Here is a 55,422-nt window from a genome sequence, read left to right as displayed (position 1 = left end):
CGTTCTTATCGACGCCGAGGATGCCGATATGGCCGACGTGGTGATGGCCGCAGGCGTTGATGCAGCCCGAGATCTTGATCTTCAGGTCACCGATATCGTGCTGCTGCGCCAGGCTCGCGAAGTGATTCGAGATGCGCTGCGCCACCGGGATCGAACGCGCATTGGCCAGCGCGCAATAATCGAGGCCCGGGCAGGCGATGATGTCGGTGATCTTGCCGACATTGGCTTCGGCAAAGCCCAGCGTCTGTAGCGCGCGATAGACCTGTGGCAGGTCCTCGACCGCGACATGCGGGAAGATCAGGTTCTGCTCGTGGCTGACCCGCAGCTCGGCCTGGCTGTAGGCCTCGGCGATGTCGGCGACGCCTTCCATCTGGACGGCGCTGGCATCGCCCGGTGGCGCGCCGGCCGGCTTCAACGAGGCCGTCACAATGGCGTAGCCCGGCACGCGATGTGGCGCGACGTTGGACTTGAGCCACAGCGCAAAGTCCGGATCGCTGAGACGCTGCGCCTCGACGAGGCTTGACACGGTCGGACGCGGCAGCAGATCCGGCGGCGCGAACTGGCGGGCGATCGCCTCGATGGTCCCGGCCGGCAGCTTGAGCGCGCCGTCGCGGTTCGCGGCATATTCGGCCTCGACCTCCTCACGCATCTTCTCCGCGCCGACCTCGTGCACCAGAATCTTGATGCGGGCCTTGTAGAGATTGTCGCGCCGGCCGTAGCGATTGTAGACGCGCAAGGTCGATTCGAGATAGGCGAGCAGCTCGTCCTTCGGCAGGAACTCGCGCAGCGTCTTGCCGATCATCGGCGTGCGGCCGAGGCCGCCGCCCACGATGACCTCGAAGCCGACCTCGCCCTGCTCGTTGCGCCACAGGCGCAGCCCGATATCGTGCACGCGCACGGCGGCGCGATCGTTGGGCGAGCCGGTGATGGCGATCTTGAACTTGCGCGGCAGGAAGGTGAATTCGGGGTGCAGCGTCGACCACTGGCGCACGATCTCGGCCCAGATACGCGGATCCTCGATCTCGTCGATCGCCGCACCGGCATAGTGGTCGGCCGTCACGTTGCGGATGCAGTTGCCCGAGGTCTGCATGGCATGCATGTCGACTTCGGCCAGCGCAGCCAGCGCGTCCGGTGCATCCTCTAGCTTGATCCAGTTGAGCTGCAGGTTCTGGCGCGTCGTGAAGTGGCCGTAACCGCGATCGTACTTGCGCGAAATGTCGGCCAGCTTGCGCAGCTGGCGCGACGACAGCGTGCCGTAGGGAATGGCGATGCGCAGCATGTAGGCATGGAGCTGCAGGTAGAGGCCATTGTGCAGGCGCAGCGGCTTGAACTGCTCCTCGGTCAGCTCGCCCGCCAGCCGGCGGCGCACCTGGTCGCGGAACTGGTCGACCCGCTCGGAGACGAGCGTGCGGTCGTAGTCGTCGTACCGGTAGAAATGGGTATCAGGCATAACGCACCGCATCGGCCGCAATGGCATCGAAGGTGAGGCCCGAGGCGCGGATCTTCTCGCGCAAGGACAGCGGCTCGATCGTGCCGTCATCGTCCTCGGTCACTGCCACCAGGAAAGGATCGACCACGCTGAAGGCCTCGACCCGGGCACGCTCCAGCAGGATCTCCGCGTTGCGCTTGTCGCGCGCGATCGCCGCATGCTCCAGCCGATTGGTCCACTGCCCGGCCTCATCGAGCCAGACCACCATGCCGTCGACCAGCCGGTTCGCCGAGGCGACTTGCAGGTCGCCGCTTAGATTCTTTGCCATCAGGACACCTTTGCGAGGGGCAGGTTCTCCGAAGCGGCGGCATAGGCCGCGACGTCACCCACGATGATCAGGCTGGGACCGGCGCCGCCCTGGGCTCGCCCGGCGGCGAGCCTTGCCAGGTCGGCCAACTGGCCGGTAAGGACTTTCTGGTCCGGCCGCGTACCGTTCTCGATCACGGCAACCGGCGTCGTGGGCGCCGCGCCGGCGGCCAGCAGCTGGTCGCGGACCGACGGCGCTTCCGTGGCGCCCATGTAGATCGCAAGCGTATGCCCCTGCGTGGCAAGCGCTGGCCACGCGGCCTGCTTGCCGCCCACGGCACTGTGGCCGGTGACGAAGGTCACGGCCGAAGCGTGGTCGCGATGCGTGAGCGGGATGCCGGTCGACGCCGCGCAGCCGAGGGCGGCGGTGATGCCCGGCACCACCGTGTAGGCGAGACCCGCGGCGCGCAGCGCATCGACCTCCTCGCCACCGCGGCCGAACACGAACGGGTCGCCCGCCTTCAGGCGCACGACGGTCTGGCCGGCGCGTACGCGGCGCATCAGCTCGGCATCGATATCGGCCTGCGCCCAGCTCGGACGGCCCTTGCGCTTGCCCACGGAGACGACCTCCGCGTCGCGGCGCGCGCGGGTCAGCACTTCTCGCGGCACGAGATCGTCGTGGAGGATGACGTCGGCCTCCTGCAGCAACTGCGCAGCCTTCAGGGTCAGCAGGTCGGGATCGCCTGGCCCGGCGCCCACGATGTGGGCGATGCCGGCCGGCGCCTTGTGGCGCCGCGCCGCATCGAGGTCGCCCAGCACGACACGACGCGCACCGGCTTCGTCGCCGGCAAGGGCGAGACGTGCCGCCGGCCCTTCGACCAGGCGGCGGAAGAAGGCGCGGCGGCGGGCCGGCTCGGCTATCAGCGCATTGACCTGGGTGCGGAAGGTGGCCGCCAGCCGGGCGAGGACGCCCAGCCGCTGCGGCAAGGCCGCCTCGATGCGCCCGCGCAGGACCGTCGCCAGGGTCGGCGACGCGCCCCCGGTCGAGATCGCCACGACGACGCCGTCGCGATCGACGATGGCGGGCATGATGAAGTCGCAGAGGGCCGGCCGGTCGGCCACGTTGACGGGAACGCCGGCAGCCTTGGCCTGCCGATGGATGGCGATGTCGGACTCCTCGGCGGAAGTGGCCACGAAGGCGGCAACGGCGCCGCGGAAATCCTCGGCCGTGACAGCGGCGCCGGTCAGCCGGTGGACGTCAGCGCCGGCCGAGGCCGCCAGCTGGACGCGAAGGTCGGCCTTGGGCCCCTCGCCCACCACGACGACCTTGCGGCCAGCGAGGTCGAAGAAGAGCGGCAGGTGTTTCACGATACGGCCACCCGCAAAACGATGTTGAGCGCCAGCATGCCGGCGGCCTGCGAGATCGACAGGACCCACCAGGCAGCTTCGGATTTGGGAAGGAATTTGGACATGCGGTTACCGCCTTTGATCTGGCGATATTTCCCACATTAGCCATGGGTTGAATTTCCGAAGGTTTTCCGGAAGTGAGCAAATCCTGCCGTTCAAGGGCCCGAGAAGGAAATTTTTATCGCCCTTGAAGCGGCCTCTTCCCTCCCCAAATCACCCTCGTTCCCCGCGCCCATCCGGGGCGGGGACATCCAACATCGCTCAGGAGAGGATGATCAACATGCGTACTGTCGACTATTCGCCGTTCTATCGCGCCACCGTCGGTTTCGACCGCGTCTTCGACCTGCTCGACTCGGTGTCCAGCCAGTCCGGCGCCAACGGCTACCCCCCGTACAACATCGAGAAGGCCGGCGATAACGCCTACCGGATCGTGATGGCGGTTGCGGGCTTCAGCGAAGCCGAGCTGAACCTGACCCAGAAGGAGAACGAGCTCCTGGTCACCGGCCAGGCCGCGCCGACCCAGGGCCAGGACGAGAAGCAGTATCTCTATCGTGGCATCGCCGGCCGCAACTTCGAGCGCCGCTTCCAGCTCGCCGACCATGTGAAGGTCACGGGTGCGAAGCTCGCCAACGGCCTGCTGACGATCGAGCTGCAGCGTGAGATCCCGGAGGAGAAGAAGCCCCGCGCGATCCCCGTCCAGGCAGGCAACGGCCAAGCCGCTCTCACCCACTAAGCAGGTAGCAGCCTGCTGTCTCGAAGGGGCGTCGCGGGAAACCGCGGCGCCCTTTTTCGTGGTCACAAGGCATATGAGTAAGGATCCCTCACTGCGTTCGGGATGACACCACTGCTGGAACTTGCGCAGTGCGCCGATTCAGAAAGCAGTGTCATCCCGAACGCAGCGAGGGATCCTTCGTTTCACCTCCCCCGCAGGACGAGGGAGGTGAAAGAGCGGAGCTACTTCGCGTACTTGCCCGTGAGCTGCGGCGTGTGCGGGCCCTCGCCGCCCTTCTCCTTGTGCTGCAGACGCGTGGTGCGGGCCCAGGTGCGCTTCAGCTCGTCCTTCACGCTGAACTTCAAGGTGCCGATCTTCTCGACCGTCAGTTCGATCTTGTCCCCGTCCATGAACGAGTTGAGACCGCGATGGTTGGTGCCGGTGGCGACGATGTCGCCGGGCTCCAAGGTGTGAATCGAACTCACCCATTCGATGATGCGCGGGATGTGGTGCGCCATGTCGGAGGTGTTGAACTTCTGCATCACCGTGCCGTTGTTGGTCAGCGTGATGTTGAGGTTCTGCGGATCGGCGATCTCGTCGGCGGTGACGATGCAGGGGCCGATCGGCGCGAAGGTGTCGCGCGACTTCATCTGGAAGAACACGTTGCCCGGCGGCGGCAGGCCGCGGGCCGAGCCGTCGATGAAGCAGGTGTAACCGAAGATATGCTTGAAGGCATCGGCCTGCGTGGCGCGTGTGGCGCGCTTGCCGATGATCAGCGCCATCTCCGCCTCGCCCTCGAAGATCGAGGCCGGCGCGTCGGGCAGCAGCATCGTGTCGCCGTCGCCGATCACTGCGGTCGCGGCCTTGTGGAAGGCGTTGATGGCCGGCTTCTCCGGCAGGGTGCCGTCTTCCATGTAGTTCACCGCCATGCAGACGATGTTGCCGGGCTTCGGCACCGGCGGACGCAGCTTCACGCCGGACACGGGCACGCCCTTGCCGTCGGCCGCGGCCTTCTCGACCTTGGCCTTGTAGCTGTCCCACTGGGCGATCAGGCCGATGATCAGGTCCCGCGAGTCGCGATGCGGGATGTCCTTCACGGCATCGGTCACGTCGACGACCTGGTCGCCCTTGATGACGCCCAGGCGGTAGTCATTGAAATAGCAAAGCTTCACTTCTTCTCTCCCTCTTCGAGCACTTTCTTGGCGACGTTGGCGGCAGACATCGCGGTCGGCCAGCCGGAATAGAATGCGAGGTGCGTGATGAGCTCGATCAGCTCGTCCTTCGTAACCCCGTTGTTGATGGCACGGGCGAAGTGTCCTGTCTGCTGCTCGGTACGATTCATCGCGACCAAGGCTGCACACGTTATGAGGCTACGGTCTCGCTTGGACAGGCCCGGACGCTCCCAGACATCGCCGAACACGACATTGTCGGTGAGCTCGATCAACTTGGGGGCGAAAGACCGGAGCGCGTCGCGCGGGTTCTGGGCCGGTGGCTTGGACATCGTTTCTCTCCTTTTCAAGATCGGACGGCAGGTCTAGCGTTCCTGCAAAACGCGGAGGAAACAATGGCCGTCATCAAGGCTGCGGAATTCGCCTGGCCCCGGATGGAAGCTCCCGACCTCGATCAGATGGAGGAGTTCCTCACCCATTTCGGTCTGGTCCGTGCCGAGCGAACGCCCGACGCGCTCTATATGCGCGGCACCGACGATCACCATCATCTTCATGTCACACACAAAGGCGGTACGAAGTTCATCGGCTTCGCCTACCACGCCGCCGACGAGGACGACCTGAAGCGCCTCGCCAAGCTGCCGGGCGCTTCCGGCATCGAGGCCTTGGACGAGCCCGGCGGCGGCAAGCGCGTGCGCCTTACCGAGCCCAACGGCTACCAGATCGAAGTCGTGGCCGGGCAGAAGCGCGTCGAGCCGATCAAGGTCGCGCGCGACGAGCACAATACGGCCCGCGAGCCCGGCCGCCGGGTCGGGCGCGTGATGCGGCTCGGCAAGTCGCCCACATCGATCCAGCGCATCGGCCATGGCGTGCTTTCGTCGCCGAAGGTGACCGAGACCGTCGCGTGGTTCCGCGAGACGCTGGGCATGATCCGTTCCGACGACGTCTATGTCGGGACCGCGGACAACATCATCGGCTCGTTCAACCGGCTCGATCGCGGGGACGCCTACGTCGATCACCACGTCTTCTTCTGCAATCACAACACCAGGGCCGGGCTGAACCACGTCTCCTATGAGGTGCAGGACATCGACTGTGTCTTCCAGGATCACGAGTACATCAAGCGGCTGGGCAAGTACGACCATATGTGGGGCATCGGTCGCCACCTGCTGGGCAGCCAGGTCTACGACTACTGGTGCGATCCGTGGGGCCGCGTGCACGAGAGGTGGGCCGACACTGACCGCTTGAACGCGGCCAATGGCGGCAACCTGCTCAGCGCCGAGGAAGGCTTCCAGTCGCAATGGGGCGACCGGCCGCCGGACCGCTTCCTGGGTCACGCCAGCCCCTGAGGCTGCTGCCTACTTCGTCTTGAACTTGTCCGGCAGGCGCTCCTCGTTACCGAGCGCCACCTTGCGCACGCCCTCGCTGTCGGGGCTGGGCGGGAAGCCTTCGGCTGCGCGCGGCGCCGGCGTCTCGACGACCGTGTTGGACAGGCGGCCGACACCCGTGACCTCGATGTCGATCGTGTCGCCGGCTTCGAGCGGGCGCGAGTTGGCGGGCGTGCCCGTCAGCAGGATGTCGCCCGGCAGGAAGGTGATGTGGCGCGCCAGATCGGCGATCAGGTAGCCGCAATCGAAGATCTGCTCGCTGACCGCACCCTCCTGCACCATCTTGCCGTTCTTGTAGCTGCGCAAGGTCGACTGGCGCACGTCGACGCCCGACACGAGGCCGGGGCCGATCGGGCAGAATCCGTCCATGCCCTTCACCCGCAGCATCGAGCCTGCATCGGTGTCGCGGAAATCGTGGCAGCCAAAATCGTTGGCCGGTGCGAAGCCCGCGATGCAGGCCCAGGCCTCTTCCCGGCTCACGTTCTTCGTGACCTTGGAGAAGACGACGGCCATCTCGCCCTCGTAGTTCACGTACTTGTAGCCCTTGGGCTTCACCAGCTCACCCTTGTGCGCGTTGAGCGCCGTCAGCGGCTTCTGGAAGTAGGTCGGCGTCTTGGGCGGCACGTGCGTGTTGTTGAACTCGTAGTAGCGCGAAATGTAGTTCACATGGACGCACAGGATCTTGGTCGGGTTGCACGGCGGCAGGTGCACGACGTCCTTCTCGTCGGCGGTGCGGCCGTCGGCAAAGACGATTTTGCCGTCCTTGAATTCGACCCAATAGGCGCTGCCGTCCTTCATGACGTGACGGATTTCCCTGCGCGGTCCCTCGAGTACGCTCATCTCAACAACTCCCCTACTGAAGATCGAACCAGACATGAACATTGCCGGTGCCGGCCGCGTTCTCGTATTCCGAGAGCTGCGTGCCGCGGGCGCGGCAATTCCCGCCGCCCAGCGCCCCCATCATCTGCGCGTAGTGCGCGCCGTGACCTTCGTATTTCGCCGCTTCCAGCTCCGGGAACCGGTCGAGCACCGTGTCATGCCGGCCCTGCTTCCAGAGCTCCAGCACCTCCCTGTCGAGCGCGCGGTTCTTCGGCTCCGACACATTGTCGGGATGCCAGGCGCGCGGATTGGGCGGCACATGGTCGAGGTCGTAGAATTTGTGGCTCATCGCGCCCGAGGCCAGCAGCACGACCCTTGCATCCGAGCGCCGTATCGCCTCGCCGACGACCTCACCCATCTGCAGAAAGTGCTTCAGCTTCGCGGTCTGGCAGGTGCCGACGCTCAGCACCTTCTCGCCGCGCCCGAGATAGTGGATCACGTTCAGGGTCGGATAATGCAGCGGCAGCGTTTCCTCGACGACGTTGCGCGCGGCGACCTTCTTCTCCTGCGCCACCTTCTCGACTTCGGCCGCCAGCGCGGGCGCGCCGGCATGGTCATAGGGAAAGCGCGTCATCGAGAACGGCAGCTCGTCCGACGTATAGGTGCCCTTGTAGTGCGCGGCGCCCGCCACGAGATGCAGCGACGTGGTGAGCCAGTGCGTGTCGAACAGAACGAACGTATCGGGCTTCACCGCGTCGATCTTCGCACGCACGCGGTCGAAGCCCTCGATCAGGTCGGAATCGCGGCCGTTGCCGCGCTGGACCCGGATCTCTTTGGGCTGCACCAGGCCGGGATGGTGCGAAACGACGGCCGCGCCGACGATCTGGCCCATGGACTTATGCTCCCTTCGCTGCCTGGATGGCCCGCCAGACATTCTCCGCCGTGGCCGGCATGACCATGTCGCGGACCCCGAGCGGCGCCAGCGCGTCGATCACGGCGTTCATGACCACGGGCATCGCGCCCACCGTGCCCGCCTCGCCTGCGCCCTTGGCGCCCAGCGGATTGTATTTGGTCGGCACGGGGTTCGACTTCACCTCCATGCTGCACATCATGTCGGCGCGCGGCATGGTGTAGTCGAGGAAGCTCGCGGTCAGCAGCTGGCCGCTCTCGCGGTCCCAGATCACCTGCTCACCCAGGATCTGGCCGACGCCCTGCGCCACGCCGCCGTGGATCTGCCCCTTGAGGCCGATCGGGTTCATCACCGTGCCGACATCGTCGACCACGGCATAGCGGTCGAGTTTGACCTCGCCCGTGTCCGGATCGACCTCGACTTCGCAGATGTGGCAGCCATTGGGATAGGTGTCCTTCTCGCCGAGATAGGTCGCGTTCTCGTAGAGCCCGCCCTCGAAACCGCTCTTCGGCCACTTGGTCGGATTGAACGCCGCCATCGCGACGGCCTTCAGCGTCACCGTCTTGTCCGTACCCTTCACCTTGAAGGTGCCGTCGGCGAACTCGATGTCCTGCTCGCCCGCCTCAAGGAGATGCCCGGCCAGGCGTTTGCCCTTCTCGATCACCTTCTCCGCCGCCATGAACAGCGCCGAACCACCCAGCACCGTCGAGCGCGAGCCGTTGGTGCCCATGCCGAAGGCCACGCGATCGGTGTCGCCGTCGATGAACTGCACGTCGTGCGGATCGATGCCCAGACGCTCGTTCAGGATCTGCTTGAACATGGTCTCGTGGCCTTGCCCCTGGGCCTTCGTCCCCATCAGCAGTGCCGCCGTGCCGGCCGGGTTGAAGCGAATCTCGGCATATTCGGGCTGCGCCGTGCCGGCCGCCTGTTCGATCGCATTGATGATGCCGAGTCCGCGCAGCTTGCCGCGCTTCTTCGATTCGTCGGCCCGCGCTGGGTAGCCCGCCACGTCGGCGAGCTTCAGCGCCATGTCCATGTTCTTCTCGAACTCGCCGCAATCGTAGAACGGCCCGACCGGGCTCTGGTACGGCAGGGCCGCCTCCGACAGCATGTTCTTGCGCCGCAGCTCGACCCGGTCGACGCCCAGTTCGCGGGCCGCATCGTCGATCAGGCGCTCGATCAGGTAGATGGCCTCCGGACGCCCCGCGCCGCGATAAGGCGCCGTCGGGTTAGTGTTGGAGAGCACGCCCACCACGTTGATGTAGGCCTTGGGAATCAGGTAGACGCCCAGCACCGTGCCGATCATGCCGAAGGGCGACAGCAGGTTGCGGTCCGAGCCGACATAGGCGCCGATATTGGCCAGCATGTTGAGGCGCAGCGCGACGAACTTGTTATCGGCGTCGAGCGCCAGCTCGAGCTCGCCGACATTGTCGCGGCCATGCTCGTCGGCCATCACCGCCTCGGAGCGCTCGCAGCACCACTTGACCGGCCGCAGCAGCTTGCGCGCCGCCCACAAGGTCAATCGATGCTCGACATACTGCCAGCCCTTGGTGCCGAAGCCGCCGCCGACATCGCCCGTGATCACCCGCATCTTGCTCTCGGGCACCTTGAACACGTTCTGCGCCAGCATGTTGCGCACGCGATGGGGATACTGCACATCCGCATAGAGCGTCATGCGGTCCTCGCCCTGGTCGTAGACGCCCAGGGTGCCGCGCGGCTCCATGTACTGGGCATGCACGCGCGTGATGACGTAGCGGCGCTTGATGACCCTGGCCGCGCCCTTGATCGCCTCCTCGGTTGCAGCCTTGTTCCCACGCTCGATGAAATTGGAAATATTGTCGGGGCAGTCGTCCCAGACCGCTGGTGCGCCCGGCTTCACCGTGTCCTCGGTCAAGGTCACCGAAGGGATCGGCTCATAGTCGATCTCGACCAGCTCGGCGGCGTCCTTGGCTTCCGCCAGCGTGTCGGCAATCACCATCGCCGCCGGATCGCCGACATAGCGCACGCGATCGACGACGAGCGCCGGCCGCTGCGGTGCGTACATCGGCTTACCGTCGGGCCGCTTCCTCGGCATGTTGGCCTTGGGCATGCCGAGCCCGTCGGCGACCACATCGTGGCCTGTGTAGACGGCGAGAACGCCGGGCGCCGCCGCCGCGGCATCGGTGTTGATCGACCGGATCTTCGCATGGGCGTGGGGAGAGCGAACGAAGACCGCATAGGCTTGCCCATGCAAATTGATGTCATTGACGAAGCGGCCCTGCCCACGCAGCAGGCGCGGGTCCTCGAAACGCAATACCGACTGGCCGATTCCATACTTGCTCATGACGCTCTCTCTCCCGCGAACGCGCGATCTGACTTTAGGACTGGCTGACGACATGGGCGAGCGGACGCCACCGTGCCATGTCGGCTTCCACCCGCGCCCGGAATTCAGCCGGACTGCTGACACGCGTGTCGTTGCCCAGCTCTTCCAGCTTGGCCTTGATGTCCGGCCGAGCCATCGCCTGCTTGAACGCCTCATAGAGGCGAGCCTGGATGGCGGGCGGCAAACCGGCCGGCGCGGTGAAACCCAGCCAGGAGACGATGTCGTAGTCAGGCACCACCGTCTCCGCGACGGTCGGCACATCGGGAAAGCCCGGATGCCGCTCCTTCGACGTGACGGCCAACGCCCGCAGCTTGTCGGTCTTCATCAGCGGCTGGGCGTTGGAGAACGTCACGACATGCATGTCGAGCCGGCCGCCCACGAGGTCGTTGAAGGGCTGCCCGATGCCACCCTTGTAGGGGACGTGGGTCATCTTCGCGCCGGTCTTCTCGAGGATCAGCTCCATCGCCATGTGGAGCGTCGATCCCACACCCGACGTGCCGTAGGTGAGCTTGCCGGGCTCGCGCTTGCCCTCCTCGATATAGGCCTGGAGCGTCTTGAAGCGCGACTCCGGCGCCACAGTGAGCACGAAGGGAAAGCGCGTGACGATCGAGATGAAGTCGAAATCCTTCAGCAGATCGTAGGTCAGGCTGCGGTCGGTGGCCGACACCACCGCCTGCCCGCCCGTCATCAGGTAAAGCGTATAGCCATCGGGCTTCATGCGCGCGATCTGGCTGGCCGCCAGCCGCTCGGCCGCCCCGGGCCGTGGCTCGATGACGATCTGCTGGCCGAAGATCTCGGTCAGCGGCACGCTGAGATGGCGGGCGATGGTGTCAGGGTTGGACCCGGCATCGTAGCCGTGCATCAGGCGAATGGTCTGCGACGGGTAGGCCTGCGCACGCGCGATTGCGGGTGCGCCGACCGCCGCCGCCGCGGCAGACATCAGCAAAGTCCTGCGTCTCATGTTTCCTCCTCCTGTTTTTCATTGTTCGGGCCGTCGTTATCCCAACGGTCCCATGAACGTCTGATCGGCATAGGTGTCGGACATCGGCTCGATCGCTGCCGGCCAGTCCTTGCCGACTTTGCGGCGCAGCTCAGCCGGACGCGGTTTGCCGTCCCAGCCGATGCGCTCCATGTAGTAGTGCAGCATGATGCAGTGGCCGGCCGGATCGAGAATGTGCGCGGCATAGTCGACGCCGGGATAGAGTTCGGGCGGGATGGCATCGGTGAACTGCACGCCGTGCTTCTTCAAAAAGGCCACCGCATCGCGGAGCTGCTGGTAGCTGCCGACCTCCACGCCCATCGAGGCGCAGCTCGTGTCGGGATTCAGCCCAAGCTCGCCACGCAGCACCTTGGGAAACAGCGAGAGCGAATGGTGCTCGCTGCCGTTACGCAGGAAGACGCAGCGATGGCCCTTCCAGGTCACGACCTCCGTGCGGATGAAGCCCATCGTCTGCGTGTAGAAGGCCTCGGAGGCACCGACATCGGCCACAAACAGGCTCATCGGGCCGATGCTGGTGACCTTGAACGGCCGCGGCAGGCGCGTGCCGGCGACGACGAACTCCTCGCCCGTGCGGTCCTGGATGACGTTGCCGGCATTGATGTCGATGCCCTTGGCGACAGCATCGCGCACCTCCTGCTCCTCGGAGATCTGCGGCAGCTCGGGCGTCTCGCGGAAGGCGCGGTAGTACATCGATTCCGGCTTGGAGCGGCCGTCCCAGCCGATCTGCTCCATGCCGTAATAGAGCTCGACCGTGTGACCGTCGGGATCGCGAATGTAGGTGTGCCAGTTGCTGCCCGGCATGTCGCGACCGACCCTGCGGATCTCGACATCGTGCTCGCGGAAATAGTCGGCCGCGGCAAACACCTCATCCATCGTGCCGACCTGCCAGGTGATCTGGTTCACCGTGACGTCGCGCGAGACGGCATCGTCGCCGAAGATCGCGCCCAGCGACTTGTGCGCCAGCAGGAAGGCGTGGTGGTCGGAATTGTGGCTCATGAAGACGATGCGCGGGTCGCCTAGCCGCTTTGCCACCTCCTCGCGTCCGGGAATCTTCGACAGGTCGCGCGTGTCGGTGATGCGGAAGCCCAGCAGGCGGGAATAGAAATCGAGCCCTTTGTCCATTTCGGCAACATTGAAGCCGAAATGTCCAAGCCGGCGGATCTTGAACGGCCGCGGATAGCGCACGCCGCCGACATCGTAACTCGCTGCCTTCTGAATCGTGTCCATGGTGTCCTCCTTAGTTCTTGCGGCGCTTGGGCTTGAGCACGCGGGCATTGCCTCGGATCAATCCCGGAACGTCGGCCACCGCCTGCTCGACGGTGGTACGGATGTGCTGCTCCAGCAGGGAGCAGGCGAGATCGGACTCGCGCGCGAGCACCGCGTCGCGGATCTCGAGATGCTCGTTCCGGCGATGCAGCCGGCTGTGGATCATGGTCAGCCAGTGATAGCGGCGCGCCTGGTCAAACAGCTCGCTGCGGTAATGCAGCGACCAGGGCGAGCGGCAGGTCGCCACCAGCGCATCGTGGTAGCGCTTGTGGCGCTTGCCCCACTCCTGCTTCACCGACAGCGGATCGTCCTGCTTGGGCGCCGCGAGCTTGCTCAGCAAAAAGTACGAGCTGACGATCTCGGCTTCCCAGGAATCGGTGCCGTGGCGGATGGCGTCGGCCAGCGTCTTGGTCTCGAGATAGACGCGCAGCTCCGAGAGATCGAGGAAGTCGGCCAGCGAGATCGGCGACACCTGGAAGCCGCGCCCCGTCTCGGTGCGCGCGAGGCCCTCCGATACGAGGTGCGACAGCGCCTCGCGCAGGGTGCCGACGCTGGTGTCGTAGCGCTGGCGCAGCTCGCCGAACTTCAGCTTCTGGTCGGGCTTCAGCACGCAGCACAGGATGTCCTCGCGGATCTTTCGCAGGACATCGAAGGTCGCGGCATCCTCGCGGCTGACATCCTGCGGCGCGGTGGTCGCCGACAGGTTCTCGTTGGCGCCCTCGAACGGGACGGTGGATAGGACTTTGGCCATGAAGGCTCCTCAAACTCCCAGATAGGCTTCGCGGATGTGCGGTTGTTTCATCAGCTCGTCCGGCAGGCCGGTCGCCACGATGCGCCCCTGTTCCAGCACGTAGGCGCGGTCGGCGACGCTCAGCGCCTTCACCACGTTCTGTTCGACCAGCAGCACCGCGGCGCCGTCGTCGCGCACCCGGCCGATGATATCGAACATATCGTCGACGATGGTCGGCGCGAGCCCGAGCGACGGCTCGTCGAACAGGACGATTCGCGGCTGCGCCATCAGCGCCCGGCCGATCGCCACCATCTGCTGCTGCCCGCCCGACAGCTCGCCGGCCGGCTGGCTGCGCTTCTGGCGCAGGATCGGGAACAGATCGTAGACCCGCTCCAGCGACTGGACCCGTGCGGCGCGCGGCCCCGGCAGGTAGCAGCCGAGCTCCAGGTTCTCCTCGACCGTCATCTTGGTGAACAGCCGCCGCCCTTCGGGCACCAGTGCGATGCCGTGACCGCAATAGCCGTGCGCCCGCACCCGCTTCATGTCGGCCCCGTCGAAACGCAGGTCGCCCGACCGGCAGCGCAGCATGCCGGCGATGGCATTGATCAGCGTCGTCTTGCCCGCGCCGTTGGGCCCGATCACCGAGACGATCTCGCCGGCATCGACGTCGAGCGAGACGTCCCAGACGGCGGATGCGTCGCCGTAGCCGACGTGGAGGTTGCGGACTTCAAGCAGCATAGGCTTTGCCGAGATAGATGCTGACGACACGAGGATCGCGCATGACCTCGCGCGGGGCTCCCAGCGCGAAGAGCTTGCCCTCGTTCAGGACAGCGACCCGGTCGGAGAGTTCGACCACGGCTCGCATGAGATGCTCGACGAAGACGATGGTGGCGCCCTGCGCCCGGATCGCGCGCACCAGCCGGATGGCATTGTCGACCTCGGCCGGATTGAGGCCGGACAGGACCTCGTCGAGCAGCAGCAGCTTGGGTTTTGCCGCCAGCGCGCGCGCCAGCTCCAGGAACTTGCGCTCGTGCAGGTTCAACTCGGCCGGCAACGCCTCTTCCTTGCCGGCGAGGCCGGTGAAGCCGATCCAATGCAGTGCTTCGGCCCTGATCTCGGCGGCGCTGCGCGGCGGGCCGCCGAAGGTCGCGGCCATCGCCACATTGTCGAGCACGGTCATGTTCGTGAAGGGCCGCGGTATCTGGTAGGTGCGCGCCACGCCGCGGCGCGCAATCTCGTGCGCCGGCAGGTGCCCGATCTCCGCCCCGTCGACCGTGATCGTGCCGCCGGTCAGCGGATAGAAGCCCGAGATGACGTTGATCAGGGTGGTCTTGCCCGAGCCGTTCGGCCCGACCAGGCCCAGGATCTCGCCCTCACGCACGTCGAGATCGACGCCGGCCAGTGCCTGCAGGCCGCCGAAGCGCTTGGCCGCGCCCCTCGCCTCCAGGATGTTGCGCGTGCTGATCTGTGGCGGCGTTGCCGGGACGACCGGCACCACGGCGGCGTGCGTCTTCTCCTCGACCGTCCGGCGCCGCTTCATCCAGGCCTGGATGGCCGGCACGACACCGTCGGGCAGCCACAGGATGGCGAGGATCAGGATCAGCCCGACCACGGCGCGGCCCACCATCGCTTCGCCGCCGCTGATGAAGGCGTAGAGCAGCGCCGTGATGACCGTGGCGCCGATGGCGGGACCGAACCAACTGCGCGAACCGCCCAGCACGCTCATCAGCACGACATAGAGCGGCACGGTGAGCTCGAACGTGCCGCCCACCGTGAGGAAGCCGACATACATCGCGTGGATGCCGCCCACCGCGCCGGCGATGCCGGCCGACAGGGCGAAGGCGATCAGCTTGTAGCGGAAGGTCGGCACGCCCTTGGCCTCGGCGACATCCTCGTCGTCGTGGATGGCGAACAGGCCGAGGCCGAGCCGCGAATGAGCGACCCACCAGGCGATGCCGAGCGTCAGCACGCACATTGCAAAGCCCAGCATGTAGATCGTGCCGGTCTGCGTCGGCATCAGGTGCGGCAGCGGCACGGCGCTCATGAACACGCCGGCGCCACCGTCGATCGGCGTGTTGAGGATGATCGTCGCGATCACGAAGGTGACCGCGAGCGTCAGCAGCGCGAACAGCTCGCCGCGCAGCCGCTTCATGCGGAAGACGACCGCGCCGACCCCGACGCCCAGCAGCGCCGCCATTGCCGCGGCGAGCGGTACCGTCGCCAGAAACGGCATGTCCGCCTTGGTCGTGAGCGTCGCGGTCGTGTACATGCCGACGCCGAAGAAGGCGGCATGGCCCAGGCTGAAATAACCCGCGAAGCCCGAGAGCAAGGCCCAGCTCGTCGACAGCGAGATCCAGAAGAAGACGAGATAGAAGAACGAATCGTAGAAGGCCGGCAGGCCCGCCGTCGGCAGGATCGCGAAGACGATGATGCCCAGCGCCGCAGCGGCCTTTGGAAGGGTCTGTCCGGCCGTCATGACCACTCCGGATCCCACAGCAGGATGGCGATCAGCACCGAAAAGGACACGACGGGGGCCCAGGCCGGGCTGAAGACCGCCATGGCGATCGATTCGCTGGCACCGATCAGCAGTCCGGCGAACAGCGCGCCCAGCGGATTGCCCAGCCGGCCGATGATCACCACCGCGAAGACGACGCCCAGCCACGCCCAGATCTGGGCCGGCGCCAGGGTCGCGATCAACGCGATGAAGGTGCCGGCGACACCGGCATAGGCTGCGCCGATCCCTGACACGAGATAGGCGAGCCTGCGGTGATCGATGCCGTAGGCCGCCGCGATATCGGCATCCTCCGCGCTCGCCCGCAGCGCCTTGCCGACATAGGTCTTGCGCAGCCACAGCCAGGTGCCCCAGGCCAGCATGCCGGCCACCAGGCAGAGGATCAGCTCCAGCACCGGGATGTAGAACGGACCCGCCTTGATCGACCAGGTCGCGTAGTGCGTCTCGAAGCGGCGATAGTCGGCCGTCCAGTAGAGCTGGATGCCGACCTCGAGCATGACGGCGAAGCTGAAGGTGATCAGCAGCGAGCCCAGCTCGTTCACCTTGAAGCGGACGAACACCCAGTGCTGCGCCAGGCCGATCGCGAACATCGCCGGCACGATGACCAGCACCGACCACCACGGCTCGACATGATAGGTCGTGCCCAGCTCGTAGGTCAGGTAGGCCGCGAGGAAGGCCAGCGCGAAATGACTGAGATTGACCAGCCGCAGCAGGCCCCAGCTCAGGCTGAGACCCAGCGCCAGCAATCCGTACATTCCGCCGGCCAGGACGCCCGAGATCAGCGCCTGGCCGAGAAGCGTTGCACTCGGCATCGATCGCTACGACAGCAGCTTCACGCCGGGCGCCGCGAACTCCCTGGGCCAGACGACCTTCCATTCCTTGTTCTGCACCTGCCGGATGAGCTGCGCCGGGGCACCGTGATTGTAGAGGCCATCGAACTTCAGCGGCCCGTAGATCGTGTTCACCACGTTCTTCTTCAGGAAGGCCGCGATCTGCTTGTCCTCGAGGCTCTTGGCGCCGTTCACGCCCTGCTCGAGGATCTGCCATTCCGAAACCATGCCAGCCGCCTGCGCATCGATCAGCGGATACGGCAGGTTGGCCTTGGTGGCGCGCTCCTTGTAGGCCGCAGCAATCTTGGCGACCCCGGGCCGGCTCATGAAGGGTTCGTCCGGTTCGAGGAAGGTCGACGACCAGGCGAGATTGCCGTCGGGCGACAGCGCCAGCGGCCCCGGCGCGGGATAGAGATGGAAGCTGCCCTTCGGTGCGTATTCGAGCTTCTTCAACGCTTCGAGTATCTGGTTGCTCTCCAGGCCCAGCGAACCGACCCACAGGAAGTCGGCATTGGCCTCCTTCACGCGCGCGGCGATGGCGCCGAAGTCGCGGTTTCCGGCCTCGTATTCGAGATAGAGCGGCACCTTCACGCCGCGCTTCTCGGCTTCGGTCTTCATGCCGTGCGCCATGAACTGGGCCGAGGGGAACTTGCTGGTAAGGACCACCATGCTCTTCGGAGGCGCCGGCAGGCTGGCCATGGCATCGAGGATCACGTTGGGATAGGTCTTGTCGGGCTCCGGGCCGAACGGCGTCGCCGGAAAGGCCATGTCGTAGGTCTGCAGCTTGGGGATACCCATGCTGCTCTGGATGATGACCTTGCCGTAGCGCTGGGCCACGCCCATCGCCGCCAGGATCGGCGCCGTCGCATAGGGGCCCTGGATCAGGTCGACCTTGTCGACGGTGATCAGCTTCTCGTAGAGGCTGCGCGCCACGTCCGGCTTGGACTGGTCGTCGAGCAGCACATATTCGACGGGTCGGCCGAGGAAGCCGTCGCGGCTGTTGATCTCCTCGACCATGATCTCCGAAGCGATCTTGTGGATGACCGCGGTCTGCGCCAGGAAGCCCGTCAGCGAGAGGGTACCGCCCACCCTCACCGGCTTGCCCGAGGGCGCCGCGCGACCGATGGCCGGCGCCGCCAGCAGCGCCGTCGAGCCCAGCAATCCAGTCAAGACACGGCGACGACGCCATGAGCCCATCCGCTCGCGCATTTTGTTTCCTCCTTCGACGTTTATTTAATTTGAACGTCGTTGAAATAGAGCCTGCCGCAAGCATCCTCGTAAGTAAACGGATTTTCGAAACTTTCGAAAATTTTGAACATGGACCGTTCTGCGAGATTCCTGGATGGCGTGTCACGAAGACGGCGCGCCTCTTTCGGCATATTCTCCGCCCCGTCCATAACGGAGAGAGTCCCAATGAAGAGCTACAAGGTCGTCGAATTCGGCCAGCCGCTGCAGAAGGTCGAGGAGAGCAATCCCGCGCCGCAGGGCGCCGAGGTGCTGGTCAAGATCACCGCCGCCGGCGTCTGCCACAGCGACGTCCACCTGTGGGAAGGCTTCTTCGACATGGGCGGCGGCAACAAGGTGTCGACGCAGAAGACGATGAACCCGCCGCGCACCATGGGCCACGAGATCGTGGGCGAGGTCGTGGCGCTGGGTCCCGACGCCAAGGGCGCCAAGGTCGGCGACAAGGCCGTCGTCTATCCGTGGATCGGCTGCGGCAGCTGCTGGTACTGCACCAACGGCCGCGAGCATCTCTGCCCCGCCCCGCGGGCCCTCGGCGTCAACAAGGATGGCGGCTACGCCGACCACGTCCTCGTGCCCGATGCGAAGTATCTCTACCCCTACGGCGACATCCCCACGGAACTCGCCTGCCTCTATGCCTGCTCCGGCATCACCGCCTTCAGCGCGGTGAAGAAGGCGGTCGGCGAGGATGGCGGCAAGCCCATCCTGGTGATCGGCGCTGGCGGCGTCGGCATGATGGGCGTGAAGTTCGCCCAGTCGGTGCTGGGCCGCGCGCCGATCGTGGCCGACATCGACGAGGGCAAGCGCAAGCTGGCGCTGGACAATGGCGCCTTCGCCGCCGTCGACCCGCGCGACAAGGATGCCCGCAAGAAGATCTTCGAGCTGACGGAAGGTACCGGCGTCGGCGCCGCCATCGACTTCGTGGGCGCCGACAGCACCGCGCAGTTCGGCGTCCGCGCACTGGCGCGCGGCGGCCGCCTGGTCGTCGTCGGCCTGTTCGGCGGCACCTTCTCGCTGCCGATGCCGATGTTCGCCTTCACCGGCTGCCAGATCGTGGGCTCGGTCACCGGCAGCCCCGGCGAGATGAAGGAGATGATGGACCTCGTCACCGCCGGCAAGGTGACTCCGGTGCCGGTCATCAAGCGCACGCTCGACGAGGCCGACGCGACGCTGCAGGAGCTGCGCAAGGGCCTGATCATGGGGCGGGCCGTCCTCGTTCCGTGAGCCAGGCGACCCGCGCCCTCGCCCACGCCTTCGACATCGGAGCGCTCGCCGCCAGGCGGGCGTTCTTCCTGCGCGCCGAGGATCCGCCCTTTGCGGAGATCGACGCGGAGCAGTCGTTCCGGCCGGCCTTTCTTCGCCTGAAGCAGGCCGTGCCGCGGCTGGAAAGCGGCGGGCATGAACTCGGCCTCGTGCTGCTGACCAAGCACAAGGAGGAGAATTTCGCCAACATCGCGCGCGGCTGGGCCCTGCTCGCGCCGGGCGGAACGCTGGCCTGCGCCGGCGCCAACGACGACGGTGCCGCGAGCCTGGAGAAGCATGTCGGCAAGGCCTTCGGCGGCGTCGATACGCTCTCGAAGTTCCACAGCCGCGTCTTCTGGTTCACGAAGGGCGAACGCCCACCACCCGACTATTGGAAGCAGCTCACGACTTTGCAGCCGGTCGGCGACGGCTCGTGGCTGAGCCAGCCCGGCGTCTTTTCCTGGGATCACATCGACGACGGCTCCGCCCTGCTCGCGGCGCACCTGCCGCATGACCTCTCAGGCCATGTCGCCGACTTCGGCTGCGGCTGGGGCTTCCTCACGCGGCACGTTCTGGCGACCTGCCCCGCCGTTACGAAGATCGACTGCATCGACGCCGAACACCGCGCGGTCGAGGCAGCGCGTGCGAACGTCACCGATCCACGCGCGACGTTCCATTGGCTCGACCTGATCAACGAAGCCGCGCCCGCGACCTACGACGCCATCGTCTGCAATCCGCCCTTCCATGCCGGCCGCGCCGCCGAACCCGCGCTGGGCCAGGGCTTCATCGCCGTCGCCGCCCGCGCGCTGAAACCTGGCGGTCGCCTCTACATGGTCGCCAATCGCGGCCTGCCCTACGAGCCGCTGCTCAAGGCGAACTTCGCGTCGTTCGAGACGCTGGCCGACAACAACAAGTTCAGGGTGACCCGCGCGGTTCGCTAGCCCCCTTTTGTCATCCTGAGCAAGCGAAGGATCCTTCGCTTCGCTCAGGATGACAATTGAGCGGCTATGAGAAATTCCTTATTCCCTTCCGCGCCGGTGATCGGGCTCTCCGTCACACCCAGCACCTGCCAGCCCGGTTGCTTGGCCAGCCAGGACGAGATCGTCTCGACGACTTCGGTGTGCAGCTCCGGCTCGCGCACGATGCCGCCCTTGCCGACGCGGCCCTTGCCGACCTCGAACTGCGGCTTGATCAGCGCCGCGAGATGCGCGCCCGGCGCCGCAAGTGCGAGCGCGGCCGGCAGGATGAGCCGCAGGCCCACGAACGAGGCATCGCAGACCACGAGGTCGATCGGCTCGGGGATTTCCGCGCGCGTGACGTCGCGGATGTTGGTCTTCTCCATCGAGACGACGCGCTGATCGGTGCGCAGCTTCCAGGCGAGCTGGTTGGTGCCGACATCCACGGCATAGACCTTCGCCGCCCCGCGCTGCAGCAGGCAGTCGGTGAACCCTCCCGTCGAGGAGCCGACATCGAGCGCGATGCGGCCCGTCACGGGAATGGCGAAGTGATCCAGCGCCTTCTCGAGCTTCAGGCCGCCGCGCGAGACATAGGGATGGAGCTGGCCGCGCACTTCGAGCGGCGTGTCCTCGGCAACCGCCTGCCCCGCCTTGTCCAGCCGCCGGTCGTTCGAGAAGACCAGCCCGGCCATGACCAGCCGCTGCGCTGCGGCGCGTGTTTCCACCAGCCCGCGCTCGACCAGCGCCACGTCCAGCCGCGTCTTCGCCAATACTGTCTCCCTTCGATTGTCCTGCTAGCATGGCGGGCATGAGCATGAAACTTCTCGAGGGTGAACGCGCCCTGATCACCGGCTGCGCCGGCGGCATCGGCCGCGGCATCGCCAAGGCACTGAAGGCCGAGGGCGCGATCGTGCTCGGCAGCGACATCGCCGCCCCGCCCGCCGAGGACGGCATCGATTTCCTCGCCGCCGACCTTTCGAAGCGCGACGGCTGGAAGAACCTCCTCGACGGTGCCGTGAAGAAACTCGGCACCATCTCCCTGTTCGTCCACGCCGCGAGCCCGCGGCGGCTGGAGATCGACACTCCGCTGTCGGTCAGCGAGGAGACGTGGGACCTGATGACCGACATCAACCTGCGTTCCGGCTTCTTCCTCGGCCGCGAGGTGGGGCGTCACATGCGCGACAACGGGATCAAGGGCCGCATGATCCTGGTGACGTCGCAGCACCGCGAGACGCCGCGCAACCTGCCGCACTACAGTGCCTCCAAGGCCGGCATGACGATGGTGATGAAAGAACTCGCCCGAGTGCTGGCGCCCGAGGGCATTAGGGTTAACGCCATTGCGCCGGGCGCGATCCCGGGCGGCGGTTTCGTCGCCGGCAACCTCGACGCCCTCGTCGCCCAGATCCCGCTGGGCCGCGCCGGAACGCCCGACGACATTGCCCAGGTGGCCGTCGCTATCCTGTCGGAAAGATTTGGCCGTTATGTCGTGGGCACGACGGTAGAAGTTGATGGTGGACTGGGCCTCACGAGCTGGATTCCTGCCAAGGCTTGACCTCGCTGCGCGGAAGGGTTGAGGTGCGGTCCGCAAACGGAGGACTGCACCATGACGCTTCGCATCAATTCGACCGCGCCCGACTTCAAGGCCGAGACGACCCAGGGTCCGATCGAGTTCCACAAGTGGATCGGCGACAGCTGGGCGATCCTGTTCTCGCACCCGAAGGACTTCACGCCGGTCTGCACGACCGAGCTCGGCTACATGGCCGGCCTCAAGCCGCAGTTCGACAAGCTCAACACCAAGATCCTGGGCCTGTCGGTCGATCCCGTGACCAACCACTCCAAGTGGGCGAAGGACATCGAGGAGACGCAAGGTCACGCCGTGACCTTCCCGATGATCGGCGATCCCGAGCTCAAGGTCGCGACCGCCTACGACATGCTCCCCGAGGGCGCCGGCACGACCTCGGAAGGCCGCACCGCCGCCGACAATGCCACCGTGCGTTCGGTGTTCATCATCGGCCCCGACAAGAAGATCAAGGCGATGCTCACCTACCCGATGAGCAGCGGCCGCAACTTCGACGAGGTGCTGCGCCTCCTCGAATCCTGCCAGCTCACGGCCAAGCACCAGGTGGCGACGCCGGTGAACTGGAAGAAGGGCGAGGACGTGATCATCGTCCCGGCCGTCTCCGACGAGGCCGCCAAGGCTAAGTTCCCAGACGGCTGGAAGGCCCCGAAGCCCTACCTGCGCATCGTTCCCCAACCCAAGGACTGAGAACTCGGACAGCCGCGCGCTGGCACCGCCAGTGTCGCGCCTCTATCCTCGCTCCCCTACGCTTCTTGAGTTGCGGGGGATGCGAGCATGACGGACGAACTCTGGCGCTGGTCGGCGGTCGACCTGGCGCAAGCGATGGCGCGGGGAGCCGTATCCAGCGAGGAGGCAACCCGTTCCGTCCTCGGTCGCATCGAGGACGTCAATCCGCAGGTCAACGCTGTCGTCGACGTGATGGCCGACGAGGCGCTGCAGGCCGCGCGACAGGCCGACAAGGCGCGACGCAGTGGAGCTGATTGCGGCCTCCTGCATGGCGTGCCCGTCACGGTGAAGGTCAACGTCGACACGAAGGGTCGCGCCACGACCAACGGGGTGGTGGCCTATCGTGATCTCGTGGCGACCGAAGACGCCCCGGTCGTCGCCAACCTGCGCAGGGCCGGCGCGGTGATCGTCGGCCGCACCAACACGCCGGCCTTCTCGCACCGCTGGTTCACCGACAACGAGCTGCACGGGCCGACGCGCAACCCGTGGGGCAAGGGGCTGACGCCCGGCGGGTCGAGCGGCGGCGCAGCGACCGCACTCGCCGCCGGAATGGGCGCCATCGCGCACGGCAACGACTATGGCGGCTCGATCCGCTACCCCGCCTATGCCTGCGGCGTCGCGGGGCTGCGGCCGACGCCGGGCCGCGTGCCGGCCTTCAATCCGTCCGCCGCCGCCGAGCGGCCGATCACCGCGCAGCTCATGTCCGTGCAGGGACCGCTGGCGCGCACCGTCGCGGATGTTCGCCTCGCTTTCGCCGCCATGGCGATGGGCGATGCACGCGATCCCAACTGGGTGCCGGCGCCGCTCGTCGGTCCGGCGCCACCCCGCCCGTTGCGGGCCGCAATCGCGCCTGCCCCGTTCGACGACGTGATGCCGGAGGTCCGAGCCGCGATCGTAGCGGCGGGCAAGGCGCTCGAAGCGGCGGGCTACATCGTCGAAGAGATCGCGCCGCCCCAGCTAGCCGAAGCGGCTGAGTTGTGGCACCGCATGGTCGTCAACGACGAGCGGCGCGGCTTCGTCGCCACCGTGCAGGCGCTGGGCGATGCGGCGGCTCGCCGCAACGTCGAGGGCCATCTGCGCTACGTGCCGGAGGTCGATGCCGACGGCCTGCTTGACGCGTTCGGTCCGCGCCTCGCGCTCATGCGGGCCTGGTCGCTATTCTTTGCGCAATATGCGGTGGCGGTCGTGCCGGTGTCGCACGTCCTGCCCTTCCCCGACGGGCTCGACCTGCAGGATCAGCCGGTGGTCGACCACATGATGGCGGCGCAGCACTGCCTGCTCGCAACGCCCGTGCTGGGCTATCCTTCGGTTTCGGTACCGACCGGTCTTGCCGATGGCACGCCGGTCGGCGTTCAGGTCATTGCTGCCCGCTTCCGCGAGGACCTATGCCTCGATGCGGCGGAGATCGTCGAGGCGCACGCCCCGCGCCTCACGCCGATCGACCCGCGCGGTTAGCCGCGCGCGCGCTCCGACTGCTGGCCGAGTGCGGCGAGCGCCGTCGCCACGATCTGCGGCGCATTGAGGCCAGCCCATTCGTATTGCTTCGCCGGTGCGGCGTGGTCGAGGAAGCGATCGGGCAGAACCATCGGCCGCACCTTGAGGCCGCTGTCGAGCAGGCCCGACGTCGCGAGATAGTGCAGCACGAAGCTCGAGAAGCCGCCGACCGAGCCCTCCTCGATCGTGATCAGCACCTCGTGCTCGCGCGCGAGGCGGCGGATCAGGTCGGTGTCGAGCGGCTTGGCAAAGCGGGCATCGGCCACCGTGGTGCTGAGCCCCTTGGCGCCAAGATCCTCGGCCGCCAGCAGGCACTCCTGCAGGCGCGCCCCGAAATTCAGGATCGCGATCTTCGTGCCCTCGCGCACGATCCGGCCCTTGCCGATCTCCAGCGGCGTACCCTTGGCCGGCAGCTCGACGCCGACGCCCTCGCCGCGCGGATAGCGGAAGGCCGAGGGACGGTCGTCGATCTGCGCCGCCGTTGCCACCATGTGCATCAGCTCGAGCTCGTCGCCCGCCGCCATAATCACGAAGTCCGGCAGGTTGCCGAGATAGGCCACGTCGAAGGAGCCGGCATGCGTGGCACCGTCGGCGCCGACGAGACCGGCGCGATCGATGGCAAAGCGCACCGGCAGCTTCTGGAGCGCGACGTCGTGCACGACCTGGTCGAAGGCGCGCTGCAGGAAGGTCGAGTAGATCGCGGTGAACGGCTTGAAGCCCTCGGTCGCCAGGCCGGCCGCGAAGGTGACGCCGTGCTGCTCGGCGATCGCCACGTCGAAGGTGCGCTCGGGAAAGCGCTCGGCGAACTTGTCGAGGCCGGTGCCCGAGGGCATCGCCGCGGTGATCGCCACGATCTTCTTGTCGGCCTCCGCCTCGGCCATCAGCGCCTTGGCGAACACGGAAGTGTATTGCGGCGCGTTGGCGACCGGCTTGGACTGCTTGCCGGTGATGACGTCGAATTTCACGACGCCATGATACTTGTCGGCACTCGCCTCGGCTGGGGCATAGCCCTTGCCCTTCTTGGTGACGACATGGACCAGGATCGGCTTGTCGAGCTGGCTGTCGCGCGCGTTCTTCAGCACCGGCAGCAGGTGGTCGAGATTGTGACCGTCGACCGGGCCGACATAGTAGAAGCCCAGCTCGTCGAACAGCGTGCCGCCGGCCACGAAGCCGCGGGCGAATTCCTCGGCGCGCCGGGCCGCAAGCTCCAGCGGCTTGGGCAGGTTCTCGGCGAAGGAGCGGCCGAGGTTGCGCAGGGTGACGTAGGGCCGGCCCGACAGGAGGCGCGAGAGATGGCCGGACAGCGCGCCGACCGGCGGCGCGATCGACATGTCGTTGTCGTTCAGCACCACGATCAGCCGCGAGCGCAGCGCGCCCGCATTGTTCATCGCCTCGTAGGCCATGCCGGCGCTGAGCGCCCCGTCGCCGATCACGGCGATCACGTTGTTGGAGCCGCCGGCTAGGTCGCGCGCCACGGCCATGCCGAGGCCGGCCGAGATCGAGGTCGAGGAATGGGCCGCACCGAACGGGTCGTACTCGCTCTCGGAACGCCGCGTGAAGCCCGATAGCCCGCCTTCCTGGCGCAGGGTGCGGATACGGCTGCGGCGGCCGGTGACGATCTTGTGCGGGTAGGCCTGGTGGCCGACGTCCCAGATCAGACGGTCCTTGGGCGTGTTGAAGACGTAATGCAGCGCCACGGTCAGCTCGACGACGCCCAGGCCGGCGCCGAGATGGCCGCCGGTGACCGAGACGGCCGAGATCGTCTCCTGGCGCAGTTCATCGGCCAGCTGGCGCAGCTGGTCGGCGCGCAGGCGGCGGATGTCGGCGGGAACGTCGACGGTATCGAGGAGCGGCGTCGTACTGGGGCCGGTCATTGAACTATCATACTCCTGGACGGAAGCTTCCGCCCCAACTTCAAGTGCGACGCGCCACGACGAATTCTGTGGCTTGCTTTAGCAAATCCGCCGCCTCGCCAAACGGCTCGAGATGCGCGGCGGCCTGTCGCGCCAGCATCCCCGCCTGGGCCCGCGCCCGCTCGACGCCCAGGATGGACACGAACGTCGCCTTGCCCGCCGCTTCATCCTTGCCCGTGGCCTTGCCAAGTTCGGCCGCGTCGCCCTCGATATCGAGCAGGTCATCGACGATCTGGAAGGCGAGGCCAAGATCGTGGGCATAGGCCGAGAGTGCAGCCCGCATCGTGTCGCTGGCCTTGCCCAGGATCGCACCCGCGGTGCAGGAGAACGAGATCAACGCGCCCGTCTTCAATCGTTGCAGGTGGGTGATGGCGCCGATCGACTGGTCGGAGCCCTCCTCCTCGGCCAGCAGGTCGAGCATCTGCCCGCCCACCATGCCGCGGGCGCCAGCGGCCTTCGCCAGTTCGGCCACCAGCGCCACGCGTACCGCCGGATCGCCATGCGTGTCCTCGTGCGCCAGCACCTCGAAAGCCAGCGCCTGCAGCGCATCGCCGGCCAGGATGGCCGTCGCCTCGTCGTATTGCCGGTGGCAGGACGGCTTGCCGCGCCGCAGATCGTCGTCGTCCATCGCCGGCAGGTCGTCGTGGATCAGCGAATAGGCGTGCACGAACTCGATGGCGCTGGCGGTTCGCAGGGCGGGCAAGGTCCCGACCTTGAACAGGGTGGCGCCGGCCAGCACGAAGAAGGCGCGCAGCCGCTTGCCGCCGCCCAGGCTCGAATAGCGCATCGCCTCGAAGACGCGCGCCTCGCCCGAGGTGCCCGCCGGCAGCAGCCGATCCATGGTTCGTTCGACGGAGTCCGCGGCAAACGACAGCGCAGCGCCAAACTGGGTGTGCGACGACAACGGCATGGGGAAGGAAATCAGCCGAGGTCGGCGGGTTGCGTCGCGACCGAACCGTCGGCTGAGAAGACGATCTTCTCCACCTTCATCTTGGCCTCGGCGAGCCGCTGCTCGCAGTGGCGCTTCAGCAGGGCGCCGCGCTCGTAGGCCGAAATGGCCTCGTCGAGCTTCACCTGGCCACGTTCGAGTTGCTGGACGATGCTTTCCAGTTCTTTCAGCGCCTCCTCGAAAGAGAGCGCCAAGATTTCCTTGGGCAGAGTGGGTTCTTTAGCCAATTTTTGCCTCTTGAAGGGGTCGGTCTGGATCGTAGCCGGACGCGGCGAACATGTCGAAAAATGCCGGCCGCGTCATCAATAGAGGCCAAAAATGCCGATTCCGTGAGCGTTTTCGTGCTTTCGCAACCAATGATAATCGAATCACGCATCTGTTACATGGCCGCTTTGCATGTTCGCAGGCCAAAACCCAGACCATCGCATTGCGGCCGACGTACGCCGATGGCAGGTTCCGCTCCGCAAAGAAATAAACGGCCATTCACCCAGGAGTAAACGTACATGGGCAACGTAAGCCATCTCGTCACGCGGACCGCCGCCTTCCAGAGCTCGGTCGAGAACGGTCTCGCCGAAGGATCGAACAGCAAGGATCGCCAGTTCGTCACGGCCTTGGCCCGTGGCCTCGACATCCTCCGCGCCTTTCACGCCGGCGAGGGCATGCTGGGCAACCAGGAGATCGCACACCGCACCGGCCTGCCGAAGCCGACGGTCGCCCGCCTCACCCACACGCTGACCGAGCTGGGCTACCTCAACTACATCCGCCGCTTCCGTAAGTACGAGCTGGGCGCCTCGGTGCTGGCGCTGGGCTATGCCGCCATCTCGAGCATGGACGTCCGCCGCGCTTCGCGTCAGCCGCTGGAGCAGCTCGCGCACGCGCTCAACGCCTCGACCGCGCTGGGCGGCCGCGACCGTCACTCGATGATCTACCTCGAAGCCTGCCGCGGCCCGTCGGTCGTGGCGATCACCCACGATGTCGGCACGCGCGTGCCGATGGCCAGCACCGCGATGGGCCGCGCCTACCTGTTCACGCTGCCCGACGTCGACCGCAACAAGCAGATCGACGCCATCCGCCGCCGCTGGCGCGACGACTGGACCAAGGTGAAGACCGGCCTCGAGCGCTCGTTCAAGGAACTGACCGACCGCGGCTTCTGCGTCACCTGGGGCGAATGGCTGCCCGAGCTGTGCGGCGTCGGCGCCCCGCTGCGCAACTCAGACGGCACGGCGGCCTATGCCGTCAACGCCTCGGCGCCGATCTACCAGATCAGCCGCGACCGCCTGGAAGCCGACTGGGGCCCGCGCTTGGTCAAGGTCGCGCGCGACATCCGCACCGGCATGGCGGCCCAGCCGTCAATCTCGGCCTCGAACGGCGCGGCCGTGCGGCCGATGATGAGCAACGGCAACGGCCATCGGCCGCCGATGTCGGCGATGGCGCGCCGCTAAGGCGCGCCCTCTTTCCAGGGACTTTTAGACATGGCGATCCAACGACCGGCCGATGCGCGGCCGGTCGCTCCTTATGTGTTCCGCGGCTTCAATGGCGTGATCGGCCATCAGGTCGTGGCGTGGCGGCACGGCTTCGTCGAGATGCGCCTCGATGTGCGCGCCGAGCTCTGCAACGCCAACGGCCTGCTGCATGGCGGCGTGCTGATGACCTTGCTCGATTCGGCCAGCGGCTTCGCCTGCACTTTCAACGAGACGGCGACCACGCGACGCCTCTCCGTGACGCTGGCCTTCACGACCCAGTTCATCAAGGCCGGCCGTGAAGGCGACGTGCTCACGATCCTGGGCGCGTGGCGACCCTCGACCAGCCAGAGCACCTTCGCCGCCGAAACCGAGATCTACAACCAGGCGAACGAGCTGCTCGCCACCGGCGCCGGCACCTTCCGCTACCTGAAGGGCGAACGCAGCGACGGCACCCTCGACTTCCTCGACCAGAGGGCCGCGGACTAACCGTTCGCGGCGATCAGGCGGCGGACGGCGGCGAGATCGTCGCGGAAGGCATCGTAGGCCTCGCGCTTTGCCGCCTCGTCCGGCAGGCGCAACAGGTAGGACGGATGCACCGTGGCGTAGCCCGGTTGGCCGTCGAAACGCATCGGACCGCGCGTCTTGAGGACCGAGAGCGGCTTGCCGGTCAGGCCGAGCAGCGCCGTACCGCCCATCGCGACGACGAGCTTCGGCCGCACGAAGGAAAGCTCGCGATGCAGCCACCAGCGATAGCGCTTCACCTCGCCGGGATTGGGCCGCTTGTGCAGCCGCTTCTTGCCGCGCGGCTCGTACTTGAAGTGCTTCACCGCGTTGGTGACGTAGACACCTGACCGATCGATGCCGGCCTCTGCCAGCGCCTTGTCGAAGAGCTGCCCGGCCGGGCCGATAAACGGCCGTCCCTCCCGCTCCTCCTGATCGCCCGGCTGCTCGCCAACGAAGGCAACTGCGGGCTCCATCGGCCCTTCGCCCAGCACCGCTCGATCGGCGCCCGGCGTCAGCGGCTCCGAGGCCGAGATCAACCGGTTCAGTTCCTCCAGCGTCTGCGGTCCCTGCTCGGCCATTGCCGCGACGGCCTTCAGCGGGTCGCGCTTCTCGCGCTCGGCCGCCTCGCGCGCGATCATCTCGCGCGCCCGCGCCGGCGCCTGCTGCACGAGGCCGGCGATGGACGCTGCCTCAGGCAGGTTGCGCCAATACTTCTCCGGCATGTGCTGCCGCATTGCCTTGGGATTGAGGCGGGCCGGATTGAAGATGTTCTCGTAGTAGCAGCGCCACGCTTCCTCGAAGGCGTCGGACTCGGGCGCGTCGCTGCGTTGCGCGGGAGGCCCGATGGTCAGGGTCGCGCGATCCCAATGCAGCGAGCCGACCGGCGTCAGGATCGACCATACGAGGCTACGGAAGCGCTCGACGAAGAAGCCGGCCGTCGCCTCGACGATGAAATGCTGCGGCTCGAACCAGGAGACGAACCGCTCCGTGCCGTCGGGATCGTGCGTTTCCCGGAAGCGCACGAAGGCGTGCATCTTGTGCAGGTCGCGACGCACCGACTTCGCCATGCCTTCGAGGCGATGCACCAGCGGATCGCTCTGCACCTCCAGAAGCGTGCGCTCGCCGTTCAGCACGCGCCAGATCACGGCGTAGAGCAGCGCATAACGCTCACGGTCGGAATGGCAGACCACCTGCTGGATCAACTCACCCAAGGCACGCGGCAGACTGACCGGTGGTGCCGTCTCGATACGGCCCTCGCCGAACAGATCGGCCTCGCCCGCTTGGCACCAGGAAACGGACTCCGGCGTCGCCTTGCGCGCGGCCAGCATGCGGACAGCGGCGCGAAAGCCGTCGATATCCGCGCCGTCGCGCAGAGGCACGCCGATCAAAACAGGCTCGCCTGAACGGGCGCCTCGGCAAGTTCACTGCGCAGTTCGACCCGGTCCGAGATCTTCGTCGGACGATAGTCGGCGGTGATCAGGAACGGCAGCAACCGCTTCACGCTGCGCGCCAGCCGGCCGATATCGGCGAGGCGCAGCCGCGCGTGCCGACGCGCCGCGATGATCTTGTCGACCGAGCGCACGCCGAGGCCCGGCACGCGCAACAGCATCTCGCGCTCGGCGGTGTTCACGTCGAGCGGGAAGCGGTCGCGGTTCTGCAATGCCCAGGCCGACTTCGGATCGATGTCGAGATCGAGCATGCCGTCGCGGCCGGCGCTCGCGACCTCGTCGGCAGAGAAGCCGTAGAAGCGCAGCAGCCAGTCGGCCTGGTAGAGCCGATTCTCGCGCTGCAGCGGCGGCGCCCTGAGCGGCAGCACCGCGCTTGGCGACGGGATCGGGCTGAACGCCGAGTAGTAGACCCGGCGCAGCGCGTAGTCCTTGTAGAGAATTGAACTGCTCTGCAGCAGTGACGCATCCGTCGTCGCGTCGGCGCCAACGATGACCTGCGTGCTCTGCCCGGCCGGAGAGAACTTGCGGCGGTCTTCCTTGGCCTCGTCGATGCGTTCCTTCATCTGGCCCATGGCGCTGGTGATTGATGGAGCTTTCTTCTCCGGCGCAAGCCGAGCGAGGCTCGCGGCCGAGGTGAGCTCGATGTTGATCGACAGACGGTCGGCGAACAGACCCGCCTGCTCGATCAGCCAGGGATTGGCCTCGGGGATCGTCTTGAGATGGATGTAGCCTGCGAAGCCATGCTTCTGGCGCAGCGTCTTCGCGACGAGCACGAGCTGCTCCATCGTGTGGTCGGGATTGCGGATGATGCCCGACGACAGGAACAGCCCTTCGATGTAGTTGCGCTTGTAGAAGTTGAGCGTCAGCGAGACGACCTCGTCGACCGTGAAGCGCGCGCGCTCGACGTTGGAGGATCGCCGGTTGATGCAATAGGCGCAGTCGAACAGGCAGTAGTTGGTCAGCAGGATTTTCAGCAGCGACACGCAGCGCCCGTCCGGCGTGTAGGCATGGCAGATGCCGTTGCTGGTCGACCCAATCCCGTCGAGCCCGGCCGCCCGCTTCGGCGCACCCGACGAGGCGCAGGAGGCGTCGTACTTGGCTGCGTCAGAGAGAATGCGAAGCTTGGTGGTGAGCTTTTCGTCCAACAACGTCTCCTGTAATGCGAGAGCGTTGTTCTCTATATGTTCACATTTTCCAAAAGCGCAAGAGCCGCAGGAATTCCCTAATAAATCAAGGCTTTACACTCAGCGCTCTTCGGTCGGTGTCGAACGCAATTTGTAACGCAGCCACATCGTCCCGCCCTCCAGCACATCGTGGCTGACGAGCGTCATGCTCTCGATCGGCGCCGGGCCGAGATCCTCGTCGCCCGAATTGAAGACGATCGGCCCGCCGGTGCTGCCGTCGATGACGGGGCAGATGACGAGGCTCAACTCGTCGATCAGGCCGGCCCGCAGCAAGGCACCGTTCGCGCCGCCGCCACCTTCCAGCATGATGCGCTCGATGCCCAGCTCACGGTTGAGCGTCTCGAGCGCCGCCGCGAGATCGATCTCGGTCTTGCCCGCGAAGATGTACGAAACCCCGTCGGCGCGCAGGCCCGCGAGATGCCGGTCCGGCACGGACTCGGTCAGGATCACCAGGATCGGATCGCCGCCGATATCCCGGCGCGCCCACACCGCCTTGCCATGAGCATCGAGGAAAATCCCCCACGCCTTGGCCTCGCGCTGCGCGAACCAGTTCTCGCGCGGGAACACCTGATCGGTCGCCGGATAGTGCGCTTCCTTGCCCTTGGCGAACTCCTGCGCGGTCACCCTCCCGCACAGCCACGACCCGCCGCCCATCTGGTCGTGCAGCCGCTCGAACAGATTGGGCACGACATTGACCTTCGGTCGCCAGCGACTGCCCCAGATGCGACCGTCGACGCTGCAGACCATGTGGCAAAGGACGTAGGGACGCTGGTTCATCGTCATGGCGGACAATACCAGTAAAAACCGGCTGATGTCCGCTCGTCCGACGGCGCGCTCCGGCTCAGGCACACGCCGCAATCAATCCGGAAATGCCCTTCTCCGCCCCCGCAAGTGGAATGGCAATGGTGCTCTTCTGCACTCGAATTGACAGCGTCCGCCCGCCGGCAAGAACCTCGGTTATAGACACTCCGCCTTTGGCTCTTGCTTCCAGGAGGAATGCATTATCCATCATCAGGCGTCGGCCGATCGCCTTCAGCAAAACCTTTCCACTTTGAGAGGCCAGCTCCATATCGACCTGCATGCCATCCCGGGCACCAACAGGTTCAAACATGTACGCCACCGTAAGAGTCTTTGTCGCACTGTCGCATAGGAAGCTTATGACCACATCGTCAGTTCGCGGAACGCCATAAACAAGTGCGGCGCTGTTTCCGGAGGCCGCACCTGTGCCTAGCCATTGATGGCGATTGCCAGCAGTTGGCGCCTGAACGGGCACTGGAGGATGCCCGGCTTTGTTGGCTGCCTGTCTCGCGGCTGGATCGCCGGTTTGTAAACTTTGATAGGCTTGGCGAAGCGCCGTGGTCGTCGCAAGCGTCGGTTCCCCTGTCGAAGGCAGGTTGCTCACGCGTTGGAATCGCTGCAGGGCCCTTCGCGTCTCGCTTCCCAGTTGCCCGTCCACGGGACCTGGCTCGTAGCCAAGCGCGTCCAGTTGCAGCTGGATTTCTCTGACCGACTCGACATCGATTCCCGATGGCTTCGTAGCTCCAGCAGCGACGAATTGATCGCAGAAAGTCGGCACCTCACTTCCTGCACTTCGCTTCATGCCGCAACTGCGGCTGATCTCATCGACGATCAAGGAGCAAGGATTGTCGGGGCGGCAGGGGGAATGCTTGGCCTCGGAAACCTCTAAGCACTGACGCACCAGCTCTTGTGCGCTCGCCGGTCCGGCCGTCTGGGCACAGGACTGGGCCTGACGTTGTACGGACGGCCTTGCCGGTGAGGAAGTCGGACGCTGTTTGGGAATGCACACACGGTCAACGCAGGCTTGGTAAGCTGGATCCTGGTTTCCAGAGGAGCCGGCGAGGCAGCGCCAAACGCAGCGTTGCATTTCCATGCCGTCATCACGCTGCGCAAAGACGGGACCTGCGTACAGGGTGGCAATTGCCGCCGCCAACAAGAAAAGCCCGGACATCCGGTCGGCTCCTCAACACGAGGGCCGATGCCCGAGGAAAGAATGCGCTCGGTCAGTCGGCTTTGCGAATGCACAAGTGCAGCAGCATACCTTCATGCAATCGCCGCACTGTGAGACCTAACGAGGTACCCACAATGCACTCCGCAAGGAGCGTCCCATCCAGAGGCCCCATCAAAAATCGAACCCCGGCAACGACAACTGCCGTCCCGGCCTCAGCGGCAGGCGCCCGACATGGCGATGGATGGTCTTGCCGAGGAGGCTGTGCACCAGGACGATCTCGCGCGCCGTCCAAGTGATCGGCTTGATCGCGCGTGACGGCAGGATCGTCTCGCTTCTCAACAGCGTCATGTGCGGCATGAAGGGGCGCTTCTTCTCGGCGCCGGGCCGGGTCAGCACATCACGAAGCCGGGTCGAGAGCGCTTCGAGGTCGGCACTGCCCTTGCCGCCGTACAGCACGAAGGCGCCCCGGCCGAGGGACTTGGCGCGCCTGAAGGAAATCTCGAACGGCGGCGCCTCGATGGTGCTGGCGCGCTGCACGAGCGCGTCGATGTCCCCGGAGGTCGGCGGCACGATGGCATCACCGACATGCCACAACGTGACATGCAGATGCTCGGGCAGGACCTCTGCGCCGGAAAGGCCGTTCTTTTCGCAGAGCTTACGGCGGGCGCTGCAGATCGCCTCGACCGTCTCCGCATCGGGAAGCACGGCGAAGAACAGCCGGTCGGTCGGCCGTACCGTAATCATTCGCCTCTCGAAGATCTCAGCCGAGCGGGATGCGCGCGATGTGGCGGTGCGTGGTCTGGCCGATCAGGCTGTGCACCAGAACGATCTCGCGGACCGTCCAGGTAATGGGCTCGACGGGCTCAGCCTCGATGTGCCGTCCGTCGTAGAGCAAGGTCACGTGCGGTGTGTATCGCCGCGCGGGACGCGGGCTGTCGTCGAGCGAATCGCTAAGGCGTTGCTGCAGCACTTCCATGCCGACGGTCGAGTCGTCGCCCGTCAGCACGAGCGCGCCGTTGGTGAAGCTCATCAGCCGGTCGAAGCCGACCCGGAACGACGGCATCGGGATTTCGCCGGCGCGCGCCACCCAGCCTTCGATCTCGTCCGCGTCCGGCAGGCCATGGCCCTCGTGCACGGTCGACAGCGTGACATGGAAATGCCCGGTCTTGAGAAGCCGGCCCGTCAGGCCATGGCGGGCACGCCAGGCGGCGGCGCGCTCTGAAATTCGCTCGGCCGTCTCAGCGTCCGGCAGGGCGGCGAAGAACAGCCTATCCGTGAAACCTGGGCTGGTGCGGCGCAAGCCGGCATGGCGCCGCCGGAGGCGATCCACAGCGAGACGGGGACGACTCTGCTCCGGCCGCAGCGCCAACGGCTGGCGGCCTCCAAAACCCTCGGTCGGTCCTCCGGAAAATACGGCCACGGCCTGCCTCCTCAGCTCTTTGTTCATGATATGTTCCATATGGGGATAAAGCAACAGCGCGGGGCTACCCCGAAACATTTGATACGATAGGGCCATGCAGATCCGCGGTTTCTACGAATTCAGCCATACACTCGACGTCCTCGACGCCGACAGCCATGGCTTCTCCCCGACCGACGTCGTGCGCGTCGACCGGTTCTGGGCCTACGGCGATATGCACGACAGCTCGGCAGGGTTCGTGCTGCAGCTGCGCGACGGCCGGCATGCCTATGCCGAGTTCCTGCACTGGCACGGCTTCGAGCAGGACGAGGATTTCAGGATCGACGTGGAGATGCTGGAGGGTGCCGAGCTGCCGACCGCGCCGCTACGCGAGCCCCTGCCCGGCGCCGAGCCCTGGCCGCCGGGCGGCTGGTCAGACGAGACGGCGCATCTCGATCGCCTCTTGCTCCAGGGCGAGGCGGGCTGAACTACTTCTTCGTCGCCTGCTCGCGCAGCGTTTCGGCGATCTTCTTGGCGTCGTAGGTCGGATAGAACTCGGTGCGGAACGCCTTCCACGCGCCCTGCTCGACCGCACGGTTGACCTCGCGCAGGCGCGCCGGCGGCACGCGCAGGGTCACGATGTAACCGAGGCCCATCGCGATGTACCAGGACTCGACCTGGATGCCCTCGGGCGGGAACTTCGCCCAGAAGCCCTGCTCGGCCTGGATCTTGTTGATCTCGTCCAGGTTCATCGTCTGGTCATGCCGCATGATGACCGTGAGCAGGATGTAGTCCGACGGCGTCGCCGCGGGGCCGGGCACGGCGGCGGCCGGCGGTGCCGGAGTCTGGGCCGCGGCCGGGAACGCGAACATCAACGCCGCGACGGCGAACGAAACTCCGAACCGCTCCATGGCGATCTCCTACTTGATCGTGATCTCCGTCGAGCCGAGTCCTTCGAACTCGGTCTTCGCAACGCCGGTGCCGGGCAGGAACGCCGGCGGATGGACCGAGCCGGTCAGCACGAGGTCACCGGCCTTCAGGTGCTTGCCGTGCTTGTTGAGCGCGTTGGCGAGCCAGGCGAGCGAGATCATCGCGCCGCCCATGACGGCGCTGCCGGGCCCTGCGGCCAGTTCCTTGCCGTCGAGCATGGAGCGGCCCTTGAGGCCTGCGAAGTCGAGCTTCTGCCAGTCCTTAATCTCGGTGCCGACGACCAGCGCGGCTTGCAGCACGTTATCGGCGATGCGTGCCGGGCCGGTCATCTTGGTGACGTCGACATAGCGGTTGTCGACCAGCTCCATGCCGCAATGGAGCGCGCCGACATGGGCGCGGATGCTGTCGGCGGTGTAGGGCGCGCCGCCGGCCGGCGCATCCTTGGAAATGCGGGCGACCAGCTCGGGCTCGATGCCGGGCTTCAGCGGCCATCCCTTCTCGAATGCCGCCCCGCTCTGGCGCAGGCCGCTGTGATAGACGCCGGCGAAGACCGGGCCCGAGAGCTTCAGCGGCTCGTATTGCGTCGGGAGCGTCAGCGCGATCTTCCAGCCGGCGAACTTGTCGCCGGCGGCGGCGTAGAGATCGTGGACCGCGAACTGGACCTTGTAGGCATCGGCCTCGGAGAGGCCGGCCGTCGCCGCAATGATATCCATCGGCTTCTGCGAGCGCCTTCCCTCGGCGATCTTTTCGGCGAGTGCGGCGATTTCCTTGGCATCCACGGCAATTCTCCCAACTTGAGGCAGGAACGTTACTTCGGCTCGCGGTCGTAATAGTCGACCGTGTTCTCCGCGCGGAACATCTTCCAGAGCTTGATCGCCCCGCGCGGTCCCGACACGACCATCACCTTGCCGGAATCCGGATACTCGCAGGCATCCAGCTCGACCCGCGTCGACAGGGATAGATAACGCATCGGCACCGTGCCGGTGTTGATGATCTGGTGCGCCACCTCCGGGCCGCCCGTCGGGCAGGCGATGACGTCGTGCTTTCGGATCGAATGGCGCTCCTTGCCGAACCGCAACTCGCCCTCGCCTTCCAGGATGAGGAACATCTCCTCCTCACCGTGATGGCTATGGAAAGGGCATTGGGCCTTGCCCGGCGGCAGGATCGTCAGGTTGTAGCCGAGGTTCTTCGCACCGATCTGGTCACTGAAGCGGGCGCGGCTGGACGTGTAGACGCCGTTCTCCTCGACGTCGTCGAACTGGACATCGTCGAGGTTCATGATCGGCTTCACCATGCCCGCCTCCGCAGTCAGGGATACTCTTACTTGACGGTGATCTCCGCGCCGCCCAGTCCGACGAACTCGGTCTTGGAGACGCCGGGGCCCGGCAGGAACTGCGGCGGGTGCACGGAGCCGGTCAGGATCATGTCGCCCGCCTTCAGCTGCTTGCCGTTGGCGATCAGCTTGTTGGCGAGCCAGGCCAGCGAGATCATCGCGCCGCCCATCACGTTGCTGCCGGGACCGGCGCCGATCTCCTTGCCCTCGAACTCGGAGCGGCCCTTCACGTTGGCGAAGTCGGTCTTCTGCCAGTCCTTGATCTCGGTGCCGACGATGCAAGCGGCCTGCAGCACGTCGTCGGCGATGCGGCCCGGGCCGCCCAGCTTGGAAACGTCGCCGTAGCGGTTCTCGACGACTTCCATGCCGCAATAGAGGTTGGACACGAAGGCCTGGATCGACTGGGCGGTGTATTCCGTACCGGCCGGCACGTCCTTGCCCATGCGTGCGACCATCTCGCATTCGACGCCGGCCTTCAGCGGCCAGCCCTTCTCGAACACCGCGCCGCTCTGCTTGATGCCGCTGGTGTAGAGGCCGGCGAAGGCCGGGCCCGAGAGCTTCAGCGGCTCGTACTGCGCGGGAACGGCGAAGGCTACCTTCCAGCCCGCGAGCTTCCAGCCGGCGGCCTCGAGCTTGTCGTGGACCGCGAACTGGACCTTGTAGGCGTCGGATTCGGAGAGGCCGGCCGTCGCGTCGGCGAGCCAATCCATCGTCGTCTTCGAGCGCCGGCCTTCGACAATACGGTCGGCGAGTGCGGCGATTTCCTTGGCGTCCACGGCGTTTCTCCCTGATTAAAGCTTGGTATTTTGTACTTCGCTCCGGTCCCCGCTCATAGCCCCTGTTCGGTGTCCTCACCGCAATTTCGCCACCGTCAACGAGCCTTGCTCGACCGTGGTGCAGCGTGACAATGGAAGCTGATGATCGATGCCCTGATAACGATCTGCCTGGTCTTCGTATTGCTGGGCATGGTGCCGACATTGGCCACGTTCGCGCAGTTCCTGCTCGTGGGCCTGCACGGTCGCTGGAACCATTATGCGCAGTGCGCCGACCATACGCCGCGCGTGGCCTTCATCCTGCCGGCATGGAACGAGGCCGACGTCCTCGGCGCCAGCATTGATTCACTGATGAGCATCGATTATCCGCCGGGCGCGTGGCGTCTGTACATCGTCGACGATGCCAGCACCGACAACACCCCCGAGGTCATGCGCGCGAAGATGGCGCAGTATCCCGGGTCGGTGTTCCACCTGCGCCGCGACAAGGGCGGCCAAGGCAAGGCGCATACGCTCAACCACGGGATCCAGCAGATCCTGGCCGAGGACTGGGCCGAGGCGATCATGATCACGGACGCCGACGTCCTGTTCGAACCTTTGACACTGCGGCGCATGGCGCGGCATTTCGCCGACCCCAAGGTGGGCGGCGTTACCGCCTATGTGAAAGAAGGAAGCGAGCCCCCCAGCCTGCTGTCGCGCTTCATCACCTTCGAATATGTGACGGCCCAGGCGGCTGCGCGGCGGGCGCAGAACGTGGCCGGCGGCATCCCCTGCATGGCCGGCGGCGCACAACTCCACAGCCGCGAGAACCTGATCGCCATCGGCGGCCGGATCGACACAAGCACGCTCGCCGAAGATACCTACACCACCATCAAGACGCAGATATGCGGCCGTCGCGCGATATTCGACCCCAATGCTGTCGTCTGGGCCGAGGAGCCCGATAGCCTGACGGCTCTGTGGAAACAGCGCCTGCGCTGGGGACGCGGCAATTTGCAGATCACCATGGCTTTCCGTGACCTTTGGTTTCGGCCGAGCCACAGCGCCCTTTTCGGCAATCTCGCCTTCGGCGTGCTGTGGTTCAGCATCGCCCTCATGCCGGTCTTCATGATCCTGGGCGCGGTCGGGCTGGTCGGCCTGTACTATCTGTGGCCGCCATGGGCGCCTCTGGCCTTCAGCGCGCTGTGGGGTGTGACCTTCATCAGCTATCTGTTCCAGACGCTCTATTCGTTCCTGATCGATCCGCAGGCGGCCAGGCGCTCCTGGTTCGAGGGCTTCGCTTTCCCAGGCCTGCTCTCGGTCGGCGTGATGCTCCTGGCCATACTGAGGCTCACGCCCTTCACCGCTCCCGCCAGCTGGCTTAAACCCGGCGAATTCACCTGGGGTGAAGTGGGAGTCCTTGTCATCCTGTCCTGGTCGGCGCTCTCGACCCTGGCGGCATGGGGTGTCTACCGTGTCGACCGGCTGGGCGCGCCCAAGTGGCTGCGCAACATCCTGCTGGCATTGGTCGGCTACGGCCCCTTGTTGTGCGCCATCTCGGCGGCCGCAATCATCGGCCAGCTCAGGAGTTCCGACCTGAAATGGGACAAGACGATAAAGTCGGGCAAGGTGAGGCTGCCAACGTGACCCCTGCGGAACAGCCTCCGTCCTACGTGAAACCGGTCGATATGTTCGACAGAATACAGACCGAAGATATGGCGCAAGAGGTCCGCATCCTTTGGTGTGAGATCGGCGTCATCGCCTTTCTGGTCTTGCTGGTGGCCATCTACTTAATTGTCGCATAAAAGGCCGCCCGACGGGTGCCACCCGGTTTTTGCTCAAAAGAGATGACCTGGGGATTCGGCCGGCAAAGTTTAAAGGACAAAGGACATAAGAGTGGGCTTCTCGAGCAGAAAGGGCGCGGTGTTACTGATGGCTGGCTGCAGCATCAGCTCGTTGCCTGGGGATCTCGTGCCGCCCGTCCAAGCCCAGCAAGCCTGCCAGATCGACGAAGCGCAGCGCCTGTTCGGCGAGCAGCCGCGGCCCAACGCCGGCATCGAGCCGTTGCTGCGGGCTTGTGTGGCCGCCGGTGCCACGGACTATCGCGTCTACATGTTCCTGGGTGTCATGGCGCGCGACGCCGGCGATCGCGAACGCGCCATCGGCTACCTGCGCAAGGCCCATGAAATGGACCCGGCGGCGCCAAATCCGGCACTCGAGCTGGGCTTCACTCTCGAGGAGAAGCACGCAGACGAGGCGGCCGAGGTCTACGGCGAGATCCTGAAACGCGATCCCGGGAACCGCCCCGCCCTGCTGGGCATGGGACGCATCGACCGAGGGAAGAACCGGCTTGAGAAGGCACGCGCGATCTACGAGCAACTTCTTGCAGTCAACCCCAACGATCCGGATGCGCTGAACGGATTGGCCTGGCTCCAACTCGCCGATCGCAATCGCGTCGCGGGAAGCAAGGGCTTCGAACATGTGCTCGCGTTGGACCCGAACAATGCCGAAGCCAAGATCGGCCTGGCCAAGAGCAAGGACGTCTACCGCTATTCGTTCGACGCCCTCGGCAACGTCGTGACGACGGCAAGCGGTACATCCTGGGGCTTCGGCGGTACTGCGCTGCTCGGGTTCACGGCCTTCGATACCCTCGAACTGGCCGAGACGCATTTCGGCAACGAGATCCAGACGCTGACGGCGGCCGGCCTCGCCACGTTGCCGTCCGACGATGTCCGTATCGGCTGGCATCGGCTCGTGCCTCTCTCCTACGCCACTTCGCTGGTCTACGACTTTCGCGGCCACAAGAGCCTGCCCACCGAACACTGGATCGACGCCAGCGCGACCATCTATCTCACTGACTATCTGCGCTGGACCGGCGGCTACCGTCAGATGTTCGGCGCCTCTCAGTGGGACGGCCGCCTGATCCGCACCGGACTGAGCGCCTCGCTGTCGCCCTCGTTCGAGGTGAGCGCGATGGCCTACAACGCGGCGCAGGCCATCTTCAACAACTACCAGTACATCTGGAGCTGGGTCGTCGACGTGACCTACTACGGCCCCCACAACATGCTGGTCGTTGCTGGCGTCGGTTACAGCCCGACCATCAACAACGTCGACCTGCATGCCCGCACGATCCTGCCGGTGACCGACCGCATCGCGTTGCAACTCATCGCCGGCTACAACTCCATCAACCTCGACACTCGCGTCAGCGCCGGTATCCGCTTCACCTGGTAATTTCCATGCCGATAACCAAGAACGCAAAGCACGAAAAGACACGCCTGCGCATTGTCGGGACGGTGGCCGAACAGCCATTGAGCATCCTGCTGGTCGACAGCGACGAAGCGTCCTTCCAGGAGGCCCGGCATGTCCTGCACAACTTGCCGAACACGACCCTGAAGTATGCGACCACCGCCGAGGCTGCCTCTGCCTTGTTCGCGGCCGAGCATTTCGATCTGGTCGTGGTCGATCCTGGGACGCTGCCGGGCGGCTTCGACCTCCTGACCGAGATCAAGGACAATCACCGCTGGGTCGCCACCCTGGTCGTGACCGATCTCCAGACTCCACAGTTCATGCGACAGGTCGTCAAATGCCGGATCGACGGGATCCTGTTCCGGCCGCTTACGCCCGAAGAATTCGTCGAGCAAGTGCTCCTGCTGGCAAAGGCGGTCCGCCTCAGTCGACAGCATCAGCAGAAGCGCGTGCTGGCGATCGGCGCTCATCCGGACGATGTCGAAATCGGTTGCGGCGGCACGCTCGCCCGGCATCACGCCAAGGGCGACATGCTGAACATCCTGACGCTCTCGCGCGGTGCTGCGGGCGGCGACGTCAACCTCCGCACCACCGAGGCGCACCGGGCCGCCGACATACTTGGTGCGAATCTAAAGCTTGCCAGTCTCCGCGACGCCCACATCAGCGAGGGCGTGGCCACGATCGAGATCATCGAGGCTGCGGTCAGGGAGCTGCAGCCTACGCACATCTACACCCATTGCGCGGAGGACACTCACCAGGACCACCGCGCCGTTCATGCCGCCAGCCTGGTGGCGACGCGCAGCGTGGCAAACGTCTTCTGCTACCAGTCGCCGTCCTCAACGGTGGAGTTCCGCCCCCGTCGATTCGTCGATATCACCCATTTCATCGGGCAAAAGATCAAGGTGATCGACGCCTATCACAGCCAGGTCGAGCGCATGGAGTCGATCCAGAGCGAAGTGATCGTAGCGACCGCACGCTATTGGGGCCGCTTTGCCGGATACGTTCTGGCCGAACCGCTGAAGGTCGTTCGTGAGCGCAAGGGCGATCCGCCGGCCGGGAACGACACCGAAAACCAGGCGCAGCAATCCGCCGCAAACAATGACGAGGATTGATCGATGCGCCTGCTGATCACCGGAGCGGGCGGTGCAGCCGCGATCAGCGTCTGGAAAAGCCTTGCGGCCGGGCACGAGCTTCACATGGCCGACATGGACCCGCTGGCCTCCGGCCTCTATCTCGTCCCGGAGTCCCAGCGCCTGATCATTCCCCGCGGCGACGATCCGCGGCTGCTCGACGTCCTGCATGACGCCTGCAGAGCGCGCCGCATCGAGATGTTGCTGCCTACCGTCGATGCCGAACTCTTTCCCGTCGCGGCGGCGCGCGCCAAGTTCGAGGCGATCGGCGTCACGTTGCCGATCTCGCCCGCCGAGTGCCTGCGCCTTTGCCGCGATAAACAGCTCCTGCTCGATCGCGTCAAAGGAGAGATCCCGGTTCCCGACTATGAGCCACTGACCCAGGAAGCAGCCGACCGCGTCGAGTCTTTTCCGCGCTTCGTGAAGCCACGGCTCGGCGCCGGTTCGCGCGGTATCGCCAGGATCGAGTGCCGCGAGGACTTCGACACCCAGCCCAAGGACGGCTCGGTACTCCTTCAGGAATACCTGCCAGGCGAGGAGTTCTCGGTCGACGTCTACGTTCGGCGCGATGGTATCGTCGTGGGCGCGGTGCCGCGCGAGAGGATGAAGGTCGATTCCGGCATCGCCATCGCCTCGCGCACCGTCGATTTGCCGGAAGTCATCCAGGCGGCGATCCGGACGGCGGAGATCATCGGCATCCGCGGTGTCGCCAACGTTCAGTTCAAGCGGGCGGCCGACGGGGTGTTCAAGCTGCTCGAGGTCAACCCCCGCTTTCCCGGAACCTTGCCGCTGACGGCAGCAGCCGGTGTCGACATCCCCAAGCTGATGGTCGACGAGGCCATGGGACTGCCGATGCCCGACAGGCTGATGCCATTCAAGGAATTGATGGTCGTGCGGTACTGGACCGAACGCTATTTCGATCCGCGGGAATGGGAGGCGCTGTGCCCCCGGCAGTGACGTGGCTCGTCCGCCACGGCCAAAGCACATCGAACGCCGGCCTTCCGGCGGTCGGGCATGGCGAGGTGCCACTGACGGAACTGGGGCACGAACAGGCGCGTCAGGTCGCCCGCCGGGTCGAGCGGCAGCCCGATCTGCTGATCGTGTCGCCTTTCCTCCGTGCCGAGGCAACCGCCGAGCCGATCCGCGCCCGCTGGCCGACGACACCCATCGAGACGTGGCCGATCCAGGAACTCACCTATCTCAGTCCGGCGCGGTGCCGTGGCACGACCGCCGATACGCGCCGGCCCTGGGCCGAAGATTATTGGCGGCGATGCGATCCGGATTATTGCGATGGGCCGGATGCCGAATCCTTCCGCGCCTTCGCGGGCCGCCTAGGCGACTTCCACCGTCGCCTGCTGGCACTCGACGGCGGCTTCGTGATCGCCGTCGGACATGGCCAATTCTTCCGCGCCTACCTGATGGCCCTCGAAGAGGGATTTGCCGTCACGCCGGCCTGGATGCGCGGCTACCGGGTGAATGAAACCAACCGGCCGATGATCAATGGCGACGTCATCGAACTGGATGGCGAGATGATCGCGCAGGCGCCGGTCGCGGATTAGATCCCGCGTCGGTGCCCTGGAGAGCACAGACGCGGGTCGAACAGCGTTTCGCGAGGCTGCCTACGCCGCCTTCGCCGCATGGTAGTTGGCGTAGAAGCTCTCGCCCTTCGCCGCCATGTCGCGCAGCAGCTTCGGGACCTCGAACTGGGCGCCGTACTTCTTGGCGAACTCGTCGCATTCGGCGACGAACTTCTGGATGCCGACCTGGTCGATCAGACTGATCGCCCCGCCGGTCTGCGGCGCGAAGCCCAGGCCCATGATCGAGCCCACATCGCCGTCCTGTGGGTTGGTCAGCACGTTGCTCTCGAGGCAACGCGCGGTGTCGACCGCCTGCACGTAAAGAAGACGCTTCTTGATCTCGTCCTCCTTGGCGCGCTTGTCCTCGCCCTCGCCGTAGAGCAGCGCCGCATCGGCCGGGAAGTACGTCTGCAGCTCCGGCCAGAGGCGCTTCTTGCCGTCGGCCGGATACTCGTAGAAACCCTTGCCGTTCTTGCGGCCGAAGCGCTCCAGCTTCTTGACCATCAGCTCCAGCACGTCGTCAGCGCCCGAGCCCTGGTACTTCTGGCCCGCCGCCTCGGCGTCGCGCTTGGTCTGGTCCATGATCTTCCACGACAGGTCGATGGCGACCTCGTCGTTGAGCGACAGCGGGCCGACCGGCATACCGGCATAGCGCGCGCAGTTCTCGATCATGGCGGCGGGGATGCCCTCCTTCAGCATGCGATGGCCCTCGGTGATGAAGGCGCCGCAGACGCGGGAGGTGAAGAAGCCGCGGCTGTCGTTCACGACGATCGGCGTCTTGCGGATCTTCTGGACGAAGTCGAGGGCACGCGCGAGCGTCTCCTGCGAGGTCTTCTGGCCGACGATGATCTCGACCAGCGGCATCTTCTCGACCGGCGAGAAGAAGTGCAGGCCGATGAAGTGATCGGGCCGCGACGAGGCTTCGGCGAGGCCGGTGATCGGAAGCGTCGAGGTGTTCGACGCGAACACCGCGGTCTTCGGCAGGGCGGCCTCGGCCTTCTTCGTGGCCTCCGCCTTCACTTCGCGGTTCTCGAACACGGCCTCGATCACGAGGTCGCAATCCTTGAGCGCGCCGAAGTCCGGCGTCGCCGTGACCTTGGCCAGCAGCGCGTCGACCTTCGCCTGGTCGAGGCGCTTGCGCTTCACCAGTTTGCCCAGCTCGTCGGCGATGTGCGCCTTGCCCTTGTCGGCAGCCGCCTGGTCGCGGTCGAGCAGCACGATGTCGAGACCGGCCTGCACCGAAACGGTGGCGATGCCCGCACCCATGAGGCCGGCGCCCAGCACGCCGATCTTCTTGTACTCCTGCTTGGGCACGCCCTTGGGCCGGCGCACCAGCTTGTTGGCTTCCTGCAGGCCGAAGAACAGCGTGCGGATCATGCTCTTGGCGACGGGGTCGCGCAGCAGCGAGACGAAGTAGCGCGTCTCGACCTTGAGCGCGGAGTCGAACGGCAGCTGCAGGCCCTCGTAGACGCAGCTCATGATCGCCTTCGGCGCCGGATAGATGCCGTTGGTCTTGCCGCGGATCATGGCGCTGCCGCCGATGAAGGTCATGACGCCCGGCGGGCTCCACACCTGGCCGCCGGGGAAGCCCGGCACCTTGAAGCCCTTGCGGTCCCACGGCTGCACGGCGCGGCCGTCGATCGCCTTGGCGCCCTTGCCGGCGAATTCCGGCACCATCTGCTCGGTCGCCGGCGCCGTCAGCCAGGCCTTGGCCCGGGCCAGCAGCTCGTTCGCCGGCACGACCTCGTGGATCAGGCCGAGGCTCTTGGCGGCATCGACGGTGAGGTCCTTGCCTTCGAGCAGGATGGGCGCGGCGTTCTGGACGCCGATCAGGCGCGGGATGCGCTGCGTGCCGCCGCCGCCCGGCAACAGTCCGATCTTCACCTCGGGCTGGCCGAGCTTGGTCTTCGGATTGGCCGCGGCGATGCGATAGTGCGTGGCCAGGCAGATCTCGAAGCCGCCACCCAGCGCCGTGCCGTTGATCGCAGCCACGATCGGCTTGCCGGCGGTCTCCTGCTCGCGGAACATCCGCTGCAGCTGGCTGAACTGCTCCATCAGCTTCGACGCATCGGACGTGTCGAGGGCCAGGATCATCTCCAGGTCGGCGCCGGCGATGAAGCTGTCCTTGGCCGAGGTGATGATGATGCCCTTGACGTTCTCATCCTTCAGCGCGGTGCCGAGCGCGCCGGCATAGGCCGTCAGCGAGGCCTCGTTCAGCACGTTCATCGCGCGATTGGGCATGTCCCAGGTCAGGGTCGCGATGCCGTCCGAATCGACGTTGTAGTTGATCATAGTAATCGTCCTTCAGTTCTTCGCTGGGGGCGCGCCACTTCAGTGGCGCGATCTTCCTTTGCGGCCGGCGATGACGCGCGACTTAAGGGCGGAGGTTACTCCGCCAGCAGTCGCGCGCCCCCAGCCCTTACACGCGCTCGATGATGGTGGCCGTGCCCATGCCGCCGCCGACGCAGAGCGTGGCGAGGCCGGTCGACAGGTTGCGGCGCTCGAGCTCGTCGAGCAGCGTGCCCAGGATCATCGCGCCGGTGGCGCCCAGCGGATGGCCCATGGCGATCGCGCCGCCGTTCACGTTGATCTTGTCATGCGGCATCTTGAGTATCTGCATGTAGCGCAGCACGACCGCGGCGAAGGCCTCGTTCAGCTCGAACAGGTCGATGTCGCCCACCGACATGCCGGCGCGCTTCAGCGCCTTCTCCGAGGCCGGCGCCGGGCCGGTCAGCATGATCGCCGGCTCCGAGCCGATCGAGGCGAAGGAGCGGATGCGGGCGCGCGGCTTGAGGCCCGCCTTCTCGCCGAACTCCTTGGTGCCCACCAGGATCGCGGCGGCGCCGTCGACGATGCCCGACGAATTGCCGGCATGGTGCACGTGGTTCAGCTTCTCGACCTCGGGGTAGCGCTGCTGCGCCACCGCGTTGAAGCCCGGCATCACCTCGCCCTGCATCTTGAAGCTGGGCTCCAGCGAAGCGAGCGTCTGCATGGTCGTGGTCGGGCGCATCAGCTCGTCATGGCCCAGCAGCTCGATGCCGTTCTGGTCACGCACCGGCACGATCGACTTCTTGAAATAGCCGGCGTCCCAGGCAGCCTTGGCGCGCTTCTGCGACTCGACGGCGTAGCTGTCGACGTCGTCGCGGCTCATGCCGTACTTGGTGGCGATCAGGTCGGCCGAGATGCCCTGCGGCACGAAGTACATCGGGATCGCCACGGCCGGGTCGACCGCCCAGGCGCCACCGTCCGAGCCCATCGGCACGCGGCTCATGCTCTCGACGCCGCCGCCGATCGCGGCCTGGCTCTGGCCCGACATGACCTGCGCAGCGGCCATATTGGTGGCTTCGAGGCCCGAGGCGCAGAAGCGGTTGATCTGTACGCCCGAGACGCTCTCGGCGTAGCCCGCCATCACCGACGCAGTGCGCGCGATGTCGGCGCCCTGCTCGCCGATCGGCATGACGCAGCCCAGCACGATGTCGTCGACCAAGTGCGTGTCGAGCTTGTTGCGGTCGCGCACCGCCTGCAGCGCGGTGACGGCGAGACGCACCGGCGTCACTTCGTGCAGGGAGCCATCCTTGCGGCCCTTGCCACGCGGGGTGCGGACGGCGTCGTAGATGTATGCGTCGGTCATGGTCTTCTCCTTCAGCTCAATCTCGAAAGCGAAACATTGTCATCCCGAGCGTAGCGAGGGACCTTTACTGATCCCCAAAGGTCCCTCGCTACGCTCGGGATGACAGTCTTGTTGTCGTTAACGGCCGTGCGTCAGAGCGTCCGGCCAATCAATTCCTTCATGATCTCGTTGGTGCCGCCGTAGATCTTCTGCACGCGGGCGTCGGCGTAGAGGCGCGCGATCGGGTATTCCCACATGTAGCCGTAGCCGCCGTGGAACTGCAGGCACTCGTCGATCAGCTCGCACTGCAGCTCGGTCGTCCAGTACTTGGCCATCGCCGCGGTCGCGACGTCGAGTTCGCCCTTGAGATGCTTCGCGACGCAATCGTCGACGAACACCCGCGCGATATGGGCCTTGGTCTTGAGCTCGGCCAGCTTGAAGCGCGTGTTCTGGAAATCGATGATCTGCTTTCCGAACGCCTTGCGCTCCTTCACGTAGGCCAGCGTGTGCTCCAGCGCCGCCTCGATCGCGGCCACCGCCTGGATGGCGATCACCAGCCGCTCCTGCGGCAGCTGCTGCATCAGCTGCACGAAGCCCATGCCCGGCCCGCCCAGCAGATGATCGGCCGGCACGCGCACGTCCTGGAAGAAGAGCTCCGACGTGTCCTGCGCCTTCATCCCGATCTTCTCGAGATTGCGGCCGCGCTTGAAGCCCTCGCTCCTGGTCTCGACGGCGATCAGCGACGTGCCCTTGGCGCCGAGCGCGGGATCGGTCTTGGCGACCACGATCACGAGGTCGGCGAGCTGGCCGTTGGAGATGAAGGTCTTGGAGCCGTTGATGACCCAGTGGTTGCCGTCCATGACGGCGTTCGTCTTGATCGACTGAAGGTCCGAGCCCGTGCCCGGCTCGGTCATGGCGATGGCTGTTACCAGCTCACCGGAGCAGGCCTTGGGGATCCATTTCTTCTTCTGCTCCTCGGTGCCGTAGTGGAGCAGGTAGGGAACGACGATGTCGTTGTGCAGCGAGAAGGCCGGGCCGGATGCCAGCGCCCGTCCCTGTTCCTCGATCATGATGGCGCTGTAGAGGAAGTCGCAGCCCGCGCCGCCATAGGCCTCGGGCATGGTCATGCCCAAAAGCCCCTGCTCGCCCGCCTTGCGCCACAGCTCGCGCGGCACGATGCCTTCCTTCTCCCACTTCATGTGGAAGGGCGTCACTTCCTTCTCGAAAAAGCGCCGGCAGGTGTCGCGGAACATCTGGTGTTCGGGCGTGTAATGCGCGGCCAAGGCGGTCACGAGCGTCGTCCTCCAACGATCAGGATGGTCAGTCTTCTTGGGAGGACTGTGAGCCGCCGGCGGTTCGTCCGCCAGCACTGGGTAGGTAGTTTACCTTTACGTAAACGTCAACGCCGGCTAGGTAAGGTGATTATGACAGTCGAAAATGAAGACCAGCTCGAGAAGCTGCGTACGATCGGCAGGCTGGTGGCCCGCACCCTCACCGCGATGGGTGCGGCGCTGGAGCCCGGCATGACGACCAAGGAACTGGACGACCTTGGCCGCGCCCTGCTGGAGAAGGAAGGCGCTCGCTCGGCGCCCGAACTCACCTACGATTTCCCCGGCGCGACCTGCATCTCGGTCGGCCCCGACTGCGCCCACGGCATTCCCGACGACACGGCGATCAAGGCGGGCGACCTGATCAACATCGATGTCTCCGCCGAACTGGACGGTTACTTCGGCGACACCGGCGCAAGCTTCGCCGTCCCGCCGACGAGCCCCAAGATCGAACGCCTCTGCGAAGACGGCCGCCGGGCCATGTGGGCCGGAATCCGCGCCGTGAAGCCCGGCGCCCGCCTGAACGAAGTCGGCCGGTCGATCGAGAATTTTGCGAAGAAGAACGGCTACAGCCTGGTGCGCAATCTTGCGAGCCACGGCGTCGGCCGCTCGCTGCACGACGAGCCGTCGGAAATCCCCACCTGGTACGAGAAGCACGACCGCCGCAGGATCACGGAAGGCCTCGTCTTCACGATCGAGCCGTTCCTGTCGCTGGGTGCGGACTACGTCGAAGAAATGGACGACGGATGGACGCTGCGTCCCCCGCTCAACCAGGCCACGGTGCAGTACGAGCACACCCTGGTCGCGACACGTCGCGGACCGCTGATCCTGACGCTCGCCTGAAGGCCGTCCCTATTTGACGGTCGGACAGGCCCGCGTCGGCAGGCGCGAATCGCAGACGCTCACGCTCTCGATGTACTTCTTCATCGTCTCAAGCTGCTCGGGCGACGGCACCGACCGTACGGCGCGCTGCACGACGTAGACGCTGTCGTTGCCCTTGATCGCCTTCACCATCGCGGCCTCCGGCTTGCCCGTCGAAGCCACCAAAGGACAGCGCACCAGGATCGACGCGGACTCGTAGCCGTTCACCTTGCCGGTCGTGATCGGCGTTGCGGTGCTGCCTTTGCAGGCATCGGCCCACTGCTTTCGCATGGCCGCGAGAAAAGGCGACGGGTCGAGATCCTTGCGGCCGAAGAAGACCTGGACCGTCACCATCTCGGTCCAGTTCTCCACCGTCTCGCCCGCCGGCACGAACTCCTGCATGTTCATGCCGTTCTTCGAGTCCTTGAAGCCGAGCTTGAAGCCCTGGGGCAAGCCCACGAGCAGGTTCTCGTCCTTGAGCTGGGCATGGGCGGGAGCGCCGAGGCAGGCCGCCACCGCAACGCCGAGCACCGTCGTCCAGAAGCGTCCCGTCATACCCAATCTCCTTACTCCACCGTCGTCGCGCTGAGGCCCAGCATTGCGCGGCGGCGCAGCCACTGGCTCGGGCGGTAGCGGTCGTCGCCGGTGATCGCCTGGATCTGCACCAGGATCTCGTGGCACTCCTTGACGCCCAGCCAGTCGGCCAGCGCCAGCGGACCGCGCGGATAGTTGAGGCCGAGGGTCATCGCCGTGTCGACGTCGGCCGCGGAGGCGATGCCGATCATCGCCATCTCGCAGCCGAGATTGGCGATCATCGAGACCATGCGCTGGGCGATGAAGCCCGGCGAGTCCTTGATCACCGTCACCTTGGTGCCGGACTTGGCGAGCAACGCCACCGTGGCGTCGCGGATGGCGGGATCGAAGCCCGGCGCCATCATGATGGTGATGCGCTTGGACACATCGCCCGTCAGGTCGACCGCGACGGTGCGCTTCGGATCGAGGCCGAGTTCGATCGCCGTCGTCGTGCAGTCCTTGCCGATGGGCGCCACGAGGATCGGGCTCTTGCCATCGTCGGCCGCCAGCATCTTGGCGCCGTCGCCGTTCACCAGGCTCAGCAGCTTCGTGTTGTGGGTGTCCATGATGACGACGCTCGACGCCGGCACATGCGAGGTCGGATGGTCGGCGCCCGCATCGATCTTCGCGCCCTTCTCGTCATAGCCGTACCAGCCGCCGCCGGTCTTGCGGCCGAGCTTGCCCGCTGCATAGAGGCTCTCGTGATAGGGGCTCGGCGTCATGCGCCGGTCATGGAAGAAGCCCTCGTAGATGATCTTGCGCGCCGGGAAGTTCACGTCGATGCCGGTGAGGTCCATCAGCTCGAACGGGCCCATGCGGAAGCCGCAGGTGTCGCGCATCACGGCGTCGACCTGCGACGGCGTCGCCCGGCCTTCCTGCATGATGCGCAGGCCCTCGGTGCCGATCGCCGTGCCACCGAGATTGACCAAGAAGCCCGGCGTGTCGCCCACGACCACGGGCACCCTCGTCTGGCGCTTGCCCAGCGCCACCATGGCGTCGACCACCCACTGCGCGGTGTCTGCCGCGCGGATGACCTCGACCAGCTTCATCAGCGGCACGGGATTGAAGTAGTGCATGCCGCAGACGCGGTCGCGATGCTTCAGCGAGCGCGCGATCGAGGCGATGCGGATCGACGAGGTGTTGGAGGCCAGGATGGCGTCGGGCGCGATCACCGCCTCGAGCTCGCCGAACAGTTTCTGCTTCACCTCGAGATTCTCGAACACCGCCTCGACGACGACGTGGCAGCCCTTGAGGTCCTCGACCTTGTCGGCGACGCCGAGATTGGCGTCAGTCTTGGCGAGGTCGGCATCGGTGAGACGGCCCTTGGCGACGAGACCCTTCAGCGTGTCGAGGATCGCCGCCTTGGCCTTCGCTGCACCGCCGGGTGCGGCGTCAAACATGATCGCCTTCATGCCGCCCTGCGCGGTGACCTGCGCAATGCCGCGCCCCATGGCACCCGTGCCGACGACGCCCACGGTGAGATCGGGGCGGTTGATATCGAGAGTCATACTGCGTTCCTTCTACTCTGCTCAAATTCTTTGCTGGGGGCGCGCCACTCCAGTGGCGCGCCCCCAGCGATGACTAATTCTTTGTCGCAAACCCTGCGCCTTTCAGCCCGTCCTTGATCTCATCCAGCACCGCCGGATCTTCGATCGTAGCCGGCAGGGTCCATGGCTGGCTGTCGGCCATCTTCTGCATCGTGCCGCGCAGGATCTTGCCGGAACGCGTCTTGGGCAGGCGCTGCACGACCAGCGCGCTCTTGAAGAAGGCGACCGGGCCGATCCGGTCGCGCACCATCTGCACGACCTCGCTGGTGATCTCCTGCGATGGCCGGTTGACGCCGGCCTTCAGCACCAGGAAGCCGAGCGGCACCTGTCCTTTCAAATCGTCGGCAATGCCGATCACCGCGCATTCGGCGACGTCGTTGTGCGCGCCCAGCACTTCCTCGATCTGTCCCGTCGAGAGGCGGTGGCCGGCGACGTTGATCACGTCGTCCACGCGCGTCATCACCGAGACGTAGCCGTCCTGGTCGATGAAGCCTGCGTCGCCGGTTTTGTAGTAGCCGGGGAACTCACTCATGTAGCTCTGCTTGTAGCGCTCGTCGGCGTTCCAAAGAGTCGGGAAGGTTCCCGGCGGCAGCGGCAGCTTGCCGGCCAGCGCGCCGACCTCGCCCGGCTTCATCGGCTTGCCGTTCTCGTCCAGCACGTCGAGATGCCAGCCCGGCGACGGCACCGAGGTCGAACCGAGCTTCACCGCCATCGGGTCGAGGCCCTGGAAGTTGCCGCAGATCGCCCAGCCGGTCTCGGTCTGCCACCAGTGATCGACCACCGGCACGCCCAGAAGCTTCTGCGCCCATTCGACGGTCGGCGGATCGCCGCGCTCGCCCGCCAGGAACAGCGTGCGGAACCTGGAGAGGTCGTACTGCTTCAGCAGCTTGCCCTCCGGGTCTTCGCGCTTGATCGCACGAAAGGCGGTCGGCGCGGTGAACAGCGCCATCGCCTTGTGCTCGGAGATCACGCGCCAGAAGGCGCCGGCATCGGGCGTGCCGACCGGCTTGCCTTCGTAGAGGATGGAAGTCGCGCCGTGGATCAGCGGCCCGTAGACGATGTAGCTGTGGCCCACGACCCAGCCCACGTCCGAGGCGCACCAGTACACTTCGCCCGGCTCGACGCCGTAGAGATTCTTCATCGACCAGGCGAGCGCCACGCAATAGCCGCCGGTGTCGCGCACCACGCCCTTGGGCTGCCCGGTCGTGCCTGACGTGTAGAGGATATAGAGCGGATCGGTCGCCTTCACCGGCACGCACGGCGCAGGCTGCGCTTTTGCGAGCGCCTCGTTCCAGTCGAGGTCGCGGCCGGCCACCATCGTTGCCGCGCATTGCGGCCGCTGCAGCAGGATGACCCGCGGCACCTGGTGCCTGGCCTGCTCGATCGCCTGATCGACCAGCGGCTTGTACTGCACGATGCGCGTCGGCTCGATACCGCACGAGGCGGTGAGGATCAGCTTGGGCGCGCAATCGTCGATACGGCTGGACAGTTCCTTGGCCGCGAAGCCGCCGAACACCACCGAATGGATGGCGCCCAGTCGTGCGCAGGCGAGCATCGCCATCACTGCCTCAGGGATCATCGGCATGTAGAGGATGACGCGATCGCCCTTCCCGACGCCCTGCGCCGCGATCATGCCGGCGATGCGCGCCACCTGGTCGCGCAGCTCGCGATAGGTGAAGGTCTTCTTGGTGTGGGTGAGCGGCGAATCGTAGATCAGCGCCGCCTGGTCCGCGCGCCCGCCTTCGACATGCCGGTCGAGTGCGTTGTGGCAGGCGTTGAGCTCGCCGCCCTCGAACCAGCGATAGAAAGGCGGATTGGTGCCGTCGAGCACCTTGTCCCAGCGCTTCGTCCAATCGATCGCCGCGGCCTGCTCCGCCCAGAAACCTTCCGGGTCGCTCAGCGAGCGTGCATGCACGGCGCGATACTTGTCCCCGACGGCCATGGTGTTTCTTCTCCCTTGTCGCAGTCAGGATTAACGCCCGCCATGGACGGCGGCAATCCGGATGTGGGACGATGGCGCATACGGAGGATTTCGATGCGCAGACATTTCCTGGCAAGCCTGATGGCCAGCCTTACGGCGACGGCATTCCTGGCAGCCACGGCCACTGCCCAGACACCGGCACAGCCGCAGATACCCACGTTGACTGTGGCTGCCGGCCCGGCGACCGCAGCGCCGGGTTGGATCGACTACAAGCCCGAGGGCGGCCGCTTCCGCGTCGACATCCCGACGCTTCCGAAGATCGCCATCGTTCAGGTGCCGATCGGTAACGGCAACACCGTGCCGATGACCGAAGCGACCTCGATCGTCCGGCAAGTCGCCTATGTCGCCTCCTATACCGACTATCCCAACACCGTCACCAAGGGCGCAGCCGCCGAGGTGATCCTGAACATGGTGCGCAGCGGTGCGGGCCAGGGCGCCACCATCCGCGACGAGAAGAAGCTGCAGCTCGGTCGCGCCGAAGGCCGCGAGTACATCGTCGTGCAGAGCAACGGGAGTGTCGCCATCACCCGCACCTACTGGTCGCGCGGCCGCCTCTTCCAGCTCGTGGCCGAGGGCAAGCCCGGCATCGAGACCCAGGCCGCGACACGCCACTTCCTCGAATCCTTCGCGCTGGTTCAGTAACAAGGCCAGTAACGAGGCTGTCGCCGCTCTCCGCCTCTCGCTATCCTTCCGGCAACAAAATGTTCCTGGGAGGGAACGATGGTCGGTCGCCGTGAGGTGACGCTGGGCGGGCTTGCCGCGCTGGCGTCGACGCGTGTGCAGGCTCAAACCACGAATTGGCCGGCCAAGCCGATTCGCCTGATCGTGCCCTACGGGCCCGGCGGCTCGGCCGACCAGGTGGCCCGCCTCTATGCCGAGAAGATGAGCGCGTCGCTCGGCCAGCAGATCATCGTCGAGGACAAGCCCGGCGCCTCGGGCGGCGTCGGCGCCCAGATGGTCGCGACGGCGCCTGCCGACGGCTACACGCTCCTCCTCTCGCCGACCGCGATCATGGCGATCACGCCGGCGGCGCGGAAAGTGCCGTACAATCCCGAGGACCTCGTCCCCGTCGCACGCCTGTCGACGCCGATCCTCGTCGTGACGCTGACCAATGCGCTGGGCGCCAGGAGCTGGGCCGAGTTCGTGGTACTCGCCAAGGCGAACCCGGGCAAATACTGGTTCGGCTCCTCGGGCCTCGGCACCATCACCCATCTCACCGGCGAGGTGCTGACGCGCGCCGCCGGCATCCAGATGCAGCATTCGCCCTATAAGACCATCGTCGATGCGACAGGCGACGTGTTCGACGGCCGCATCCAGATGGTCTTCGACCCCTCCTTCGTGCCCTACGCCAAGGCCGGCAGGGTATTCGCCGCCTTCGTCGACCAGCCAGCGCGTCTGCCCGACTTGCCGAACACGCCGACCACAGTGGAGGTCGGCCTCGATCTCAAGGGATTCCGCGCCCGTAGCTGGTTCGGCTTGTTTGCGCCGAAGGGAACGCCCGAGCCGATCCTGAAGCGATTGTCCGATGCGGCAGCGCAGACGGCCGCGACGCCGGACATGAAGGAGAAATTGCTGCTCGTCGCGCAGAATGTGGATCATCAATCCAATGTCGACTTTGCGCGGCAGGTGCGAGAGGACCAGGTCTACTTCGCCCAGCTGTT

The 55,422-nt window shown here is 65.9% G+C and carries 54 protein-coding genes (2 of these 54 only partly in view); 19 read left to right on the top strand and 35 right to left on the bottom strand.

Translation table 11 applies throughout. From position 1 onward, the window contains the following. The 3 genes in view from AC1ROX_RS17090 to cysG are tightly spaced (each overlapping or abutting the next) and all read right to left on the bottom strand, a layout consistent with a single transcriptional unit that may run on beyond the window. On the bottom strand, positions 1–1,450 hold the 5' portion of the coding sequence (locus AC1ROX_RS17090) for a nitrite/sulfite reductase (RefSeq protein WP_493127237.1). Its footprint begins 224 nt before the window's first position; the window shows 1,450 of its 1,674 coding nt (coding positions 1–1,450); it begins with the start codon at positions 1,448–1,450; its stop codon lies off the left edge, out of view. Continuing rightward, on the bottom strand, positions 1,443–1,757 hold the full coding sequence (locus AC1ROX_RS17085) for a DUF2849 domain-containing protein (RefSeq protein ID WP_493127235.1): 315 nt from the start codon (positions 1,755–1,757) through the stop codon (positions 1,443–1,445). Before AC1ROX_RS17085 ends, AC1ROX_RS17090 begins: the two co-directional genes overlap by 8 nt. Then, complete coding sequence (cysG, locus tag AC1ROX_RS17080; protein WP_493127233.1) at positions 1,757–3,103, bottom strand: siroheme synthase CysG; 1,347 nt, start codon at positions 3,101–3,103, stop codon at positions 1,757–1,759. Before cysG ends, AC1ROX_RS17085 begins: the two co-directional genes overlap by 1 nt. 319 nt (positions 3,104–3,422) lie before the next feature. On the opposite strand from cysG, the gene AC1ROX_RS17075 reads away from it, so the two are divergent. After that, positions 3,423–3,875 carry an Hsp20 family protein gene (locus AC1ROX_RS17075; protein WP_493127230.1) on the top strand — a complete coding sequence of 151 codons (453 nt, stop codon included), beginning with the start codon at positions 3,423–3,425 and terminating at the stop codon, positions 3,873–3,875. A gap of 221 nt (positions 3,876–4,096) precedes the next feature. Here AC1ROX_RS17075 and AC1ROX_RS17070 read toward each other — a convergent pair whose 3' ends face one another. Further along, positions 4,097–5,026 (bottom strand): fumarylacetoacetate hydrolase family protein, encoded by a 930-nt coding sequence (locus AC1ROX_RS17070; RefSeq protein ID WP_493127227.1) that lies wholly within the window; start codon positions 5,024–5,026, stop codon positions 4,097–4,099. Then, on the bottom strand, positions 5,023–5,355 hold the full coding sequence (locus AC1ROX_RS17065) for a carboxymuconolactone decarboxylase family protein (RefSeq protein WP_493127225.1): 333 nt from the start codon (positions 5,353–5,355) through the stop codon (positions 5,023–5,025). The genes AC1ROX_RS17070 and AC1ROX_RS17065 overlap by 4 nt, the downstream gene beginning before the upstream one ends. A gap of 63 nt (positions 5,356–5,418) precedes the next feature. Here AC1ROX_RS17065 and AC1ROX_RS17060 point away from each other — a divergent pair, with 63 nt between their 5' ends. Beyond that, positions 5,419–6,366 (top strand): VOC family protein, encoded by a 948-nt coding sequence (locus AC1ROX_RS17060; RefSeq protein WP_493127223.1) that lies wholly within the window; start codon positions 5,419–5,421, stop codon positions 6,364–6,366. A 9-nt stretch (positions 6,367–6,375) separates the two neighbouring features. Here AC1ROX_RS17060 and AC1ROX_RS17055 read toward each other — a convergent pair whose 3' ends face one another. The 10 genes from AC1ROX_RS17055 to AC1ROX_RS17010 are packed head-to-tail and all read right to left on the bottom strand — an operon-like array spanning position 6,376 to position 18,043. After that, positions 6,376–7,245 (bottom strand): fumarylacetoacetate hydrolase family protein, encoded by an 870-nt coding sequence (locus tag AC1ROX_RS17055; RefSeq protein ID WP_493127221.1) that lies wholly within the window; start codon positions 7,243–7,245, stop codon positions 6,376–6,378. Positions 7,246–7,258: 13 nt separating this feature from the next. After that, the gene (locus tag AC1ROX_RS17050) at positions 7,259–8,116 is read right to left on the bottom strand and encodes a DODA-type extradiol aromatic ring-opening family dioxygenase (RefSeq protein WP_493127219.1); all 858 of its coding nucleotides are present in this window, start codon (positions 8,114–8,116) and stop codon (positions 7,259–7,261) included. Positions 8,117–8,120: 4 nt separating this feature from the next. Further along, positions 8,121–10,457, bottom strand: a complete 2,337-nt coding sequence (locus tag AC1ROX_RS17045; protein ID WP_493127217.1) for a xanthine dehydrogenase family protein molybdopterin-binding subunit — start codon at positions 10,455–10,457, stop codon at positions 8,121–8,123. Positions 10,458–10,491: 34 nt separating this feature from the next. After that, positions 10,492–11,457, bottom strand: coding sequence for a Bug family tripartite tricarboxylate transporter substrate binding protein (locus tag AC1ROX_RS17040; RefSeq protein ID WP_493127215.1), 966 nt, complete (start codon positions 11,455–11,457; stop codon positions 10,492–10,494). 36 nt (positions 11,458–11,493) lie between these two features. Next, complete coding sequence (locus tag AC1ROX_RS17035; RefSeq protein WP_493127213.1) at positions 11,494–12,723, bottom strand: VOC family protein; 1,230 nt, start codon at positions 12,721–12,723, stop codon at positions 11,494–11,496. Positions 12,724–12,733: 10 nt separating this feature from the next. After that, positions 12,734–13,513 (bottom strand): FCD domain-containing protein, encoded by a 780-nt coding sequence (locus tag AC1ROX_RS17030; protein ID WP_493127211.1) that lies wholly within the window; start codon positions 13,511–13,513, stop codon positions 12,734–12,736. A 9-nt stretch (positions 13,514–13,522) separates the two neighbouring features. Next, the gene (locus AC1ROX_RS17025; protein ID WP_493127209.1) at positions 13,523–14,230 is read right to left on the bottom strand and encodes an ABC transporter ATP-binding protein; all 708 of its coding nucleotides are present in this window, start codon (positions 14,228–14,230) and stop codon (positions 13,523–13,525) included. Further along, the gene (locus AC1ROX_RS17020) at positions 14,220–15,968 is read right to left on the bottom strand and encodes a branched-chain amino acid ABC transporter ATP-binding protein/permease (protein WP_493127207.1); all 1,749 of its coding nucleotides are present in this window, start codon (positions 15,966–15,968) and stop codon (positions 14,220–14,222) included. The genes AC1ROX_RS17025 and AC1ROX_RS17020 overlap by 11 nt, the downstream gene beginning before the upstream one ends. Next, positions 15,965–16,816, bottom strand: coding sequence for a branched-chain amino acid ABC transporter permease (locus tag AC1ROX_RS17015; protein ID WP_493127205.1), 852 nt, complete (start codon positions 16,814–16,816; stop codon positions 15,965–15,967). Before AC1ROX_RS17015 ends, AC1ROX_RS17020 begins: the two co-directional genes overlap by 4 nt. A gap of 6 nt (positions 16,817–16,822) precedes the next feature. Continuing rightward, positions 16,823–18,043 carry an amino acid ABC transporter substrate-binding protein gene (locus tag AC1ROX_RS17010; RefSeq protein WP_493127203.1) on the bottom strand — a complete coding sequence of 407 codons (1,221 nt, stop codon included), beginning with the start codon at positions 18,041–18,043 and terminating at the stop codon, positions 16,823–16,825. A gap of 204 nt (positions 18,044–18,247) precedes the next feature. Here AC1ROX_RS17010 and AC1ROX_RS17005 point away from each other — a divergent pair, with 204 nt between their 5' ends. Both AC1ROX_RS17005 and AC1ROX_RS17000 read left to right on the top strand, forming a co-directional pair. Beyond that, entirely contained in the window at positions 18,248–19,300 is a 1,053-nt protein-coding gene (locus tag AC1ROX_RS17005; RefSeq protein ID WP_493127201.1) for an alcohol dehydrogenase, read from the top strand. Further along, positions 19,297–20,259 (top strand): class I SAM-dependent methyltransferase, encoded by a 963-nt coding sequence (locus AC1ROX_RS17000; protein WP_493127199.1) that lies wholly within the window; start codon positions 19,297–19,299, stop codon positions 20,257–20,259. The genes AC1ROX_RS17005 and AC1ROX_RS17000 overlap by 4 nt, the downstream gene beginning before the upstream one ends. A 44-nt stretch (positions 20,260–20,303) precedes the next feature. On the opposite strand, the gene AC1ROX_RS16995 is transcribed toward AC1ROX_RS17000, so the two are convergent. Further along, on the bottom strand, positions 20,304–21,044 hold the full coding sequence (locus AC1ROX_RS16995) for a TlyA family RNA methyltransferase (RefSeq protein ID WP_493127197.1): 741 nt from the start codon (positions 21,042–21,044) through the stop codon (positions 20,304–20,306). A gap of 38 nt (positions 21,045–21,082) precedes the next feature. Here AC1ROX_RS16995 and AC1ROX_RS16990 point away from each other — a divergent pair, with 38 nt between their 5' ends. The 3 genes from AC1ROX_RS16990 (at position 21,083) to AC1ROX_RS16980 (ending at position 24,034) form a co-directional block, all read left to right on the top strand. Next, the gene (locus AC1ROX_RS16990) at positions 21,083–21,826 is read left to right on the top strand and encodes an SDR family NAD(P)-dependent oxidoreductase (protein ID WP_493127195.1); all 744 of its coding nucleotides are present in this window, start codon (positions 21,083–21,085) and stop codon (positions 21,824–21,826) included. A gap of 51 nt (positions 21,827–21,877) precedes the next feature. Next, complete coding sequence (locus AC1ROX_RS16985; RefSeq protein ID WP_493127193.1) at positions 21,878–22,540, top strand: peroxiredoxin; 663 nt, start codon at positions 21,878–21,880, stop codon at positions 22,538–22,540. 87 nt (positions 22,541–22,627) lie between these two features. Further along, positions 22,628–24,034 carry an amidase family protein gene (locus tag AC1ROX_RS16980; protein WP_493127191.1) on the top strand — a complete coding sequence of 469 codons (1,407 nt, stop codon included), beginning with the start codon at positions 22,628–22,630 and terminating at the stop codon, positions 24,032–24,034. On the opposite strand, the gene dxs is transcribed toward AC1ROX_RS16980, so the two are convergent. The 3 genes from dxs to AC1ROX_RS16965 are packed head-to-tail and all read right to left on the bottom strand — an operon-like array spanning position 24,031 to position 27,162. Next, positions 24,031–25,947 carry a 1-deoxy-D-xylulose-5-phosphate synthase gene (dxs, locus tag AC1ROX_RS16975; RefSeq protein WP_493127189.1) on the bottom strand — a complete coding sequence of 639 codons (1,917 nt, stop codon included), beginning with the start codon at positions 25,945–25,947 and terminating at the stop codon, positions 24,031–24,033. The two genes, AC1ROX_RS16980 and dxs, sit on opposite strands and share 4 nt — an antisense overlap. 40 nt (positions 25,948–25,987) lie before the next feature. Then, positions 25,988–26,896, bottom strand: coding sequence for a polyprenyl synthetase family protein (locus AC1ROX_RS16970; RefSeq protein WP_493127188.1), 909 nt, complete (start codon positions 26,894–26,896; stop codon positions 25,988–25,990). An 11-nt stretch (positions 26,897–26,907) separates the two neighbouring features. After that, the gene (locus tag AC1ROX_RS16965; protein ID WP_493127186.1) at positions 26,908–27,162 is read right to left on the bottom strand and encodes an exodeoxyribonuclease VII small subunit; all 255 of its coding nucleotides are present in this window, start codon (positions 27,160–27,162) and stop codon (positions 26,908–26,910) included. 276 nt (positions 27,163–27,438) lie between these two features. Between AC1ROX_RS16965 and AC1ROX_RS16960 the strand changes: the two genes are divergently transcribed. Then, complete coding sequence (locus AC1ROX_RS16960; protein ID WP_493127184.1) at positions 27,439–28,377, top strand: IclR family transcriptional regulator; 939 nt, start codon at positions 27,439–27,441, stop codon at positions 28,375–28,377. A gap of 30 nt (positions 28,378–28,407) precedes the next feature. Next, complete coding sequence (locus AC1ROX_RS16955; protein ID WP_493127182.1) at positions 28,408–28,884, top strand: PaaI family thioesterase; 477 nt, start codon at positions 28,408–28,410, stop codon at positions 28,882–28,884. On the opposite strand, the gene AC1ROX_RS16950 is transcribed toward AC1ROX_RS16955, so the two are convergent. The 6 genes from AC1ROX_RS16950 to AC1ROX_RS16925 all read right to left on the bottom strand — a co-directional run bounded on the left by AC1ROX_RS16950 (position 28,881) and on the right by AC1ROX_RS16925 (position 34,923). Then, on the bottom strand, positions 28,881–30,290 hold the full coding sequence (locus AC1ROX_RS16950) for a UdgX family uracil-DNA binding protein (RefSeq protein ID WP_493127180.1): 1,410 nt from the start codon (positions 30,288–30,290) through the stop codon (positions 28,881–28,883). The two genes, AC1ROX_RS16955 and AC1ROX_RS16950, sit on opposite strands and share 4 nt — an antisense overlap. After that, positions 30,287–31,495 carry a putative DNA modification/repair radical SAM protein gene (locus tag AC1ROX_RS16945; protein ID WP_493127178.1) on the bottom strand — a complete coding sequence of 403 codons (1,209 nt, stop codon included), beginning with the start codon at positions 31,493–31,495 and terminating at the stop codon, positions 30,287–30,289. The genes AC1ROX_RS16950 and AC1ROX_RS16945 overlap by 4 nt, the downstream gene beginning before the upstream one ends. A gap of 99 nt (positions 31,496–31,594) precedes the next feature. Beyond that, complete coding sequence (locus tag AC1ROX_RS16940) at positions 31,595–32,317, bottom strand: dihydrofolate reductase family protein (protein ID WP_493127176.1); 723 nt, start codon at positions 32,315–32,317, stop codon at positions 31,595–31,597. Positions 32,318–32,375: 58 nt separating this feature from the next. Further along, complete coding sequence (locus AC1ROX_RS16935) at positions 32,376–33,503, bottom strand: peptidoglycan-binding domain-containing protein (protein WP_493127174.1); 1,128 nt, start codon at positions 33,501–33,503, stop codon at positions 32,376–32,378. 171 nt (positions 33,504–33,674) lie between these two features. Then, positions 33,675–34,247, bottom strand: a complete 573-nt coding sequence (locus AC1ROX_RS16930) for a 2'-5' RNA ligase family protein (RefSeq protein WP_493127172.1) — start codon at positions 34,245–34,247, stop codon at positions 33,675–33,677. A 16-nt stretch (positions 34,248–34,263) separates the two neighbouring features. Continuing rightward, positions 34,264–34,923, bottom strand: coding sequence for a 2'-5' RNA ligase family protein (locus tag AC1ROX_RS16925; protein WP_493127170.1), 660 nt, complete (start codon positions 34,921–34,923; stop codon positions 34,264–34,266). Between the two features lie 94 nt (positions 34,924–35,017). Between AC1ROX_RS16925 and AC1ROX_RS16920 the strand changes: the two genes are divergently transcribed. Further along, positions 35,018–35,386, top strand: a complete 369-nt coding sequence (locus AC1ROX_RS16920; protein WP_493127169.1) for a hypothetical protein — start codon at positions 35,018–35,020, stop codon at positions 35,384–35,386. Position 35,387: 1 nt separating this feature from the next. Here AC1ROX_RS16920 and AC1ROX_RS16915 read toward each other — a convergent pair whose 3' ends face one another. The 4 genes from AC1ROX_RS16915 to AC1ROX_RS16900 are packed head-to-tail and all read right to left on the bottom strand — an operon-like array spanning position 35,388 to position 37,938. Beyond that, positions 35,388–35,810: a hypothetical protein gene (locus AC1ROX_RS16915; RefSeq protein ID WP_493127167.1), complete on the bottom strand. Its 423-nt coding sequence runs from the start codon at positions 35,808–35,810 to the stop codon at positions 35,388–35,390. A 9-nt stretch (positions 35,811–35,819) separates the two neighbouring features. Further along, positions 35,820–36,608: a 2-keto-4-pentenoate hydratase gene (locus AC1ROX_RS16910; RefSeq protein ID WP_493127165.1), complete on the bottom strand. Its 789-nt coding sequence runs from the start codon at positions 36,606–36,608 to the stop codon at positions 35,820–35,822. A gap of 29 nt (positions 36,609–36,637) precedes the next feature. After that, positions 36,638–37,123 (bottom strand): cupin domain-containing protein, encoded by a 486-nt coding sequence (locus AC1ROX_RS16905; RefSeq protein ID WP_493127163.1) that lies wholly within the window; start codon positions 37,121–37,123, stop codon positions 36,638–36,640. 26 nt (positions 37,124–37,149) lie between these two features. Continuing rightward, positions 37,150–37,938 (bottom strand): 2-keto-4-pentenoate hydratase, encoded by a 789-nt coding sequence (locus AC1ROX_RS16900; RefSeq protein ID WP_493127161.1) that lies wholly within the window; start codon positions 37,936–37,938, stop codon positions 37,150–37,152. Between the two features lie 141 nt (positions 37,939–38,079). On the opposite strand from AC1ROX_RS16900, the gene AC1ROX_RS16895 reads away from it, so the two are divergent. The 6 genes from AC1ROX_RS16895 to AC1ROX_RS16870 all read left to right on the top strand — a co-directional run bounded on the left by AC1ROX_RS16895 (position 38,080) and on the right by AC1ROX_RS16870 (position 43,843). Next, complete coding sequence (locus tag AC1ROX_RS16895) at positions 38,080–39,555, top strand: glycosyltransferase family 2 protein (RefSeq protein ID WP_493127159.1); 1,476 nt, start codon at positions 38,080–38,082, stop codon at positions 39,553–39,555. Next, a complete protein-coding gene (locus AC1ROX_RS16890) occupies positions 39,552–39,713 on the top strand; it encodes a hypothetical protein (protein WP_493127157.1) in 162 nt (53 codons plus the stop codon). The genes AC1ROX_RS16895 and AC1ROX_RS16890 overlap by 4 nt, the downstream gene beginning before the upstream one ends. A 166-nt stretch (positions 39,714–39,879) precedes the next feature. Further along, positions 39,880–41,139, top strand: coding sequence for a surface lipoprotein assembly modifier (locus AC1ROX_RS16885; protein WP_493127155.1), 1,260 nt, complete (start codon positions 39,880–39,882; stop codon positions 41,137–41,139). Positions 41,140–41,216: 77 nt separating this feature from the next. After that, a complete protein-coding gene (locus AC1ROX_RS16880; protein ID WP_493127153.1) occupies positions 41,217–42,266 on the top strand; it encodes a PIG-L family deacetylase in 1,050 nt (349 codons plus the stop codon). 3 nt (positions 42,267–42,269) lie between these two features. Further along, the gene (locus AC1ROX_RS16875) at positions 42,270–43,241 is read left to right on the top strand and encodes an ATP-grasp domain-containing protein (protein ID WP_493127151.1); all 972 of its coding nucleotides are present in this window, start codon (positions 42,270–42,272) and stop codon (positions 43,239–43,241) included. Then, the gene (locus tag AC1ROX_RS16870) at positions 43,214–43,843 is read left to right on the top strand and encodes a histidine phosphatase family protein (protein ID WP_493127149.1); all 630 of its coding nucleotides are present in this window, start codon (positions 43,214–43,216) and stop codon (positions 43,841–43,843) included. The genes AC1ROX_RS16875 and AC1ROX_RS16870 overlap by 28 nt, the downstream gene beginning before the upstream one ends. Positions 43,844–43,903: 60 nt before the next feature. Here AC1ROX_RS16870 and AC1ROX_RS16865 read toward each other — a convergent pair whose 3' ends face one another. From AC1ROX_RS16865 to AC1ROX_RS16855, 3 genes are all read right to left on the bottom strand, one after another. Next, positions 43,904–46,159 (bottom strand): 3-hydroxyacyl-CoA dehydrogenase NAD-binding domain-containing protein, encoded by a 2,256-nt coding sequence (locus AC1ROX_RS16865; protein ID WP_493127655.1) that lies wholly within the window; start codon positions 46,157–46,159, stop codon positions 43,904–43,906. A gap of 121 nt (positions 46,160–46,280) precedes the next feature. Next, entirely contained in the window at positions 46,281–47,492 is a 1,212-nt protein-coding gene (locus AC1ROX_RS16860; RefSeq protein ID WP_493127147.1) for an acetyl-CoA C-acetyltransferase, read from the bottom strand. Positions 47,493–47,623: 131 nt separating this feature from the next. Further along, entirely contained in the window at positions 47,624–48,763 is a 1,140-nt protein-coding gene (locus AC1ROX_RS16855) for an acyl-CoA dehydrogenase family protein (RefSeq protein ID WP_493127145.1), read from the bottom strand. A gap of 132 nt (positions 48,764–48,895) precedes the next feature. On the opposite strand from AC1ROX_RS16855, the gene map reads away from it, so the two are divergent. Then, positions 48,896–49,642: a type I methionyl aminopeptidase gene (map, locus tag AC1ROX_RS16850; RefSeq protein WP_493127143.1), complete on the top strand. Its 747-nt coding sequence runs from the start codon at positions 48,896–48,898 to the stop codon at positions 49,640–49,642. Positions 49,643–49,651: 9 nt separating this feature from the next. Here map and AC1ROX_RS16845 read toward each other — a convergent pair whose 3' ends face one another. From AC1ROX_RS16845 to AC1ROX_RS16835, 3 genes are all read right to left on the bottom strand, one after another. Continuing rightward, positions 49,652–50,215, bottom strand: coding sequence for a hypothetical protein (locus AC1ROX_RS16845; protein WP_493127141.1), 564 nt, complete (start codon positions 50,213–50,215; stop codon positions 49,652–49,654). A gap of 11 nt (positions 50,216–50,226) precedes the next feature. Continuing rightward, positions 50,227–51,741, bottom strand: a complete 1,515-nt coding sequence (locus tag AC1ROX_RS16840; protein ID WP_493127139.1) for a 3-hydroxyacyl-CoA dehydrogenase — start codon at positions 51,739–51,741, stop codon at positions 50,227–50,229. A gap of 73 nt (positions 51,742–51,814) precedes the next feature. After that, entirely contained in the window at positions 51,815–53,722 is a 1,908-nt protein-coding gene (locus AC1ROX_RS16835; protein ID WP_493127137.1) for a propionyl-CoA synthetase, read from the bottom strand. A 93-nt stretch (positions 53,723–53,815) separates the two neighbouring features. Here AC1ROX_RS16835 and AC1ROX_RS16830 point away from each other — a divergent pair, with 93 nt between their 5' ends. Further along, the gene (locus AC1ROX_RS16830; RefSeq protein WP_493127135.1) at positions 53,816–54,403 is read left to right on the top strand and encodes a hypothetical protein; all 588 of its coding nucleotides are present in this window, start codon (positions 53,816–53,818) and stop codon (positions 54,401–54,403) included. A 78-nt stretch (positions 54,404–54,481) separates the two neighbouring features. After that, on the top strand, positions 54,482–55,422 hold the 5' portion of the coding sequence (locus AC1ROX_RS16825) for a Bug family tripartite tricarboxylate transporter substrate binding protein (RefSeq protein ID WP_493127133.1). 28 nt of this gene lie beyond the right edge of the window; 941 of the gene's 969 nt are visible here — the first part of the coding sequence; its start codon is at positions 54,482–54,484; the stop codon falls past the right edge of the window.

Source organism: Reyranella sp. GW821-FHT14A01, from assembly GCF_058803965.1.
This window is presented reverse-complemented; position numbering and strand designations above follow the sequence as displayed.

What these genes read in the sequence shown, in the direction of transcription:
- AC1ROX_RS17010 (WP_493127203.1), bottom strand. Translation starts at nt 18,043, where the DNA reads ATGCGCGAGCGGATGGGCTCATGGCGTCGTCGCCGTGTCTTGACTGGA.
- AC1ROX_RS16915 (WP_493127167.1), bottom strand. Translation starts at nt 35,810, where the DNA reads ATGGAGCGGTTCGGAGTTTCGTTCGCCGTCGCGGCGTTGATGTTCGCG.
- AC1ROX_RS17005 (WP_493127201.1), top strand. Translation starts at nt 18,248, where the DNA reads ATGAAGAGCTACAAGGTCGTCGAATTCGGCCAGCCGCTGCAGAAGGTC.
- AC1ROX_RS16955 (WP_493127182.1), top strand. Translation starts at nt 28,408, where the DNA reads ATGGCGATCCAACGACCGGCCGATGCGCGGCCGGTCGCTCCTTATGTG.
- AC1ROX_RS16960 (WP_493127184.1), top strand. Translation starts at nt 27,439, where the DNA reads ATGGGCAACGTAAGCCATCTCGTCACGCGGACCGCCGCCTTCCAGAGC.
- AC1ROX_RS17015 (WP_493127205.1), bottom strand. Translation starts at nt 16,816, where the DNA reads ATGCCGAGTGCAACGCTTCTCGGCCAGGCGCTGATCTCGGGCGTCCTG.
- AC1ROX_RS17060 (WP_493127223.1), top strand. Translation starts at nt 5,419, where the DNA reads ATGGCCGTCATCAAGGCTGCGGAATTCGCCTGGCCCCGGATGGAAGCT.
- AC1ROX_RS17065 (WP_493127225.1), bottom strand. Translation starts at nt 5,355, where the DNA reads ATGTCCAAGCCACCGGCCCAGAACCCGCGCGACGCGCTCCGGTCTTTC.
- AC1ROX_RS16875 (WP_493127151.1), top strand. Translation starts at nt 42,270, where the DNA reads ATGCGCCTGCTGATCACCGGAGCGGGCGGTGCAGCCGCGATCAGCGTC.
- AC1ROX_RS17055 (WP_493127221.1), bottom strand. Translation starts at nt 7,245, where the DNA reads ATGAGCGTACTCGAGGGACCGCGCAGGGAAATCCGTCACGTCATGAAG.
- AC1ROX_RS16835 (WP_493127137.1), bottom strand. Translation starts at nt 53,722, where the DNA reads ATGGCCGTCGGGGACAAGTATCGCGCCGTGCATGCACGCTCGCTGAGC.
- AC1ROX_RS17035 (WP_493127213.1), bottom strand. Translation starts at nt 12,723, where the DNA reads ATGGACACGATTCAGAAGGCAGCGAGTTACGATGTCGGCGGCGTGCGC.
- AC1ROX_RS16985 (WP_493127193.1), top strand. Translation starts at nt 21,878, where the DNA reads ATGACGCTTCGCATCAATTCGACCGCGCCCGACTTCAAGGCCGAGACG.
- AC1ROX_RS16845 (WP_493127141.1), bottom strand. Translation starts at nt 50,215, where the DNA reads ATGACGGGACGCTTCTGGACGACGGTGCTCGGCGTTGCGGTGGCGGCC.
- AC1ROX_RS17085 (WP_493127235.1), bottom strand. Translation starts at nt 1,757, where the DNA reads ATGGCAAAGAATCTAAGCGGCGACCTGCAAGTCGCCTCGGCGAACCGG.
- AC1ROX_RS17040 (WP_493127215.1), bottom strand. Translation starts at nt 11,457, where the DNA reads ATGAGACGCAGGACTTTGCTGATGTCTGCCGCGGCGGCGGCGGTCGGC.
- AC1ROX_RS16990 (WP_493127195.1), top strand. Translation starts at nt 21,083, where the DNA reads ATGAGCATGAAACTTCTCGAGGGTGAACGCGCCCTGATCACCGGCTGC.
- AC1ROX_RS16980 (WP_493127191.1), top strand. Translation starts at nt 22,628, where the DNA reads ATGACGGACGAACTCTGGCGCTGGTCGGCGGTCGACCTGGCGCAAGCG.
- AC1ROX_RS16870 (WP_493127149.1), top strand. Translation starts at nt 43,214, where the DNA reads ATGGGAGGCGCTGTGCCCCCGGCAGTGACGTGGCTCGTCCGCCACGGC.
- AC1ROX_RS16930 (WP_493127172.1), bottom strand. Translation starts at nt 34,247, where the DNA reads ATGATTACGGTACGGCCGACCGACCGGCTGTTCTTCGCCGTGCTTCCC.
- AC1ROX_RS16920 (WP_493127169.1), top strand. Translation starts at nt 35,018, where the DNA reads ATGCAGATCCGCGGTTTCTACGAATTCAGCCATACACTCGACGTCCTC.
- AC1ROX_RS17045 (WP_493127217.1), bottom strand. Translation starts at nt 10,457, where the DNA reads ATGAGCAAGTATGGAATCGGCCAGTCGGTATTGCGTTTCGAGGACCCG.
- AC1ROX_RS17075 (WP_493127230.1), top strand. Translation starts at nt 3,423, where the DNA reads ATGCGTACTGTCGACTATTCGCCGTTCTATCGCGCCACCGTCGGTTTC.
- AC1ROX_RS16970 (WP_493127188.1), bottom strand. Translation starts at nt 26,896, where the DNA reads ATGCCGTTGTCGTCGCACACCCAGTTTGGCGCTGCGCTGTCGTTTGCC.
- AC1ROX_RS16830 (WP_493127135.1), top strand. Translation starts at nt 53,816, where the DNA reads ATGCGCAGACATTTCCTGGCAAGCCTGATGGCCAGCCTTACGGCGACG.
- AC1ROX_RS17020 (WP_493127207.1), bottom strand. Translation starts at nt 15,968, where the DNA reads ATGACGGCCGGACAGACCCTTCCAAAGGCCGCTGCGGCGCTGGGCATC.
- AC1ROX_RS17030 (WP_493127211.1), bottom strand. Translation starts at nt 13,513, where the DNA reads ATGGCCAAAGTCCTATCCACCGTCCCGTTCGAGGGCGCCAACGAGAAC.
- AC1ROX_RS16895 (WP_493127159.1), top strand. Translation starts at nt 38,080, where the DNA reads ATGATCGATGCCCTGATAACGATCTGCCTGGTCTTCGTATTGCTGGGC.
- AC1ROX_RS16940 (WP_493127176.1), bottom strand. Translation starts at nt 32,317, where the DNA reads ATGACGATGAACCAGCGTCCCTACGTCCTTTGCCACATGGTCTGCAGC.
- AC1ROX_RS16905 (WP_493127163.1), bottom strand. Translation starts at nt 37,123, where the DNA reads ATGGTGAAGCCGATCATGAACCTCGACGATGTCCAGTTCGACGACGTC.
- dxs (WP_493127189.1), bottom strand. Translation starts at nt 25,947, where the DNA reads ATGACCGGCCCCAGTACGACGCCGCTCCTCGATACCGTCGACGTTCCC.
- AC1ROX_RS17025 (WP_493127209.1), bottom strand. Translation starts at nt 14,230, where the DNA reads ATGCTGCTTGAAGTCCGCAACCTCCACGTCGGCTACGGCGACGCATCC.
- AC1ROX_RS16840 (WP_493127139.1), bottom strand. Translation starts at nt 51,741, where the DNA reads ATGACTCTCGATATCAACCGCCCCGATCTCACCGTGGGCGTCGTCGGC.
- AC1ROX_RS16935 (WP_493127174.1), bottom strand. Translation starts at nt 33,503, where the DNA reads ATGTCCGGGCTTTTCTTGTTGGCGGCGGCAATTGCCACCCTGTACGCA.
- AC1ROX_RS17050 (WP_493127219.1), bottom strand. Translation starts at nt 8,116, where the DNA reads ATGGGCCAGATCGTCGGCGCGGCCGTCGTTTCGCACCATCCCGGCCTG.
- map (WP_493127143.1), top strand. Translation starts at nt 48,896, where the DNA reads ATGACAGTCGAAAATGAAGACCAGCTCGAGAAGCTGCGTACGATCGGC.
- AC1ROX_RS16860 (WP_493127147.1), bottom strand. Translation starts at nt 47,492, where the DNA reads ATGACCGACGCATACATCTACGACGCCGTCCGCACCCCGCGTGGCAAG.